Raw genomic sequence first — 57,671 nt, forward strand, 5'->3', positions numbered from 1 at the left:
ATTCCCTGAAGCGTTCTTTATGCTATGGCCCATGAACGACCCAGTCGCCAAGCCAACATATAAGAAAAAGAAGGAGTTAAAGTCAGGCGGCTAATGAAACCTGCATCAATACCACTTACTCGGGGGAGAAGCTATTTCCTGGTTTTTATCTTTTAGCATACCCACAAAAGAGAGCTTCAGTTCCCGAAGAATCCCCTCCTCGAATACCTCTACCCCCGGCTGAATCAGAGGAATGCACTGCTGTCCTTCGGGTGAACATTGCTTTTCCCGCAGGCCACGCAAGCTGCGAAACGCTGATCTACAACAGTATCCTGACCCGCCGTTCTTACAATTCCGCGCGGCGGAATGAAAGCGAGGCTACGGCCTGGGCCACGATGCCGAGGATGATGGCCGCTGGCAATGCCGGCAGAAAATCAGCCGCACCGATATTGCCTTTAAGTAAACTGCCGATCTGCGAGCTTAGGCGATAGGGCATGTATTTTCCCACATCGCTCTGGTCCAGAAACAACTGTGGCAACCAGAGCATGATCAGGAAGACCAGGGTAACACCGCCGGCGGCGATCTGACTGCGGAGCAGAGCCGAGGCACTGAGTGCCACGATCAGGATGAGCTCCAGGTAGAGAAACATGAAGACGGCGCCCCAAATTGTCGGGACAAGGGGTGGAACGCCCAACAGAGAGGTGGTATAAAGGGCTGCCAGGAGGGTGCCGGAGGCCATGGTCAGCAGAACCCCGACCGAGTAAGCGGCATATTTGGAATACAGATAGGGGAGGCGGCCAACGGGGCGGGTGAGCAACCAGGCGCTGACACCTTGCTCCCGTTCCCTGGCCACGGCGCCCATGGCCGTCAGAATAACGATGAAAGCTCCCATCTGGGCAACATTGCCGAAATAACTGATGAGTGCATCCGCCGGACCCAGCTCCGGCATGATGATGGTGATTCCTTCCGCTCCGCGCAGCAGTTGTTCCATGATCTGCGGCATGTACCTGGCCCCGATGGGATCAAGGATGGCAAAAAAGAGCCCCGAGAGCAGCAGTGCCGGCAGGCGGAAGGTCCGCCAGAGCTGGCGGATATCCTTAACGAAGAGTGTTTTCATTGCAGTTACCCCCTTCATTCGTCCGGTAACCGGTTTCGCGGAGCAGGTTCAAAAAGATCATCTCCAGGTCTTCATGCTGCCGCTCGTAGGAGGTCACCACCGCGCCGCTACCGGCAAGGAGAGGCAGCAGTTCTTCTTCCATCCGGGCCAGACCGTCCGGGTCGGCTTCGACGGCGATACCACCGGGGATATTTTCCACCTTCCGGGCCCAGGTTCTATCGCGCAACTTGCCAGCCAGGCCGTCCGGAGGTTCCCCACGGAATTTGATGCGATAGCGGGGCAGCCGGTACTGTTCGAGCAGGCTTGCAAGGGATGATTGAAGCAACAGTTTGCCCCGGTGGAGCACTGCCACCCGGTCACAGACCCGTTCCACATCGGCGAGGACATGGCTGGAGAAGAAGACGGTGGCCTTGCCGCGCAGGGAGGCGAGCAGTTCCAGTGTTTCCAGCCGACCTACCGGGTCCAGTGCGGAAACGGGTTCATCAAGGATGTAGAGCTCGGGTTCCGGGAGCAGCACGCAGGCCAGCCCGAGGCGCTGTTTCATTCCTCGCGAATAGGCTGCAGCGCGACGATTGGCAGCGGCAGTGAGATCGAAACGTGCCAGGATCTTATCGATCCGGATCCGCCCCTCGTCAGGGGTGATCCCGTTGGCCGCTCGCACAAAATCAAGCACTTCGCGGCCGGTGAGAGCCTCCGGGAAAGTTGGTTCCTCGGGCAGGTACCCGATTCTTTTCTTCAACCCGCGGGAGAGGCCGGGGCGCACCTCCTGGCCCAGCATGGTTGCGCTCCCCCCGGTGGGATTGAGCAAGCCCATGAGGATCTTGATGGCCGTCGTCTTCCCGGCTCCGTTGGGGCCAAGAAACCCGTAAACGGCACCCGGGGGAACCTCCAGGGAAATTCCCTGCAGAGCCCGATGCCCGCGAAAACTTTTGCTCATATTTATGATCTCGATGGCTTTCATTCTTCGCTTCTCCCGAAAAGAAAGTAGGTTATCGGGCCAAGGAAATTGATGACGATGATAAGAATGATCCAGATTGGCATGGAAAGAGTGCGGGTACTGCGGCGGCGCAGTACATCAACCAGGGCCCAGACCATCAATGCAAGCTGAAGCAGAAGCAGTGGCCAGAGCTTCAGCAGCATATCAAAAATTTCATCGAAACCCATTCTTTTTTTTCTCCTTTCATTTTGTATTATAACACTATCTGTATGCTGCAGGCTGCACGAATAGGGTCTGGCAGTCACCGTCAATCACCGATATCCCGGCGGCAAAATACCATTGCTCCGATTACATGCGCGGGGCTGTTTTGCCGTGTGAAGAAGGGCTGCCTGTTTTATTCATGAAACGGTCGCAACCGATTTTCACAACCGATGCGCGCCCCGCCCTATTTTTTTCTCCCCCTGCGCCGCTGTCTGACCGCATCGGTCAGCAGGTATTCGATCTGTCCGTTTATGGAGCGGAAATCATCTTCCGCCCAGGCCGCCAGTTCCCGCCATAGCGATGAGGATATGCGCAGCAAAATTTGCTTTCTTTCTTTTTCGTTGTCTGCCATGCAAACCAGTCCTTTTTCAATACAGGGAGCCGCTGTTGACTACAGGCTGGGCATCCCTGTTGCCGCAGAGGACCACCAGCAGGTTGCTGACCATGGCAGCCTTGCGCTCCTCGTCCAGCTGCACGATCTCGTTTTCGCTGAGCTTGGACAGAGCCATCTCCACCATGCCCACGGCGCCCTCCACGATCATCTGCCGCGCATCGATGATTGCCGAAGCCTGCTGCCTCTGGAGCATGGCCGCCGCGATTTCCGGGGCATAGGAGAGGTGGGTGATCCGGGCTTCCATTATTTCCAGACCCGCTGCCTCCACTTTTGACTGTATTTCCGCCTTCAATTTTTCGGCAACCTCGCGGCTGCTGCCACGCAGGGATTTCTCGTTGTTATCGTCCGAAACATCCGACACATCATACGGATAAAGGCGAACAATGTCACGCAACGCCGAGTCACACTGGATGGACAGGAACTCGGTGAAGTTGTCGACATTGAAGACTGCTTTGGCTGTATTGACGACTTTCCAGATGACCACGATGCCGATGATGATCGGGTTTCCCAGGCGGTCGTTGATCTTCTGTTTTTCGTTATTGAGGGTCATGGCCTTGAGTGAAATTATCTTGCTCGAAAAAGGCTGGACGGTTGTCGTGGGCGTTGTTTTATCGGCAGGCGCAGCCTGTTTGGCAGCCGCCGCTATGACACCGGAAGACAGAGATTGCGAGGAAGGATTGAAGGCCGCGGTGAAGGGATTGACGAAGAAGAACCCTTCCCCCCTGAGCGTGCCGTAATAACGGCCAAAAAGAGTGAGCACGAGCGCCTCGTTGGGTTTCAGCGCCTTCAGGCCTGCAAAGAGAAGCGGGCCGACAATACAGGTATAAAGAGCTCCAACAATGATCATGACTATCCCTGGAATCATCACGTCCTCGACCAGGATGATACCGCGGATGAACAACAACACGGCGGCGATCATCAGGACGATGTTCACCAGCAAGACGGGCATACCGGCCCTTGACCTGGCCTCGATTTCCTCTTCTAACATCTGCTTGACATTGGTTTTGGGATTTTCAGACATTTATCGATTCCCCCCTGAAAAAGTGAATTATGATATCAAAATGATATCGTCTTAATATTAACACTTGCTGCTTGAAGATGTCAACAGTTGTTGGATAATATTTATGGCGGGAATATACCGAAAACCTTTTTTGTTCCGGTCAATTTGTCGGGAAGACAATCCTGATCCTGTCCTTCGCGGTTTTGGGCGGACATGGACTGCTGCGGAGATGTTCGGGGCGGCGATGACCATCCCTCATGGTTTCGGGCAGGTATCTCATTTCCCGGCTTCCCCGGCTTCCGCAGCGGGGAGATCACAGGTGATGAAAGTTTCCGATACTTCATCGGCCATGGCCACCAGGATACCTTCCGGATCGGCAATGAGGCTGTTGCCCAGGCTGATCAGATTCAGGTGGCTGCCCACGGTATTGGCGAGGAAGACATGGCACCTGTTTTCCACCGCCCGGGCCAGGGGGAGGGCTCTGTTTTTATCCAGTTTCCAGCGGGCCTCGGCCGGCTTGTAGTAATGGGCGGCGGGAAGCAGGAGGGCATCGGCGCCCTTGCATGTTTTCCGGGCCAATTCGGGGTAATTCTGGTCGCGGCAGATGATCACGCCGAAACGGTACCCCCGGAAATCGAAGGAGAGGGGGGCGGTACCGGGAAGGAGGTGATCTTCCTCGGCGGCGGTGAGATTGTTCTTGCAGTATGTGTAACTCTTCCCATCGGGAAGGAAAACCGTGGCTGCGTTGTACATCTTGTCCCCGGCAAGAAATACCCGGCCGACAACCAGGCCCATTCCCGTTGCCGACGCCTGCAGGGCAAGCTTCTGCAGGGATTCGTCAAGTTCTCCCCAGAAATGAGCGTTCTTCCAGGCATGGAAATTGTAGCCCGTGAGGCACATCTCCGGGAATAACAGCAGGTCTATCTCCATATCAGCGGCCGCGGCGATTTTTTCCATCATCCTGGCCGTGTTGGTTTTCATCTCCTCGGCAACGAAGGTCTGGGCAACACCGATACGCAAAACGACACCTCCCAGGTTTTACCTTTCTTGCTCCATATTAGAACAAAAACGCTGACCTGGCAAGGGAAGACGCTGTGGGGGCCTTGCCGGGGGTAGAGTATGCCATGAAATGAACTTTGCACATCCAGGAAGATTGCCCGACCGTTCTTCCCGTCAAAAAACTTCTTTCCCGGTTCACGAAGTTCCTTGCTGTCTATACCGGCAATACTGGGGAAAAGTTTTTGCGATACCATGCCGGGGTAAAAGTTTGAAGCGGCAAGAAGTCAGATAAAAAATCTGCTAAAGTATGAGAACCTTCTCGTCATCGATTCTTGCAAAACCGGTTTCCGGGTCATAGAATTCCTCGAGCATTTCATTGGGTATATACAATGGAGTGTATGAGTCATCGAGACGCCCAACAAGCAACTTGGCGGGAACAGACAGCGTGTAGCTGTTGAAATCACGTTTCAGGGACAGGTAGGCCTCTCGCCGCTTCAGATATTCCTTTTCAGGAATGACCGTGGTTTGATAGAGATGCCAGATATTAGCGGCATCTTCATCAAGTTCAACGAAGACTTTCAAATAATGAGGGCGATCCTCGATCAAGGCAAAATTGGCCACACCGAGCAACTCTGAATCGCGCTCACGAGGGGAGAAACGCCAGGATTGCATTGCCTCCAGCAATTTGTTACTTGTGGAAGTTGATTTGGCTTGTCGCACGGTTTCAAAATAGCTGGCGATGGTTTCGTAAAAATTACTTTCCCTGAGCTGAGGTTCTTTTTCAAACATTACCTTTGCTGCATGGGTGTGAATTTTTCCATAAACATATTGTGCAAGAGAGGTTTCGTTTTTTTCAGTACGATTCACCAAGTGCCATACCCGGACGTAAGCATGCTCATGGGAAAAATGGCGGTTACAGCGTCCGGCCGCTTGCACAACCGCATCCACCGGGCCGAGGTCGCGCCAGACTTCATCGAAATCAAGGTCCACGCCTGCTTCAACCACCTGGGTAGATACAAGAACCGGTTTGCTTCCGTGCTTGAGCAATTCACGCAATTGTTGCAGACGGTGGCTTCTTTCAACGGGGGTAATATTTGTGGAAAGATAATAGAGTGGAGCAGTCGGGTCCAGTTTTTCTTTGAGCAGACGGTGAAAAGTGATCGAGCTTTTTATCGTATTCAAAATCACCAGGTAGGATTGATCACTGTTGTATTGCTTCAGGAAATTATCAGCTAGTTCTTCTACGGTGAAAGGTTCAAGATTCGCCGTTATGGTGACCCGATCCAGGGTGGCAAAACGCCTGCGGATCTGCAGGTCCGCGCCACCCAACTCAAGAATTTCGTCTTTGCCGAACCATTCAGGACGGGTGGCGGTCAATAATAAAACCCGGGTGCCCAGGTGATGACATGCTTCCCGCAGAACATTTTCTACCAGGGGCCAATATTCCACAGGTATATTCTGGACCTCATCAAGGATCAGGATAGAGTTCTGGAGGCGGTGAAATTTTTTCAGCATACGGTTTTCGTTGCCAACAAAGGTATGAAGCAATTGTACGAAGGTGGTTACAATGATTTCACTTTGCCAGCTTTCGATAAGCAGGAGTGATTTGTCCAGTGAAAGTGATTCCATATCTGATTCACCCGCCGTGTGGTAAATATTTTCGGCAAGATGATGATGTTTGAGCAACCAGGAGGAGGGAGGGGTGCTATAATTTTTGTCAGTTTGGTAGGTGCTCAGAACCTCCCGGATGGTACCGTAAGTTTGATCTACAATGCTGGTGAAGGGTAATGCGTAAATGATCCGGGGGCGGGCAATGCCGGATTTCTCCAGTTTGTTTCTCAGGATAAAGGCTGAGGCCAGCGCTGCCAGAGTTTTTCCGCTGCCGGTGGGTGCGGTGATGGTAAAAATTTTCCGGGAAAGAGGGGCCTCTTTCATGTTGTGGCATACAGTGTTGTAAAGTTCGTCACGCAATCGATCAACATCTGTAGTTGGTGGGCCAAATTGTTTCTCCCGATATTTTTTGACAGGCTGACGGGGCAAAGAAGCACGTTCCACATCTTCTAACCGAGCAGCATGAATTTTGTCAGCATCTATCAGTGTGGAGAACAAAGTAAGCATATCAAAATAGTATTGCAAATCTACACTCTCCCTGTTCCGGATCTGCTGCCTCCGGTAACGATAAAGACGTCCGTACGATACAGTCCAATTATCAAGGAAATCATGGAGCAGGGCAGACCAATCCGCATTCAACCAGGACGGCTCGTGTAGATCTTTTTGCTGAAGGAGCTGGCTAGTATGTCGTGCTGCCTTATGCAAGGAACGTGCAACTGCCAGTTTCTCTGTTTCTGTGCCCAGCGCATCAATTTGTTTCTGCGTAATTTGTAAGCGATCACTTCTGGTCGGTTCCAGGTGGTCCCATGGGGGGCCTGTCAACTCGCGGGGCGGCAAGAGAAGTTCTTCGGGATCGGCCAGGCTGCGATGATGGCGGCAAACGGAGACAAACAATGCAAGGGAGTGCAGGGGGGGCATTTCAAACTGTTCGGCAAGATGGGCAGCCCAGAGCGCCGATGAAAATGCGTGCTGCTTCTCCGGGCCGCCTTTTCCTGTACGCAAATAATGCTGAAAAAAACGGGTATATTTGCCAAAATCATGGGTCAATCCGCAGAGCAAGGCTGCTGATACAAGTTCATCATAACGCGGATGTGTACACAACCGTTCCGCTATGCCTGCGGCTGTTTCGGCCAGGTGCGCACTTAACAGGTAGAAGCGTTTTTCTTCTTTGTGAGCGTAGTATGGCACAATCTAACTCTCCATAAAAGCAATTGTATCTGTTTCTGCATCGCCGATTTCAAAACGATAAGCATCGGTACGCAACCGTGCGGCCAGATGTTCTCCCTCGGTGTAAAGTAGCGTTGCCGGCGGCTGCAGACGGCGCCCTTCACCAAAAGAATGGGGGGCTTGCTCTCGAAAGATACGACCGGGGGCGCTTTCGTCCAACACCAATTTCTGTAGTGAAGCTGTGTTAAGAACAGAGGTAAGCATGATCGATGTTCCTTCGGGCAGGCGTTGATATTCCCCGGGCTCAAAGAGGCCCCGGAATTCAGCCATGGCCGGACATTCAGTCAAGCCCAGATAAACCGGGTAGTGGCTACGCCCCTCCTGCAGGCACTGTGCCGTTTCGTCCAACAGATCTCGATCAGGATGGCTGAAAAAGACACGAAAACAAAGTTTGGGATGGCCCCCATCGGGAAGCAACAATTCCAGCGGTATCTGGGTGCCGGGGACTGTGCCGAACTTTTGCAAAATGGTGAGGTCCTCCTTTCTGGTGCGTGTATAGTTCACGGTCTGCATCAGCCGTCTGCCGGGGACTTTTACTGCAACAGCGAAATGGCCCATGTCCATGGTTCCATAGTAGGAGTCTCGCTCCATACCCAAAACCGCAGCCACTACGCCCATAAGCACTGTACGTGGTGGAAAACCATAAGTTAGAGACGATGAATTGGTATAGTATTTTCGGAAATGTGCCATCGATCCTTTCAGATCGAAGACGATTACCTTTTCATTTGGGGTCAAAGTAATCAAGCTCCTTCCCAGATATGGACCCGTTCGTTTCCAATATGATTGACCAACCAGTTTGCCAGGGTTGTTTTTTCCCCGCTGGCAGTGGTCTGCAAGTCTGGATCTTGCCAGACCAGAACATGATCGAGGCGGCTTTCTATACGTTCCAGGGGCCCTGCCAGGCCGTCCAACTCCAGGGAAAAATCATTTATTGCTCGCAGGCCAACACTTTCGCTTAGCCGCAGACTGTCTCGCAGATCGCCCATGAAGGTGTCGCCATCCCGAAAGATAAAACGGGCATAGAGACGCGGATACTGGCCGATCTTGGAGCGGGTTGCCAGCAGGGGGATGGCACGGACCATCGCATCATCCATCAGAGCAATATCTTCCTCGGTAGTGGTGCTTTCCAGTTGTTGCTCGCTCCTTTCAAACATAGCCTGGGCACGCCTGGCGCTGACAATACCATGGAAAGCGATCAGGGCATAATATAGGCGGTAGTCTTTGCCGAAGGTACCCTGTGCGGCGGAATCCCGAGAGGCGAAATGTGAGGATATTGTCGAAGAATCCACAGGTTGTACCTTGTTGAGGGAATAACCCCAGGCAAATTGGACTGGCCCTGTGAGGTTGACGGCCTCGCCTTCACCGCGACGTTCCCCTTTGATGGGCATGGTAGCGCCAAATAGCCGTACGTCCAGCAATTTGGCCAATAATTCCGGAAGATCATTTCCGCTGACCTTTTCTTTATCCAGAACATCCATGAGACGGTTTCCTGCCTGAACAACCCCCGCGGATTTGGTTACGTAAATTGTATGCCCCATCTCCTCCAGATAATCACGCAGATAACGCTTCAACCGGACATCGGAGACCAGGCAGCGCTCCTGATCATAATCCATGCGGGGGCGGTTTTCGTCATCAGGATCTCCGTTTGGATTGCATAGCTTGGCATCGTAAAGAAAAAGAATCTCACTGTTTTTTTCAACTATACTCATAATCAATTGTCCTCCTCTTCATTTGAGTCATTCATTCCCGGGCTTTCTGCGGCTTCAGCTTGTTTTTCCATACCGGCCTTGTAGGCGGCACGCGTGGCCCAGGCATAGCCGGAGAGGATGAAAAAGACATTCTCTTCCGGCGAAAGCGGCCAGGCTGATTTATTGGCGTCGAACAGTTTCTTCATGATTGCAAAGTTATTCTCGTTGTATATGAAGATCCGGTGCTGGTGCAGTTGATCAACCAGTAGATTGCTTAGACGAACAACCTTGGACCAGCTCATCCCGTTGTAATTGATCTTGTCCAGGATCGGTTTATGCTTATAACCGCTGTTTCTCTGCGAACTGCCGATCTGGTGCAGCAGGTAACCCAGCAGGAACAAGGCTGTATGCGTTTCGTTGTAACCCATTTCCACAAGGTATAAATGCATGTCTTCTTTGAGATATACTTGGCCGTGTTTCTCCTCCGCATCATTGTTCATCAGATTCCCCCCTTTCAGAAGTTTTTCCTTGTTCAAAAAGGCCAGAAAGAGATTGGCTTGCAGCAGGCGGCGTGCCATTTCCAATTCCTCATAACCCTTATTGGGACGCTGTATGCTGGTTGAATCAAAATTACTCGTAAGAAATATTTTTGCCAGGGCGACAAATTCCCGGATGAGCGAGCTGTAAGATATCGCCCGGCGGTGCAACAGGGACTGGTAGATATGCAGCAATTTTTTGAATTCCTCGTTCTGGCCTTTGCGCAGCGGAATCAGACGGTAGAGCGCTGTCAGGTCGAAATGCCAGCGATCCCTGCCCAGTAGTCCAGCAGCGCGGTTGGTAAGTTTGTAGGCCTCTTTGAGCAGATGGTTGATCCAGCTGGGAGAAACATCACGCACCAGAGCATGGATACGAAATTCACTCTGGTTTTTCTGGTAAAAGAGAAAATTTAGCAGGGCGATATCTTCCCCGGGCAGATCATCGAGATAATCAGCCAGCCTGGTTTCAAGCCCATCACTTCCCCCGATCTTGTCTAGCCAGGCAGTGGTGTCGACCAGACCGTTAACCCGGTCGAGAAAGAGTTCCGACCAGGATCTGATATCGGTGCTTTCAGGGGCAACACCTGTCAAAAAGGCCGGAACGACCATGAATTGCAGCGGGCCGACCCTTAGGGACATGTGTTGCGGCAAGAATTTTTCAGCCAATTGTAACCCGTAATAGCATTTTCCGCAGGCAGTAAAATTGCGTGAAAAATCTTGCAAGCCCGAGGCGAAACCTATCTTGTCGGTAATATAATATTTTAGAAAATCGAGTGTGGCAAAGTTATCGGTTACCGGGCGGTCGGTGGCGCCACAGATCGAGCAGACCTGCTCGGTGGCAGCATCTACATTTTCTTTGGTTCCCGTTTCAAGGTAGGGCGGCTCCTTGCTTTGCATGATCGCCTGATCATAAGTCCGATCTACCGCCAGCGGGCGGCCGTTGTAAGCCAGCGTCCAGAGTACGGCCTGCGGGGCTTTCAGATTTAGCTCGGTCAACAGCTTTTTTTTCAAGGCCGTTGAAACTTCAGCCAGAACTGCTTTTGGTTTCTCCTTTTTTTCATGCCAAGCAGCGTTGATGAAGCCTGACTCCAAAAGGCTTAGCTTTTCAACATCCAGTATGGGATTCCGGTTCGGCAGGGAGGTATAAAAAGAGTGGTGCAATTGGCTCAGATCCTTGTAAAGGACGGTGTTCTCAAGGCCGATGTTTTTCAAGTATTCCAGAAGGTTGAACACGTTTGAACCCACCAGATAATTCAAATTGTCCGTGGTCAGGTAGGTCTGCGGACGGTTGCCAACCATATTGCCTATCCAGCGGTAACGGATGCGGATATCACGGTCAACTTCAATCGGCGAAGGTATCAACTGCAATTTTTCTGTCCCATCACGAAGATCAAGCTGGATAAGGTAAACTTCTTTATCTTTCAATTTCTGCACTGGTTTTACCAGTGTTGCCAGGGGATCATCTTCCTGTGAAAGTGACCGGCCAAATCCGGCAATTGCTTCCAACATCCTTATTACCTCCATTTTTGGTTTGATTAAAATAATGATAAAAAAAGGCATAGCATAATTATACGTGAATCTTCTGTTATAGAGACAGGCAACAAGTTACCGTTTTGATTGGTAAAAAGTTACCAGGTTTAAAAATCAAGTAAAGCTCCCAGTGCCGGTATCAGATTTTTTGTGTTATTTCTGATAGTTCCTGATGATGCTGCGTTGGTGTTCATGGCACAATGAGCTATATCGTTGCGTAAATTCAATAGCATATTCCATATATGGGCGATACTGTTTGATTGTGAATCCTTTTCATACCAGTCGGGAAGCACGTTACAATTTTTATCATTTTGTTTCCGGAAGGTAACTTTTGCTATCAGCCCCAATTCTTTTTCGACCGCAAGCCGTTCATTTCTGTTACGCCACTTTTCAAGTCTATTGGCTTTCAGATATTTAGTGGGACCCAGAAAACTAAGGCCAACCATTTTTTTCCTCGATTTCAGTTTATTTTATTCAAGCAGGGAACAGCAACCATATCCCTGCGAGTTCTTTGCGCCCAGCCCCGCTGCAAGGGCGGTCTCCAACAGGGAGGGGGCGCCCCGTAGCTCGTATATTCCCATCCAACCCTTGACTATAAAACCTTTGTAACGGGTAATTTTGTGATCCTTTTCGGTTACCTCAAGGGGCCTTATTGAAAATTCCTCGGAAATCGGGGGGCTTCCATGGATCAAGAGATGTTTTTTGAGCAGGTTGGCACCAACAAGCTCACCGAAACGAGGCTCGAACGGAGAAAAATAATAGGTGTATTTGCGGCCACTCGAGGGGGGAAGGGTACTGTAAATTGTCATCGGTGAGAGCATACGTACATGTACAGAATCTGTTTTGACCCGGGGCTGTGCCGTGGAAATTTCTTTTACGATCAATTTTGCCGATCCGATGTGGACCTTCCCCTGACGCAGAAAACCGGTGCCCAATTCCTGCAGAATGAAGGGAATTGGTGAACAGATAACCAACTCCAGGGGAGGGGCCATTATGAGCTTTTTTTTGACCTGATCAAAACGTGTTTTCTGTCCCATCAGACGCGAAAAAGAAAAAAGCTTGAAACGCCGTTTTTCCAGCTGAAAACCATGTTCGTGCAGATAGCGCCCCAGAAGCGGATTTTCCATCCCATGGTAGATCATCCCTTGGATAAGATGGCCGTAATGTACTGGTAATTCTACCTGTCCAGGCGCATCAAAAAATAAAGTTAAGAGCATAGGGTCACCTCAAAAAACAAATAATTTTCCGCATCAAGGCTTTTCCTCTTCAAGGACGGCACGTATAGCTTCTATTATGGGTGCGTTTTTTTTGTTTGGTTTGTTCCATTGCTTTTCACGATAAACCTGATACCAGTGTTCAAGTAGTTGCGCAATTATTTGCTGGTCAGCAGGAGGGGTTTCTTCTGACTGCATCCTGGACAACCATTTATTTTTAATGGCTTGCAAGAATTCATCTGTATTGTACCGATCCTTGACCATCTCTTCAGCAATCGGACCGGCTAACTTTGCGGGGATTGGCAGTATCTTTTCGGCCTCTTCTTTTTTATACTTGAGCATGGTTGATTTCAAATTGTTTTCTGTTTGTTCACAGCGAATGAAACGGCCGTAGCCAGCCGCAGTTTTTGCACCGGCTCCGATGTTTTCCAATGCCTGTTCCATCCATTGAAGAACTTTCTCCAGGTCGGATCCGTTTCTATCATCGGTTCTATTTCTCGGTGCAACAGAAAAAAGAAAAGGTTGCCCCGTATTGACGGTTATAAAAGGGATCGGATTGGGGTTCTGCCAATCGCCGGGAACTTCATCTCTACTGTAATATCCTTGATAGTGTGGTGTCATTACATCGGCAACAAGCCGAACCGGTGTAACAGGAAGAGCATCGAAGAAGATTACACTACCTACGTTTTTAATAGATTCATTTTTGTCATCATTTCCCCTTGGCCCGAAAATGCGGTTGATATCATTTTCTGAAGGACTATCAAGCCATTGCTCGACCCATGCTCTGACCAGGCCTTTGACAGAAGAACCGGGTAGGTATGGGACTCCCAGGGTGTGGTGCCAGGCCATTCCATTTTCAATGGGATTGTTCAATCCCAGACCGATGGTAAAACGCCAAAGCGTTCTGTAACAGCTAAAAACACCCTCCATAAAATCGGTCAGCTCAATCAATCTTTTCGCCGCTTCATCAAGTAGTGTCCCGTTTCCCACGGGTTTTTTACTGATTTTTTCAATAAATTCGAGTTTACCTCTATCTGCAATGGTCCAACTATTATCCCAGAAATTACAGTATTTATTGAACAATAGTCCGGTGTTGCCTCTGTTTAGCTCAATCAAATTTATACGTTCCCGCTCATATTCTCCTGGCAACTGGTATAGTGGTAAAGTCATTTCGTCACCCCTGATCCATTATTGACTTTTTTCCGGTATTTTTAAGTAGAGCTACCGCAAATTTTTTGTACCATTCCAAATAACCTAAAGCTTCTGCCTGTGCCAGAAGATAAGTTTTGCGATTTCCTTTGGTAATAGCGGTTAGAAGATCCTCATCATGAGGATAAGGCGCCGAGGGGTCATTGCGACAAAGCCATTCTTTGATAGCATTGTAAACTGTCATATGAGGATCATCAAAATTGCCTTTTGCCTGAGCCCGTAGTGTGGCAGCTGCCTGGCCCAATCCGTTAATAAGTATTGATGCGGGTGCATTTTCGGCATAAGCAACTATTTTATCCCGATCTTCGCCTTGGTATTTTTTTTCTGCTGCCTCGATCTTTTCCAAGGCATGTTTGGCTCGCTGCTGCTGCATGCTTTGAATTCGATTGCTCAATCTGATACACCTCCATAGATAAATGTTATGGCAGTCCAACCTTGCCCAATAGTCTCGTTGCCGCCAATCTGCAGGTAGGGATACTGGTCAAAAAAATCCGTTAAAGCGTTCAGGTGATCCTTTCCTCCGGGACGAGCTGCAAACAGGGCATAGAAGAGGGTATCAGTCGGTACTGTTTCTTCATACCAAAGATTCTGGCTGATTTTTTGCTTGTCCAGTAGGTTACGCGCATTTACAGATAAAGAGTACCTGGCAAAATATGAAAACTCATCATTGCTTACCACTACCAAGTTTTCAGCGAGGCGTTCCTTTATCGTGGAATGTCTGATCATCGGTTTGATCGCTTCGGCAAAAGGGACAGTTCCCGATCCTGATTCGATTATTTCAAAATGAGCATCCTCGAGGTATAGCCTTCCTTTCCCGGTGGCAATTGCTTCTCCCTCTTTTAAATCGGTTATAGCCGTGATATCGATTGTGCCGACCGATACCCCGGCCAAAGCACAGTCGCGTTGATAACGTTCCAGCAGATAGGGGCAGGTTACCCATTTATAGTGGCTGTTCAAAGAACGCACCGGTAGAAGTAGCAGGCGACCGTCGGAAACCGCGACGCAACCGGCATGTTTTTGGCTACCGAAGACCTGTTCCATGTCAATTTCTGAATTGTTGGTTATATTGTGTTGTTCAACAGTATCTTTTAGTGCGCCTTTCAGGCTGGAACCTACGATGACCGGATAATCGGTAGTTTTCTCGCGGGCTACCGGCAGATCGACCACTCCGCTAACCTGTCCGGTCCCGGGGTGTAAATTGGTTTCTGCAAACATTCCCATTATTGCACTGGCCATATTCAATCAACCTCCCATTTTCCAATTAATACTTGACCATAACCAAGAGAGTGGGACCCTTCATTACCAACATGGCATCCATGAAGGGCTTCTATTTTTTCTTTATCTGTCGCTGCGGCTTCAAAAAACCAGGTGCTGCCAGGGGGCAGGCATGGTTGCAGTGGGCGAGGTTCGTTATTTGCCAGATCCCATCCTCCATGGAATTGCGGCTTGCCGATACAGGCACTGACACACCTGCCTGGAGCATTGGCGGGGCCTTCCCGAACAAGGAGTTCAAGCTGATCTCCATCGGAAAAAACAGATTGAGTGATCAGAGAGATAGTATAACGGATCTGCCCATCCTTTGTTTGCTTTAACGAGGGGCATGGGGGAAGCAGGTTTCGGTAATCATCAAGGGTAATAGAGTTGATTTCGATTCCTGCCAAGCGCCCTTCCCCGCCCAGGGGAACCACTCTCTGTTTTATTTCGGGCCAATCGGGGGGTAACCCCTGAATGATGACACGTATTTTTAAATAGTACTCCGGCCGGATATGTCCGATGCGGTATAGGTTATGATCTTCGGCAGTTCGGGTTCCGGCGTTGCGTTTTAACCCTACACGAGGTTCCACACTCCACAATGATTCCTGGAAATATGCATCGTCTGTAGCAGGGGCTTTTCCTTTGGCAACAGAACTGTAGCCTGAACGGGTAAGGTAGAGATTTCCCGAATGGTGGGCTCCGTCCAGTTTTTCTTTTTTCCTGGGCAGGCAAACGTCTGGACCGAGGTCGCAGACGCATGTTTCGCCAGGTATGAGAAAAGTGGTTTTTATTGACTTCGGATCCGTTTTTGAATTGACCCCAGGCATCTTTTTGATTAATAGATTCAATGGTGCCGGAAAAAGGAGCTTTTTATCCCATACCAGGTGTGGTCCCAACAGAGATAAAAGACCCAAATTTGTATTGTCACCAAGTTCATCGGGCCAATTTTTATTTTGGCCGGGCCACCACCCACGAGCATTGGCCAGGGTGCTGCGGATCGCGCCTTGAAGAGTGCTTATGGGCGGGGGAAAGTGACTGATGATCCGGCTGTGTCCGCCTTCACCGGCATGGAAAGGCTGCCCGGTACGGAAAAATACAGTATCGATCAAAGTAAAATCCCAACATTGGAGGTTCATCGTTCCACTCCTTTCTCCAACAGGAATTTTATTAAAAACAGGCTCTCGAGCTGCAACCTTTTTTTATCCTTGCATATTTTGCCTTCCTCATCCCTCCAGTAGTGATGACAGAGTTCCAGCAATTGACGCATGGTTTTTTCAGCCTCAGTGTGATCTGTATCCGAGCCGCGGCTTTTAACATATTCAGCTGTAAGCAGTGCGTTCAGAACTGAATTTGAAAATGTTGATAAATCTATATTCTGGGTAGTGAATAATGCCAACCGATATTGAATATTGTAGAAAAAACTATTGCTGAATTCTTTAAACTTTTCTTCATCAGCAGTTGCTTTCCCGAAATGTTGGATATATGGCAGGAAGTTATCTACAATTATTTCCCAGGGGGCGGACCAGCTCAACACCTTGCCCACACTTTTCCAGACGGTTATGGCGAGGCTGTCCCGGCCGGTTTTAACCTTGGCGACTTCCGAAAGTAAACGCTGTCCCTCGTGGTACACTTCGGTGAGCGGTGTGGCAAAATGGGCATAAACAATTGCTCCGGAAATAGTGGCCAGGGATATATTATTAGCAGCGAATGCTTCAAGGTAAGCAGTGCGCAATCTTATTGCTGTTGTCAATGCATTTTCCAGGGGTGTCAAGGCAAGGACGTCGTCACCACCAGCGAAAACAGTGATTCCATTGCCTTCTTCAACGAGTAATTGCACCTGCTGACTGAACATATTCAAAGACTTGCTGATCAGATTTGTATCAGTTTGATGTTTTTGTAGCAGCGCGCCGAGCCTATCACCATCCATAAGGAGCAGGGCATAGAATGGCGAAGAGGGAGCGGCAAGATCTTCAAGCTTTTCTATCAGCTTTTTTCTGGTTTCTTCCGTATCCATGGAAGAGCTTGCCCGCCCATTCCAAAGATTCGAATTCTCAAGGGCGGCTTTGAAAAAACAATTACCGTCAAGAGAAGCGAACTCCCGGGCGTGGGGATGATCGGAAACCTCTTTTTTTAGAATTGGAAATATGTCCGGATTTTCACGACCCCTAGCTTCCGGAAGGTTAGAGGCAAGGTTGGCAAAAGATCTAGCTTTCTCGGCTTTGTCCTTGACCACTTTGGCGATCCAGTTAACGGCTGCGAGATAGGGAGTAGAAGGATAATTGATGGGGGCTTCTTTAATTATCTCCCTGGCAACGTGCGGAAAAAGCCGTTTTATCAAAGCGATGGAACAGAGCCGTTCATTTTCATCCAGATCATAAAATATACCCGCCTGACTTTGCTGTCGTATGGATTTCCAGAACCCATCTTGTTTTTCTTTCTCATGTATGCGTAAATAACCTGATAGTTCCTGAAGATCGCCGAAAAGGGTACACTTGTCACCGGGTTCAACCGGGGGCAGATGGCTACGCCAATTTTTGCGCTGATCCAGTGCGCCGGCATCTTCGCTCAAGACCCAGTTTATTTCCCAGTAATTATCGATCTGCCTCTCCCATATTTCTGTGGTCAGGTCCCCCTGCCCACTTTGCTCGGCGAGGTATCGTTCCCAGATTATTTCAGCTATCATCTGCCAATTTTCTTTTATTGCTTCCTTACATACAACCGGAGCAAAACCTGCCGGAACCTTGGCGCGGAAACGGTTTGGCAGTGTAGCCACAATGTTGCTGTAGCCGTTGATACTGGTTGTTTTTCCTTCTCTACGGTCCATGATCATCTGCAAAAGCGGGTCGGTGATCAACTTTTTGCTTTCCGCGACAGCAGGTAAAACTAGACTGCCTCCTTCTTCAAGAACTACTGCCATGGCTTGTCCCGCAAGGAAGGAGAGCAAGAAGGAGCCTGTCCAGAAATCGCGTGTCTTTCGTGAGCGGGAAATAAAGCTCTGTACTGGCCCCAAGGAGAAATTCAAGGTTTCTATTTTGCTCATGGCCAGACCACCACCTTGCTGCGCCTGAAAGCCGGTCGGTTAATGAAGTTGGTGACATTGTTGTAATCTACGTTGCAGTCCACGGTTGTTCTGTTGTGTCGTCCCGAAGAAATTTCGATTTTTACATCCCGTGGAAGAAAGACAGCCGGAAGCAAAGTTAGAACTGCCGCAAAATGATTTTTACCCAGGGCATGGATATGGATAAAAAGGGGGCTGGCACGACGATTATATTCTTTACTAGCAGGGCTTATACCGGCTTTGTCCCTGGTGGATATAAAGAAATAGTTATGAGGGAGCCCGAATACTACCCGCCTTGGATGTGTATCTATTGAATTCCCCCGACAAAAACCCAACATCAAATCGTGGTCATCTGCAAAATTTTGTTCTGCTTCTGTATCGTCCGGTAGCACATGTTTGCCTTTATTATTTTCCCTGCCGTAACTTCGATAACAAAGCATTTCATAACCTATCCTGTTCAGGACCTCAAGTGCATCAGATCCGGTAAGGGCTATCCAAACGCGGCTATACCTGCTAAATGCTGAATACTCAGGCAATGCATCATTACTATTGTCAACTTTGATCTCGCGTAGCAAGGTTTGTAAACATGTACCAAGATCTTCAACAGTTTCAGGCATTTTCCAGAATTTATTTCCGTTGCAGGCTATGGATTCGAGTGAAAGTGAACCAAAACCTTTGCGAGAACGTGCCCCGGCCGCACCAAACAGGCCAAGTGCCTGCAAAGCAAGTGGTAAAAAGTGGGCGGCCTCTTCCGGTATTCCCTTTTTTGTTCGAATCTGCAGGGTAAAGCGACCACCTGGCTCTAGATGAGGACGCATAGCGTTACCCCTTTGGTCTATTACACCGTACCCCAGATAGCGTATTCCATTAAAATTTAGCCAGCTGCTCTCTTTTTTTTCGGATAACCCTTCTTGATCTCTTATCGTTAACAGAGTAGATGACTGACCTTTAGTGCTACCAAAAACAATGTTCTCTAGACTCTTTACCGTGGACCATTTGCGTAGCTGGGCCAGTGCTATTGCCCGAAACCAGAATCGTAATAATCCTTTTATCGAGGACGGTCGAAGTTCTGCATGTTTGTTCGGGTTTGCTCCTCCCAAAAACAGGGGAGTTGTTACCCGGTAGGTTGCATCCCAATTCACGGTTTAGATACCTCCAGTCTCTTTAAAAAGTATTCAAGATATTTTTTTTGCTATCATCACCTTTTTTCCCTCGCTCGTTCACGCATAACCTGCAGGTTAAGGATCTCGGCGGGCTCGAACCGAGGGGTAATTTCACCGGCGCCTGGACGCAGACGAAGTATTGATGGAAAATGGCCGATCCGGCCGTGCAACTGTGCCAGCAGGGCCGCTGCGCTGTAGTTCAGAGAAGGCAAATTGATCAGCAGCGGTTCTGTCTGCCATTCCCGCGGGCTCAGTCCGGCATGGTCCAGCATTGCTTCGATCTGTGCTTCGATAGGTTCGCCGGGATCGATCTGACTTGGTATTTCGGTCACACTTGTTATTTCCAGGCCGGCGAGAACCTCTATTCCGTCCAGTTGGCTTTCGGTGAACGGATGGGCAAAATTCAGGATCTGCATTATCACAAATCTCCCTTTGGTTCTTTCATCGTAAAGTAGGGTGAGAAACGGGCAATCAAGACATTACGATCCACGCTGTAATCAGGAAAATTCAACCATTCACGCAGTTTGTCGTAGATGTTGCACAACTGGTTGGCGACTGTTTGTACCCCTTTTCCCAGTGTGGAAGCAATGGAGGAATTTTCAAAACCCTGGCAGGCCAGGCGGGCCACCTTCCGCTCGGCGGGGGTCAACCAGTGCCGGATGAATTCATCCTGCCGTTTTTCTTCTTCTTTTTGTGTAAGCCTGTGATACCAGGACAGCACTTCTTGAGGATCATCAAGCTCGGTCACCGTTTGCATCAGAGTTCCAGCTTCCTTCCAGCGAAGAAGCGGTACCGGAACCAACAGGACCTGCTCACCGTTGACAGCGTGAAGGTGACGGTTGACACCGGGCCGCCAGCCTTCCGTAATCAGATACCAAACCCGATCATCAGGACCGAATAGGAGTTGGGCTACGGTCATGGCTATTACCCCCATTACCTTGCGGCCACCGGAAATGCAGAGGTGAAGGGGGCATCCCTGTTGACGCACCTTCCTGATTACCGAATAAAAGGTTCGCAAGAGTGCCCGCAGGTCATCTTCAGTTTTAAAATCCTTCACTGCAACGTCTCCGGTGGATATTGCTCTGGTATGAAAAGAGAGATCCGGGTAGTACCCTGTTTCAAATTCGGCTTCAAGAACGGCCAGAGCTTCCCTTATAGCGGGGTATTCGGTGTATAAAACGGTAACTTCTTTGATCTTTTTCCCCCTGTCTATAAGGGCATCCAATGCGAGGGTTACTACCTGCGGCTCAACACCGAGAGTGGCAATCATTGTTTCAGGTTTGTTTTCCAGGCCCATCCGGAGAACCTCCTCGACACATTTTACCAAATTGTGATCGTTGTGGCAATCATCGACATTAAAAATGGAAAAGATGCCCATTCAAATTATCTGGTTACACTATTGGCTTTGAAAGATATTTTTAAAAAATAGCTTAAATACCAGGCGTACGGATGCCCGGTGGACCTGTTATATTTTTAGTAAATCCATTCTTCGCCGCCTTTCTGTATGCCGATTGATTTTCGTTCCGTATATTTCCGGCTACCCAGTATGTAAAATAGCAGTGAATCTTCATCCTCAACAATTATTTGATTCAGTTCGGAGAGCAGGGAGCGAAACGTTGCTTCCGTAAGTTCACCTTCAAGGACAGAATTCTGGACCCAGGTAAGGTAACGACGAGAAATCTTCAACACCTTGGCAACCCGCTTTACATTGATGTCATAGACCAGAATTACATACATTTGTTTATTCTTTTCACCTCACTTACCAACGGCTGACAAAGGGCTGGTATACTTGTTCGCCGATCAGATGTTTTTCCAACTTGTAGATTTCCATTCTGATCAATGTCTGGTAACTGACGTTACGTTTGAGCTGCCGATGATAAAAGGTGCTCATCAATTTATCTTCAAATTCCTGCACATAGACTTTACGCCCCTTGTCTTTTAACAGAACGGCTCCCCCGTGTTTTTCAAAATCCCTTTCTGTTAACATTCTCTTACCTATCAGGTTGAAAAGCACCCTGTCGGCCAGTATCGGTTTAAAAATTTCCGCAATGTCCAGATTCAATGTAAAGCGGCGAAAGTTGGTAGCATGCAAGAAACCGATCCGTGGATCAAGATGAGTCTTGTAAATTTCGGTTAATACTTTCATGTAGACAAGGGTGTTTCCAAAGCTGATCAGTGCGTTTAGCGGATCTTCGGGCGGGCGTTTGCTGCGCCCCTGAAATAAAAAATTTTGTTCGGTGAGGATTTGATTGAATGATTCGTAATAATGGGCCCTGGCATTCCCTTCAAATGCCATGAGTTCTTCAATGCTTTTAGAATCTGCACTTTTTTTGGAAAGAGCGGTTATGGCCAAAATTTGTTTTTCAACATCCTTGCCCCGGTTTTGATAGTAGCGCAAGACCTGCAAAATGTTGGCCAGAGCTCCACTTACAAATTTTTGTGCAAGTTTCAAACGGCTTGGATAATCAAGGTAATGTTCAGTTTGTTTCAGGATCATGTAGCCGGAATTGTAATGTTCGCGGGGATAGAAGCTGCCGATATAGTGGCCATGGTAGCCCAAAAAATGCAGTATGACCTCATTTTCGTGAAGAAATTCCAGCAACTTTTTGTTAATATCCACTTCGCCAAAAATAAAGATGTCACGGATACTGGTAATGGGGAAATAACGGGCTTTTTCCGAAGTTTCAACAAAGATCGTATTCCCCTTGCGTTTTAAACGGCCACTTTGAAAGAGATAAAGGGTTTTATTCATGATTCGCTCCTCATTGATTTTAATTTACTGGCTGGGAAGGCCGGACATTCAGGGTTTAAAGGGGGAAACCCTTTCGGCCTAAGCCCAGCACAATTCAGCATAAGCGCACTTTGAACACAACTTGATCTTCTCGGGAGGCGGGGGATATTCACGATTCAACAGAGCGGTAATTTCAAATTTGATCTGTGCAACCTGTCGTGACAAGGTTTCATCAAGAAATAAACGTTCCTTGCGTCGCTCTTCAGGAAAAAGCAGTTCTCCTTCAGCTTTTATTCCCATGGCCTCCAGTTCGTGCAGATAGAAGGCCAACTGCAATCTGGCCGCTTCCCGGGCACGGGAAGATTTTTTAACCTCCCCGATGACTAGTTGCTTGTTGCCGCGGCGAATCAGATCCAGGCAGAGGTGTCCTAGACGGATCTCTTTTTTTTCCCGCCCATAAGATTGTTGGTCAATAAGACGCCCCAGGGCCAAATAGACATTGTCTTCATCCGGGCAGATCTGCCGTGAAGCAAGCCAGGCCTGGCGGGGGCAGACCATGTAAGCTTGAACCATACTTCCGGTGATGCGGATGTTATTTTCCAATAAAACGGGTCTCCTCCCGGTATCATTCTATTTTTCAACCAATGACAACTTATTCTAAATCAGGATTTGAGCCAAGTGCCTTTCATACCGAATAAAATAGTAGTTTGTTACTAAAATCTATACCGAAAAATAAGTATGAGGTTGCTTGATCAGCAATAGGGAATGGGTGCACAACAACAAAGGAAAATCAGAAGTGTTCCGGGTTAACCGGAAGAAGCAGATATTATGAGGTTTAAGGGGTATTTTTCAAAATTAAGCCGAAAATCTAAAAGATTTACAACGACACCGACAATAATTTACCATCACGGATAGGCTAGAAAACCCATTAAACTAAACTCAGGCATTAGCGAGATCGTTAATATAGTTTCAATTCCTCATAGGTAGGCTGGAAATTGAGATATGCGACACAGAGCTTCCAGAGGCAGATAGGTTTCAATTCCTCATAGGTAGGCTGGAAATAAATTCGCGGATATGCTGTCTTTGGAGGTTTTACAGTTTCAATTCCTCATAGGTAGGCTGGAAATCACATCGAAAATGATTGATGCTGACCTTCCCCTTGGTTTCAATTCCTCATAGGTAGGCTGGAAATGGCAATTACCGGATAAAAGGGCGGGTGAAATAATGGTTTCAATTCCTCATAGGTAGGCTGGAAATGGACTACGACTACTGGTGCATGAGAACATACCTGCAGTTTCAATTCCTCATAGGTAGGCTGGAAATGGCTTTCACCGGCTCGATCTGGCTGTTATGTATAATCGTTTCAATTCCTCATAGGTAGGCTGGAAATACGTGGGGACGCAGGAACTAAACGAAGCTTTGAGTTGTTTCAATTCCTCATAGGTAGGCTGGAAATTTTCCGGTTCGTATAATTGATTTGAAATAATAACGGTTTCAATTCCTCATAGGTAGGCTGGAAATCTAAAACCGCCGGAGGTATTTTTATGAAAAAGTTTTGTTTCAATTCCTCATAGGTAGGCTGGAAATTAGGTGACGGGAGTCTTTTTGACCCTGTTAAAAGGGTTTCAATTCCTCATAGGTAGGCTGGAAATCCCCTTTATTTTTTCTAGATTGCCTTCAGGCGATCTGTTTCAATTCCTCATAGGTAGGCTGGAAATCGGAGATGCGTCAGCAAGGGCTGATTGATAGCCTCGAGTTTCAATTCCTCATAGGTAGGCTGGAAATAGATTTACCATTTATTGAATATGTGAGTTTTAGACCAGTTTCAATTCCTCATAGGTAGGCTGGAAATAGGGATCTTGCGGAGCCCCTGTTGCGCCGGTGCCGTCGTTTCAATTCCTCATAGGTAGGCTGGAAATAGCATCCTCACGCTGATAGGGAAGGATTTATGTGTCGTTTCAATTCCTCATAGGTAGGCTGGAAATGTTATCACCACGAACTGACGCAAAAAGAGGTTGGTGGTTTCAATTCCTCATAGGTAGGCTGGAAATTTTTATATATTGTGTGGAAACACGTTGCTGTTTCTGGTTTCAATTCCTCATAGGTAGGCTGGAAATGCGCTTCCCCCGGGGTGTCCACTCCTTCAATATAATCGTTTCAATTCCTCATAGGTAGGCTGGAAATCGGAAAAAATGGAAGACTTCTCCGTGTCCGATTGGAGTTTCAATTCCTCATAGGTAGGCTGGAAATCCGTTAAATACACGTATTGCAAGGGTTTATCAAAAAAGGATATTTGATTGAAAATATTATCCGGCGTTTCATTTTTACTTCTCCAAATACAAAAAAGCGTTATCTGGCAAGCGTTGCGGGTTTTTTCTTGTCATATTTTTAAGTGGCGTCGGTTCCCGGGTGTTTTTACATCTCCGGGGGACGACGACAGTTGAATAGCTTTTATTTGCGAATGCCAGCAAAAGCCATTCTACTACTATTTGATTCTACACTCAAGGTTGTTTTCCTGTTTTTATATCGGTAATCTTGAATTTATTTTGATGTGCTCCTTTGATATGTCCATGTATTTTACCAGAAGGCTCGGAGGGGGAATTTTGCGACGGAATGAGAAAAAGAAAGCAACAACGATGCTGATTTAACTGAATGGCGCAAATCAATTCAATTGACAGACATGTGCATAATTTGTTATAATTGTGCAAGTTTGATCAAATTTTTGTAATAGAAAGGAGTGCTGGTTTTATGACTTTGGTTATCGACTGCGTGGCTATCGGCGATACGATGATGCAAGAAATAATTGAAGAGGTCAAGACACTCAAAAGTAAAGGTATTACCCCGGGTATTGCCACCCTGCTGGTGGGGGACGATTTTGGCTCCAGGATGTACCGTGGGCAGGTCGAGAGGTTTTGTGAGGAGGTTGGTTTCAACTATATCAACGAGAATCCCCCGGCAGATATTCCCGAGAAAGATGTTATCGAGGTTGTAAAAAAACTGAATGCTGACAGCGCCGTGAGCGGCATTTTGCCACTGCGCCCCTTCCCGGAACATATTTCCGACAGTGCGGTGATCAATACCATCGATGTGAACAAGGATATTGACTGTTTCCATCCTTTCAACATGGGCAAGCTGGCCCTCGGGGAACCCACTTTTCCGCCGGCCACTCCGGCGGCGGTGATTGAAATTCTGGAGCGCTATGCGCGTGAAGTCGAGAAGGTCGATCCCAAGGATTTCTTCGAGGGAGCGGAGATCGTCGTCGTTGGCCACTCGAATATCGTCGGGAAACCCGCTGCATTTCTGGCGCTTAACCGCAATGCTACCACCACTGTAACTCATGTATTTACGAGCATGAAGGGCAATCTGGCGCAGCATACAACCAAAGCCGACATTCTGATCGTTGCCGCGGGCAAGGCTGATCTGATTGGCCCGGACCTGGTCAAGGAAGGGGCGATCGTGATCGACGTGGGTATAAACCGGGTCAAGGTACTTGATGAGAACGGCCAGCCAGTGCTCAACGAGAAAGGCAAGCCCAAGACCAAGACTGTCGGTGACGTTTCTTTTGATGCCGTCAAGGATAAGACCAAAGCCATCACTCCTGTTCCCGGTGGTGTGGGCTCGGTAACCAATCGCATGCTTATCAAGAATGCGTTGAAAGCCTGCAGGATACAGAACAATCTGTTATAAATCGTGAACCTTCGTTTCAGGTGAACAATTTTGGGGACGGTTTTCGCTGCCAGGGGTGGCGAGCCGTCCCCTTTGTCTTTTCGGGCGGCTGGCTTGGTCTCGGGTCTTTCCCGGCCAAAGGGGGCAGAAAAATTCCCCAAGAAGAAACGATAACGGGTTGTTCTGTTTTCAGATTCTTCTCAGCCCGGCTTTGCGGGCGATTTCCAGGGCAGCCCGGTATTCGCTGGAAGTGATCCTTCTTCCCAGCACAGGATGCCCCACGACCTTGTAGCAGGGCCGGTACTGCGCCATGATGTTGACGTAGGTGTCACGGGAGATTTTTTCAGCGATGAAAGTCATTATTTTCTCCGTGCCGGCTTTCCCTTCCGGCAGAACCAGATGCCTTACCAGAAGGCCATGGACCGCCGTTCCATTCTGATTGTTGAAGACCAGATCCCCGACCTGCCGGTGCATTTCCTTGACCACCGCAAAATTGATTTCCGGGTAATCGGGTGCTCCGGAAAATTCCTCGGCAGGTTCGCGTTCACCGTATTTCATATCGGGCATGTAGATATCGACGACCCCGTCCAGGAGGCGGATCGTTTCCGGATCATCATACCCCCCGGTGTTGTAAACCAGCGGGAGTTCGAGGCCAAGACGGGAGGCGGTTCTCACCGCATTCAGGATGTTGGGGACCACATGGGTAGGCGTCACCAGATTGATGTTGTGGCAACCCATCTGCTGCACCCTGAGCATGATGTGGGCCAGCTGTTCATCGGTGACTTCCCGCCCTTCACCCAGGTGGGCCAGGGTGTAGTTCTGGCAAAATGAGCAACCCAGATTGCAGCCGGCAAAGAAGATGGTGCCCGACCCCCTCGAACCCACCAGCGGGGATTCCTCGCCAAAATGCGGCCCGAAGGAAGATATGAGCGCCCGGTATGTTATTCCGCAGAAACCGGTTGCTGGCAGGACAGATTTTCCGGACCCCGTGTCTTTGTATCTCATGGCCCGGCAATGCCGGGCACATAAGCCGCAGGGGGAGGCAAGCTCTCTTGATCTGGCGATCTTCTCGTTCCATTGTTCCTCGTCAAGAGAGAGGTAGATTGGCGGGCGTGGATCCACGGTAAATTTATTCATCTGTTCAATCCTGTGCCCATGGAGAACGACGGTCGGAAAACTCTGCACGGGCGGTGGTCGGGGCTTTCCTCCTTCGTTTGTTCAGAAACTGAATGTTGCGTAACAGTGGCCGCGGGCCGAACCTGCCCCGGGATCATGCACATTGCCGCAACAGTGCTGAAATTATAGTATCATACCGAGGCCGATACGACAAAATATATGAAACGACGAGCAAGGAACTGGCATCCCCGATGTGGAATATTCAACCATCGATGTACCCTGGGGGTCTTCCGCGAATGGATGGGCTTGGCTTATGCCCTTCCGGATCTTTAACCGTCAATGCACCCGGGGCAATCGTTTGCATGGCCTGTTTTGAGTAGTTCAATTTCTATGGGTATCATAGCGAACAAAAAAATCTGCGAAAGGAAGGAGGGGGACAGACATGAAACTGATGTTCATCGCCGATATCCACGGTTCGCTGCATTATACACGCCGTGCTCTGGAGTTATTCGAGAAGGAGGATGCCGATCATCTTCTTCTCCTGGGCGATATACTCTATCATGGGCCGCGTAACCCGCTCCCCCGGGACTACGACCCCGCGGAGGTGGCACTTGCCTTCAACAGTTATGCCGAAAGAATTGTTGCCGTGAAGGGCAATTGTGACAGTGAAGTCGATGAAATGGTCCTCGATTTTCCGCTGGCGGCTGTTCTTTCTACCGTTTTTCTGGAAGGAAGAAGGATATTGATGACGCATGGCCACATATACAATGGGGATCTGCGGCCCCCGTTGAATCGGGGCGATGTTATGCTCTGTGGCCATACCCATATCCCCGCTCTCGGGAAGAAAGACGGGATATATATTGCCAATCCGGGGTCATTGTCCCTGCCGGCGGGAGACCATTACCGTTCTTACGGCCTTCTGGATGCCGGCTCTATCTGCATCAAGGACCTGGAGGGGAAGCTCCGGGAAGAACTTTCGTTGTGTTGATGCAGATAGGTTGCGGGGTGACATCAGCCCCCGATCATGGATAATGACATATCCTTCATCAATTGAAAATAAACTGAAGAAAATAAAAGATGGGGAGGATGTAGCTTCCGGAAGATCACAGGAAGCCGTCCACCAGATAGGGTAGATCATAAAAGGAATCTTGGCCCAGACGAACGCAACATTTCTTTGCCAGTTTTTTCAAATCTGTAGATGTATCCAGTTCTATCCAACCACGACTTGAACTCCTGAAACAGTATCTTTGAGCTTCGAACTCCCTGGTTTTCTTGTTCACAAGGATAAATCTCATGAGGGGATTGTACCAATCATCGCATTCTATTTTGAGGTATATTGTGATCATGTTTTTCATGATGTTTACTTTTGCGTCAAGTTTTTTGGGGATGCTGCTTTTAACCGCATTTATTTCACTTCTGGAGAAAACCGGTGGCCTTATCTTTGCCAGATATACCATTCCGTTTGGTGTTTCATGTACTCTGTAACCATCGGGAATTCTATCAACAAGGGTTCCATCCGGTTTTTTTGAAAACCAGTAGCGCGGATTGCCCTTCCTGGTCAATCCCTGATGCAAATAATAGTTGCCATCCAGAAAATTGGTATATACGAATGCCATTCCAGAAGCCCCCTTGGAATATTTTGTTTCATGGATACCCGAAGATATTCTCGATGATTTTGATATTCTTGATTATATCACGCTTTTTTAGCCCGACAGGTTGACAAAATAAATATAGGGGAAAGAGACCCAAGCAGCAGCAATTATCTCCTGAAAACGGGGAAGCACAACATGCATTGTGCGTGGCTCGTTGTGCCGGCAGGGTGAGCATCGTTGACTCCCTCGCAATGGTTGCAAGATGGCATCCTGTTTCCGCCTGGCGGGTCTTCTTCCCGGCCTGCACTGCACTCCGGTGGAGGCAGCTGACGGGGGCATTCATACAATTGACGTTCATAACCTAGAATTGCTATAATTGCATCGCATGGACAATTTCCTGTCTTTGGAAATGAAATCGACTTCAATGCCGGATGGAGCATCGAAAAATATGTTTTGAAACTGCCGGGATTGTTACGATTATAAAAATACCGGAATACGAAGGAGGGCGGAAAATGTCAAAACGAATTGGAGTATTCCTGTTTACTGTCGTGGTGTTCATCTTGATGATCGTTCCGGTCATTGGCTGTTCGCCGCCGGATGAGTTGTTCCAGACGAAAAGTGAAGAGGAAAACGGGGCGCTGGAGGCGGAGAAGTTGGAATTGCCGGGGGGGCCTCACCAGTATCCCTATCCGGAAGGCCTGGTTCTGCCGCAGGTTTTTATCATGTCAAAGGATTACTACGATCAGGCTGACCTTGATGCCTTGCAGGGCAATGTGGTAGAGCCTCTGGTCGCTCATTTCGATTCTGAGGGGCAGACCGTTGTTTCCATTTTTATCGACAACGATAACAGGGAAGGAGCCGAAAAAAACTATTTTCTGATCGAAGTCATCATCTCCAAAAATGACGGGTCAAACGAACCTATTGAATTGGAGTTCATGCATTACAAGGTTGATGGGCAGATACCGGAATGGGAAATGATAGACATCATGGAGTAGCTGTTTGAATTGCACTTCATCCATTGATTGTAGCGTTCGTCATCATGGAGAAGGGCTTGAAATATTTGATTGAATCCTTCGGGGGTGCAACGATTTTCCTGTAAACTGTCGGGAAGAAAAAGCGCTTGTATCATTACTTTTCTACTATCCGGTTGCTTGCCTAATTGAACCGGTAACGGTAAAATATTGCCATGGATGATAAACGGATCTTCTCCGTAACTGAAGTCAACAGTTATATCCGGGGTCTGCTCGAGACCGATAGTATCCTATCCCATATCACGGTGGCCGGAGAGATTTCAAATTTCACTCATCATCGTTCGGGCCACATGTACTTCACTTTGAAAGATGAGCGTTCCTCGTTGCGTTGCGCCTTTTTCAAAGGAGACAATTTCCGTTGCAAATTTCTGCCTTCCGATGGGATGAACGTCTGGGGCATCGGTCGCATTTCTGTCTACGAGCCTTCTGGCCAGTACCAGCTCATTGTCGATGAGCTCGAACCTGCAGGGATGGGCTCACTTTATCTGGCTTTTGAACAACTTAAAAAACAGCTCGAGCGGGAAGGGCTCTTCCATCTGCGGCACAAGAAACCGCTTCCTGCTTACCCGCGCCGGGTGGGGCTGGTGACTTCCCCGACCGGGGCCGCCCTGCAGGACATTCTGAGCACCGCCGGGAACCGCTTTGCTCCCGTTCAATTTCTGCTGGTTGAAACTTTGGTGCAGGGAACAAGGGCTCCTGCCGATATCGTGGCCTCTATCCGCCGCCTCAACCGTCTGGGCAATGTTGATGTTATCATCCTGGCTCGCGGGGGAGGTTCGTTGGAGGATCTCTGGGCTTTCAACACCGAGGAGGTGGCCCGGGCCATATTCGCTTCCGCTGTCCCCATCCTTTCGGCTATCGGGCACGAGACTGATTTTACCATCTCCGACTTTGTGGCCGATCATCGTGCACCAACCCCTACCGGGGCGGCATCGCTCCTTTTCCCGAAACGAGAAGATCTTCGCTGGCAGATCGGTTCCCTGAATGACAGGCTTTCAGCGGGCCTGTGGAGGCGGGTGGAGAGGGAGCGGCAGCGGCTCGAATATATCATCACCGAACGTTTTTATCGTCTTCCGTACGAGTATATCGGGCGGAAAGAGGAACAGCGGCGGGAATTATCCTCGCGGCTAAAACAAACCTTTCTCTACCAGCTCCAGGAAAAAGCTTACCGTCTGGCCAATTCTACCACCAGGCTGGAAGGCCTGAGTCCCTTCAAGATCATGCAACGAGGTTACAGTTTCTGTCGCGATGAAGATGGCCGCCTGGTAACGTCCGTGGCCGATATGCGTGAAGGCGAACGGCTGGAGCTAACTTTCCTGGATGGGAAGGCCTGGGCACGGATAGAGAAGATAATAAAAGGGAACAGTTCTTGATTTTTGTTGTCTGAATCCAATTTCAATTGTAAATAACAATACAGGGAGGAGCGCGGGAAATGACCGGGGGCAAACAGAAGATCTCTTTCGAGAAAGCGATGGAGAAACTGGAAACTATCGTCAAGAAGATGGAAAGCGGGAAACTCTCGCTGGAGGAGTCGCTGGAGTTGTTCAAGGAGGGGATCGATCTGACGACGGTCTGCAGGGAACTGCTCGCCGAAGCGGAATTCAAAGTTAAACATCTCCTGAAAAACGAGGAGGAGGGCGGCCGGGATGTCGATGACAATAAAGACTTGCCGGTTGAAGGCAGCAGTTATGACGGGGACAGCGATGATACCTACAGATATGAAGAATGATTCAATAAACCCCCTGTAATTTTTTTTGGCAAAGGGGTAAATATAATTCTACGGTCCCGAATCGAGGAATCGGGGAATCGAGGCATCGAGGCATGGTGGAAATGAAAAAAAATGTGGACGACAAACGAGTCCGTGATCGGGCCCGGACGGAACTTGGCAGAAAACTTGATGATTGGAAGTTCATGGTCGATGAATATCTGGGCAGGATCATCGACCGAGCTTCTCTGCCCGAACCGATCATCGCCGAGGCCATGAATCATTCCTTGCTGGCGGGAGGGAAGAGGTTGCGCCCGCTGATCTGCCTGGCGGCTGCCGCCACGTTCGGCCTGCATGCGGAGGTGATCATGGAGGTTGCATCCGCAATCGAACTGGTACATACATATTCGCTTGTGCACGATGATCTGCCGGCCATGGACGATGACGATTACCGGCGGGGGCAGCCAACCTGCCATCGTGTCTACGGGGAAGCTACTGCCATTCTGGCCGGGGATGCGCTGCTCACGCTTGCTTTCGAGTTGCTGGCGCAGTTTGGCCTGAAAGAAGGAGGCGCACATCACGAGCAGAACGCCCTGCGCCTGGTTCATGAACTGGCTTCAGCAGCGGGGTACAGGGAGCTTGTATGCGGGCAGACGATGGATCTGGCTTCCGAGGGGCGCGATGATCTATCGCCGCGGGAAGTAGAAGAGATCGGGCGCCGCAAGACGGCGGCCTTGATTCGCGCGGCGGCAAGGATGGGAGCTATTGTCGGTGGAGCCAACATCGGGGAACTGGAAAGCATCTCTCGATATGGCCTGTTCATCGGCATGGCTTTTCAGATCGTCGATGATATGCTGGACATGGAGGGTGATCCCGAGCGGATGGGCAAGAAAACGGGTACCGACCTCAGGAAGGGCAAGGCGACCTACCCGGTGTTGTGGGGCAGGGAAAAGGCTTGCAGGAGGGTGATGGTGCTTTATCAAAGTGCGATGAAGGAACTGGAACAGTTTGGTTCACGTGCCGCAGCCCTGCGATTTCTGGCCGGCCGGGTTGTCTCCCGGCAGGATTGAAGGAAACAATTTGCCCCTGTTTTTTTGACCTGCGGATCGGTCAATATTCTGTTGTTGCTGACTACGTTCTATGTTATAATACTTTGACACAGGGCATAAGTGATGCAGTATTCTAGTTGAAGCCGCTGTTTCCAAAAACGGGCCTAAAAATCCGTTGAGGGCACATCAATGAAGTCCCTGGTGCTGGCTGCTGACGCCCAGTCGGGGGTCGGTGCTGGGGGTTAAGGAACTGGGGCGATCTACAAAGGCATGTAGGCGTTGACCCTAGCTCCGTGGAGACCCAAGTGGGTGGTGTATTGCTGTAGTGGCAAAGGACTACTGCTTGGGGTGAACCTGTATGCGGTGAAAGCTGTGTGCAGCGTAGCCTGCCTTGAGGTGGTGCGGGTGGAGGAAGCCGCTTGCTACTTAAACCCCCACTGCAAAAGAGGCTAGGAAGCAGAAAGGCTTTATCGAGGAAATCTCCTAGGCTGTTTCCGGGCGCGGAAGGTATCTTCGGGGTTAAAGTACGAGCTAAGTGGCAATCCAGCTCTGCTGTTGGCAACATGGCGGGGATGATCGTAATAGGAAACTTCCTGATCGGCAACGACAGGTGATCATCCGGGAAATCCTGCTGGACCTAAGCCGTAAAGTTTACCGGGGTTATCATCACTTATGCCTGATTTATATAATCGGTCTGAGCTCCATGGGTTTTCGGCTTGCTTCCTGTTCCCGGATCCCCGGGGGCGTTATTTTTGGGGTGAAGATGTTTGGCACGAAAAAAAGGAAATGGGGCCGGGAACGGCTGGGTCATCCGCATGGCCATCGGGACTTTTCTTCTGGCAATTGTCTTCGGGGTTGCTTCTCAACTGCTTCTTCAGAAAGTATTTTCACTTTATCTGGCGTTGCTAATATTGATAGTAGTAGTATTGATCGGGATTGTTTTCGATGGTATCGGCACGGCAGCGGCGGCGGCGAAGATGGCCCCGTTGAATGCCAAGGCTTCCCGAAAAATTGAAGGGGCGCGCAAGGCGGTGCAGCTGGTCAAGAATGCAGATCGCGTGGCCAACTTCTGCAATGATGTTATCGGCGACATAGCCGGCATCGTCAGCGGGGCGGTCTCCGCGGTGATCTTCTTCAATCTCTTTTTTTTCGAAGAAGAACAGGAGTTTTACCTGCGTATTCTGCTTACAGCCGCGGTGGCCGCTGTCACGGTGGGGGGGAAGGCCTGGGGCAAAAACAGGGCCATCCGCAAATCAACGGAGATCATGCTGGCTCTCGGCCTGTTGCTGACAAGGCTGGAAAGGATTTTGCCGTGCAGGTGGGGCGTTTTCCGGAAGGATAAATAGAAAATAATATAGTAATTGGTTAATATTATAAATGGATTGGCAGAAGAAAACAGGATTATAGATAACAGAAAACAGAAAGCGACATGAAAAGGGGTTGTCAGGAACTTGGCCGGAATACTGGATCGTGTGCAGGATCCATCGGATCTGAAAAAAATGCAAAAAGAAGAGCTGGATCAACTCTCTGCCGAAATCAGGGATTTCCTCATCGAGGTGGTCTCCGCAAACGGGGGACATCTTTCTTCCAGCCTTGGGGCAGTGGAGCTGGCGGTGGCCCTTCATCATGTTTTCTCATCACCCCGGGACAAGATCATCTGGGACGTTGGCCATCAGAGCTATGCCCACAAGGTGCTTACCGGAAGGAAGAAGGTCTTCGACACCCTGCGCATGCAGGGCGGCATCAGCGGTTTTCCCCATCGTGAGGAGAGTGAACATGACGTTTACGGAACCGGTCACAGCAGCACTTCGATCTCGGCGGCGCTCGGGCTGGCCGAGGCCCGGGAATTGAAGGGGGAAGATTGTCACGTCATTGCTGTCATCGGCGATGGCGCTCTTACGGGAGGAATGGCATTCGAGGCTTTGAATCATGCCGGGGCTCTGAAACGGGACATGATCGTGATACTGAATGACAACAACATGTCCATCGATCATAACGTGGGCAGCATCTCTTCCTATCTGGGAAGGATAAGAACCAGCCCGGGTTATACCAGGCTCAAAGAGAAGATCACTCTCTTTCTGCACCATGTACCGCTTATCGGCCCGTTGATTGCGGGTGCAACGTCCCGCCTGAAATCGGCCCTGAAACAATTGCTGATCCCCGGGATGCTCTTTGAAGAACTGGGGTTCACCTACCTGGGGCCCGTGGATGGCCATGACATCAAAAAACTGATTGCAATTTTGCAGAGGGCTGCCCGGAAGAAAGGGCCGGTTTTGATTCATGCCCTTACACAGAAAGGGAAAGGGTATATTCATGCGGAAAAAAACCCCGCCGAGTTCCATGGCGTCGGCCCATTCGATGTTTCCAGGGGACTGTCATCCCCGGTTTTACAACGGGCGCCTACCTACACGGAAGTGTTTGGCCGGACCTTGTTGGAACTGGCCGAAAAGGATGAACGGCTGGTGGCCATCACGGCGGCGATGACCGCCGGCACCGGGCTCGAATCATTTGCGGCCAGATTTCCCGAGCGTTTCTATGATGTGGGCATCGCCGAGGCACATGCGATTACCCTTGCCGCCGGCCTGGCAGTGGGTGGGATGAAGCCGGTGGCGGCAATTTACAGCACTTTCATGCAGCGGGCTTACGATCAGGTTATCCACGAGCTGGGTGTGCAGAAAATTCCCGTCGTGCTGGCCCTCGATCGCGCGGGCATCGTCGGGCGGGATGGTGAAACCCACCAGGGTGTCTTCGATCTTTCTTACCTCAGGCACATTCCCAACCTCTCCATCATGGCCCCCAAAGACGAGAATGAACTGTGTCACATGCTCAAGACGGCCTTCGATCATGAAGAAGGGCCGGTGGCCATACGTTATCCGCGATCTGCGGGCGAGGGTGTCTCCCCGGAGAACCCCCGGCAGTTGCCCTGGGGCAGAGCGGAACTTCTGCGCCCCGGCAATGACCTGCTTTTGCTGGCCCTGGGCTCGATGGCCTGGCCTGCGCGGAGGGCGGCGGAACGTCTGGCTGCCGAGGGGGTTGATGTGGCGGTGATAAATGCCCGTTTTGCCAAGCCTCTGGATGAGGATCTGATCCTGGATCTGTCCCGGAAGTGCCAGGGGGTCATGACCGTGGAGGAAAATGTACTTGCGGGTGGTTTCGGCAGCGCCTGCCTGGAGCTTCTGGAGGAAAATAAATTGCCGGTCCCGGTCAAGCGGCTGGGGATCGGTGATGAATTTGTGGCGCATGGTAGCCGGGAAGAGCTTCTTGCCCTGCACCGATTGGACGAAAAAGGCATCTACGAGGAAGCGGTCTCTTTTGCGGCCCATATCAGAGGGGAAGAGAGCCCGGTAGCCGGCAGCCGGTTCATGAAGTAGACGGGGTTCCATGCCTTCCCCATCCGCTGGTTGGCCCGGGGCATGCCTTGCCTCACGCTGCCGGGAAATGGTGGGAGATGGTAGGCGATGGTGAAGAAAAAGAGATTGGACATTTTGGCCGTGGATGCCGGTTTTTTCACCCATTCCCGTCGTGCCCGGGCGGAGATAATGGCCGGTAACGTGCTGGTCAACGGTCTTGTTTGTGATAAACCGGGGACCATGGTTCCCGTTGAAAGTGAGATTGCCCTCCTTCCGCCGGAGAACCCCTATGTGGGAAGGGGGGGGCTGAAAATTGAAGGCGCCGCCAGGGATCTGAATTTCAGTTTTGAAGGGAAAGTCGTTCTCGATGCAGGTGCTTCGACGGGGGGATTCACCGATTACGCTCTCCGCCATGGAGCGGCCAAGGTCTATGCCGTTGATGTCGGTTACGGGCAGCTGGACTGGAAGTTGAGGCAGGATCCACGCGTGATCAACATGGAACGCACCAATATCCGCCATCTTCGCCGGGAAGACCTGGGCGAGATCCCCGACATTGCTACCGTCGACCTTTCGTTTATTTCCCTCAAAAAAGTGATCCCGGTGCTGGTGGAGATCGGTATCCCGGAGATCGTCGTACTGGTGAAGCCGCAATTTGAGGCCGCACGGGGGAAAGTGGAAAAAGGGGGGGTGGTCAGGGATCCGGAAGTGCACCAACAGGTGGTTAATGATATAATCGAATTCGGGGAAAGCCTGGGCCTGGAACATGGAGGCATGGCCCGATCAAGGCTGAAAGGCCCGCGTGGCAACCTCGAATTTTTTCTATATTTTGCTTGAAGGAGCAGCACCTTTGCGCACAATTGATTTCATTTTGCTCGGTATCATCATCGTCGGCATGGCGTTTTATTTCTGGCACAGATATCGGCGTCCAGGCCCACGCAAGCCCCGGAAACGTTCGGAGATGACACGGCTGCAGGGCAAGGCCCTGGAAGTTCTCGCTGAAGCGGGCTATACCTTGCAAGAAAAACATCCTTCCATCTCCGTGGTCCTGACCGTGGATGGGCAGAAGAGGCGAGATATCAGCCATGAAGCTGATTTTATTGTACGTAAAAAAGGACGCCTTTACCTGGTCAAGATTGTCAAGGGTGAACGACCCACGCCATTAACCTCGGTAGCTTTCAGAAAAGAGTTGCTACTCGATCATTTTATTTTCCTCCCACATGGAATTTTGATATATAATGCTAATAATGACCGGTTTCAGGAATTGCATTTTGCAAGCGGTGGCTACTCTGTCCGCGAAAAGTTGATGACCAGACTGGCACTTGTACTATTGATTGTTGCCGGGGTAGCCGTTATCGTTTATTCGCTGTACAGGGAGGTTTTGACTCTTTGAAAGGTGTAGGCATAATCCCCAACTGGCAGAAAAAAAATGCTTTGGAAGTGGTTGAAAAAGTCCGTTCTTTTTTCGAGAGTGAAGGTATACCCGTGATCGTGATGGAGAGGGACGATGGAAAACGCAAAACTTTGCTGTCCGAACGGTTGGGGGATTGGCATGGCAAAATAGAGATGCTCATTGTGGTCGGGGGCGACGGCACGATCCTGAAAGTGGGGCGGGACCTCGCTTCCTGGGGGTTGCCCATTCTGGGCATCAATGTGGGGCATAAAGGTTTTCTGGCGGAGATGGAGGTTGAGGGGTTGCCGCGTTATCTGCCGAACATCATTTCCGGCGATTACCTGATCAGCGAACGCATCATGCTGAAAGCCACAGTCGTGCGCGGGGGGAAGGAAATCAGCTCCTTCAGTGCCATGAACGATGTGGTGATCACCAAGGGGCCGTTCTCCCGCATCATCCGCCTCGATGTCAATATTGACCGCGAGTTCCTGGAAAGCTACACCGGCGACGGGATCATCATTTCAACCCCGACAGGATCCACCGGTTATTCTCTTTCAGCAGGGGGGCCGATCGTGAACCCGGTTCTCGACGTCATCGTGATCACGCCGATCTGCCCGCACAGTTTCTCCAACCGCTCTGTCATCGTGGACGGTTCAGAGGCGATTCAGATCAACGTTTCCACCGCACAATCGGATATCGTGCTGACTGTCGACGGCCAGGTGGGCTTCGTCCTCTCGGATGAAGATCATGTTGTGGTATCCCGATCGCCGATAAAAACATTGCTGGTTGATTTCAAAAACAGGTCATTTTACAGCCTTCTGGGCCTCAAGCTGAAAGAGTGAGGATGGCTGATACAACTTTCCCGGCAACCGGGCCAACATATGGTACGAGAAAAATCGGAGACACGCAATTGAAGGAAAACGGTTGAAGATTGATGCAGGTGCACCTCCGCCGGCCGACGGTAGAAGCCTCCGCAAGGTTCGGGGCATCCCGGGGCGGCGGGGCTCAGCATCTCTGCCCTTCCCCGGCGGGAAAGAACGGTAGAGAAGGCCCTTTCGTTCCGGGTCAGGTATGGAGGAAGTACGGATGCTGCGCGGATTGCATGTAAAAGAGTTTGCCCTTGTGGAAGACCTTTCCCTGGAATTTGCCCCCGGATTCAATGTTTTGAGCGGTGAAACCGGGGCGGGCAAATCCATCATCGTCGGCGCCATCGGCCTTGTTCTGGGTGGGCGGGCGGACACCGGGCAGGTTCGAGCCGGTGCCGGGACTGCCCGCGTGGAGGCCATCTTCGAGCCGGCCGGGGAACCGACACTTGCGGAACTTGGTTCCCTGTTGAAGAAGGCAGGCATCGAGGAACCCGGGGAAGGCGATCCGTTGATCATCTCCAGGGAGGTACATGCCGATGGGCGCAGCAGTATCGGACGGGTCAACGGAAGGGCTGTTCCCATTTCGTTTCTCAGGGAACTTGGGGATCTGCTGGTAGACCTGCACGGTCAGCATCAGCACCAATCCCTGTTACGCCCCGACCGGCATCTCGAACTTCTTGATGCTTTCGATGCCGGGACGATCCACCCTCTGCGGGGGGAGATTTCCGCACTGCTAAGCAAAAAAAAGGAATGGGAAAGGGAACTTGCGGCGCTGGGCCAGGATACACGGGAGAGGGAACGGCGCCTGGACCTGCTCCGCTTTCAGATCAGGGAGATCGAGGAGGCCCGCCTGAAGCCGCAGGAGGAACGGGAACTGAAAGAAAAAGAAAATGTACTGACCCATGCCGAAAGAATTGCCGGGGCCATTTCCAGTGCATATCGGCTTCTGTCGGGTGGCGATTTTCAACAATTGTCGGTCAGGGACCAGCTGGGACAGGTCCTGTCGCAGATAAATTCTGTTTCCCGCTGGGATCCTTCCCTGAAGGGAATAGAAGAATTGCTGGAAGGGGCGGCGGCACATCTTGAGGAGGCCTCCCTGGAAATCGGCACTTACCGCTCCGGAACCACTTTCGATCCCCGTGAACTGGAAAGGGTACAGAGTCGGCTGGACGTTATCCGCGGTCTCAAGCGGAAATACGGGGAGACCGTGGAGGATGTTTTGAATTTCTCCGAGCAGTGCAGCCGGGAATGCGAACGGTTGCAAAAAAGCGAGGAGCATGCGCTGCAACTGGAAGAAAAAATCGATACTGCCGGAAGAAAACTGGCTTCCCTATGCCGGCGGCTGACGCAGCGGCGCCGGGAAGCGGCTGCTTCACTGCAGAAACATCTGCAGCAGGTTTTTCCGGATCTGGCACTGGAAAAAGCAGTGTTGGAAGTCAGGATCGGCCCCACTGAAACAGGTCCCCGGGGGGCGGACCAGGTTGAATTTCTTTTTTCCGCCAACCCGGGGGAGCGGCCGAAACCCCTTGTTAACATCATATCCGGTGGTGAGGTGGCGAGAGTTATGCTGGCATTGAAAACCGTATTTGCCCGCCAGGACCCCCTGCCCACCCTCATATTTGACGAAGCTGATGCCGGGATTGGCGGTGCCACGGTGCTGGCCGTGGCGGAGAAGATGGCCGATCTTTCCCGTTACCATCAGATTTTGACCGTTACCCACAGCCCCCAGGTGGCCTCCATGGCCGACAATCATTATTTTCTTTTCAAGGAGGTGGAGGGGGGGCGCACCATGACTCGTGCGCGGAAACTTCAACCCGAAGAAAGAGCAAGGGAGATTGCGCGCATGCTTGACGGCGGCATCGGCCGGGTGAACCTCGAGCATGCCGCGCTGCTTATCGAGAGGGCGGAAAAATACAAGAGGGTATTCAAATAGAAAACATGGTCAACAAATAAGATATAATGGCCGGAATGCAACGATAGAAAAAAGGAGTAAATTTTTGAACAAAGGAGGAACATATCGATGATTTTCGAATTGACCCAGGAACAACAGGCCATGCAGAAGATGGCCCGCGACTTTGCCGAGAATGAGATCAAGCCCCTGGCGGCGGAATTTGATGAGAGGGACGAGATGCCGGAGGATCTGATACGCGAGATGGTGAAGCAGGGGTTTGCATCCATTTCCATCCCCGAGGAATACGGCGGCGGTGGCATGGACGAGCTGACCGTAAGTCTGGTTACCGAAGAACTGGGGCGTGGGTGTGCCGGCATCGCCACGGCGGTGGGTGCAAATTCGCTGGCCTGTTATCCGATCCTCATTGCCGGGAGCGAGGAACAGAAGAAAAAATATCTTACCATGGCTTGCGAGGGAAGTTTTGCCTGCTTCTGCCTGACCGAGCCCGGCGCCGGGTCGGATGTTGGTTCGATTTCCACCACGGCGATCAAGGATGGTGAAGATTACATCATAAATGGCACCAAGTGTTTTATCACCAACGGGGCCGTTGCCGATTTCTACGTTGTCTTTGCTGTTACCGATCCGCAGAGGGGGGCGCGCACCCTTACTCCATTTGTTGTCGAACGGGGTACGCCCGGCCTTTCTGCCGGAAAGAAAGAAAAGAAGATGGGAATCCGGGCCAGCAACACTTCGGAGGTTATCTTCGAGGATGTCAGGGTCTCCGCCGGGAACCGCCTGGGAAAGGAAGGCGGTGGTTTCCGCACGGCGATGCGCACGTTTGACCTCTCCCGTCCCATGATCGGTGGTCTGTCCGTGGGCATTGCCCGCGCCGCTTACGAGGCGGCATCCGCATATGCCCGCGAGAGGGTCCAGTTCGGGAAGCCGATCATCCAGCAGCAGGCTGTCTCTTTCATGCTTGCGGACATGGTGATGAAGATCGAAGCGGCCCGTCTTCTGGTCTGGAAAGCAGCCAGCCTGGCTCCTGGCGGGGAACGAAAGACATCGGCATATTCATCGATGGCCAAGGCGCTGGCCTCGGATGTGGCCATGGAGGTGACCACGGATGCGGTCCAGGTTCTGGGCGGGTACGGGTACACCAGGGAATACCCGGTGGAAAAATACATGCGCGATGCCAAGATAATGCAGATATTCGAGGGCACCAATCAGATTCAACGCCTTGTGATTGCCGATGGTATTGCCAAGGGCCTGATTTGACCGCCGATTTGAACTGTCGGCGCCGGGGACAGGAAAACAGGGGGAAGTGAAGAAGATCGAAATTCAGTCAGAAGGGGAGGCACGGCCTCCCCTTTTCTTTTCTGAAGCTCAGAATCCCGATATGCGGGAATTCATGTTATCTTTGCTGCCGTACAACCGCACCCTGTCGGCGACCATGGCGATGAACTCGGAATTGGTGGGCCGGCCGCGTTGGCTGCTTATTGTATAACCGAAAAATTTCTTGATCACATCTACATTGGTTCTCTCCCAGGCTACCTCGATCGCATGGCGGATTGCCCGTTCCACACGGCTCGGCGTGGTCTGGAATTTTTCGGCGATCTGCGGGTAGAGGACCTTGGTTATGGCTCCCAGAAGCTCGATTTCCTCCACAACCGAAAGTATTGCTTCACGCAGATAGAGATGGCCCTTGATGTGGGCAGGAATACCGATCTCGTAGAGCATCTCCGTGATTTCTTCTTCCGGGGGCCCGCTCTGGCGGCGATGATTGGAATTATGAACAGATTCCCTGGGGGCAGATCTGTTTACCGGAAGGGGGGCGCCGTTGATCTGGCGTATTCTTTCCGCCAGAGTATCCATATCGAAAGGTTTGAGAATGTAATATGAAGCACCCAGGTCCACTGCTCTCCGCGTGATGCTCTCATGCCCGAAAGCGGTGAGCATGATCACGCACGGCATTTTTTCCAGCGGCAGGAAAGGAAGCTGTTCCAGGACACCGATACCGTCCAGATACGGCATGATGATATCAAGAAGAAGTACATCCGGCTCATGTTCTTCCAACAAGCTCAACGCCTCATTGCCATCGTAAGCGGACCCGACCACTTCCAGATCGGGTTCATCGTTAAGAAAATTGCTCAAAAGATCGTTGAATTCCGGGTTATCATCGGCAACAACAATTCTTAACATTTGAAAACCTCCATTCCAATTTTGGTAATTTATGTTTACGGAGTACAATTATTCGACATTGGTTTAGAAAATCCTTCCCAGTTTCCCAAATAATATAAATTATTTATATATTTTCACAAATTGAAGATTTTTAGGGGGTTGAATCGGCCGTGTGGATCATCCATTCCATGAAGATGCCGTAACCGCGGCGGGGGTCATTTACAAATACATGAGTTACAACCCCGACCAGTTTGCCGTCCTGGATGATGGGGCTTCCGCTCATTCCCTGAACAATTCCCCCGGTGGCCTTGAGGAGATCCCGGTCCGTGATTCTGATGATCAAGCCCTTGTCAGCCGGAGACTTCTGGGGCATGACCCGTTCGATCTCCATATCAAAACATCTGATCGTATCCCCCTCCAGCACGGTCAGCAGCTGTGCCGGCCCGTTCTTGACCTGGGAAGCCAGCGCCACGGGGATGGGATCTTGAAAGGGGGAGACAAATCCCTGAACTTTCTCCAGGTGCCCGAAGATACCGAACGGTGTGTTCTTGTCTATGCTGCCCGAAAGATCATTCTGGTTGAGAAACACCCCTGTTTTCTCACCCGGTTGCCCCCTCTGTGCCGGGTTGATATGCACGATGTTGGCTTTGACGATCTCACCGCTACTCATATCAACGGGTTTGCGGGTGTCCGTATCAACGATCACATGCCCCAGAGCTCCGTACAGCAAACTTTCGGGATGGTAAAAACTCAGAGTGCCGACGCCTGCGGTCGTATCGCGAATATATGCTCCGATGCGATATTCCTGGTCAAGGTCGGAATGCTGCGGTGTTATCGATACATCCTGTACCCTGTCTTTCCTGCGAATCGTGATCGTGAACGAGCCTTTCCGGGCTGCTTTCTGCAGAAGTTCGGCAGTATGTTTGACATTCTTGACCTTCTCCCCTTCCACGGCCAGGATCGAGTCGCCAAGTTTGATACCGGCGTTCCTGGCCGGGGAAGAACTCACGCCGCCGGACGGAAAATGGTAGAAACCCACCACCGAGACACCATCCGAATGTATCTTGATGCCGATGGAATGGCCTCCGGGAACCATGTTTATTTCGGGTAAGATATTGATGGTGACATAGCGCAGGGGGATACGCCCGAAGAGGGCAAATTCCAGATTGGCCTGCCCCTGTTTCACACCCTCCACGCTGAGAGGGAAGTTTATGCGGCTATGCTGTGGAGGGGTTGGCTTTCCATTCAGGGCAATGATTTCTCCGTTGTCATCACCGCGCACATATACGAAAGGGAACTTGAAGTTTACATAATGGTGTTCCCCTTCCAGTATGCGTATATTCGGGGAAAGAATTGAAAATAATTGCAGATAGTAGACGAGAGCGAAAAAAACAACGGAGAGAAATGTCCAGAAGATCGCTTTTCTCAAGATGTTGCTTTTATTGTTGGCGTTTTTATTGTCTGGCAATGTCTTCCCCCGTGATGTGTTGGCCGGTCAAGAAACGTTGTTTATTTCCGGGATGCTTTTTTTAAATTAACCACCGCATGAAATTTTATACCCGTGCAGATTACATAAAAATAATCTTAAATTTTCCAGGAAGAAGGTCTGCAAAAAAACAAAATTTTGCCGTGATATGTAAATTGGAGGGCAGTGGGGAAAGATATACAGGGATGAATATTGGATAGAAACAGTTCTGTTGAAGAATGGAGGCGAGGCCATCGCTTTCAAGATTACTGAAAATATCAAAAAATAACGAGGGCAGATATCTTTACCGCGGGCGGATACGTCTGGGCCGATGCACCAAAGAAATGGTGCGGAGAATCCGGCCCGGCGAGATAGCGCTGATCTCCCATCGCGATCTGGACGAACTGGCCGTCGAGTCTCTGCTGAAGTCCAGGGCCCGGGCGGTACTTAACACCGATACGTATATCAGTGGCCTGTTTGCCAACAGCGCCCCCCGGCGGCTTCTGAAAAAGGGGGTTTACCTTCTGGAGGAAATCGATGAACGTATCTTCGATCATCTCCAGGACGGGGAGATGATCCGGATCCGGGGAAAAAATGTGTTGTTGCCGGGCGGGGAGGAATTTTGCGGCACCGTTTTCACGGAAGAGTTGTTCGAGGAAAGGATGGCCGAAGCGCGCCGACGTGCATTTGATGTGGCGGCCGGATTCTTTGACAACACTTTTGTTTACGCCCGCCGCGAAAAGGAACTGCTCCTGGGCAAGACAGAGTCGCCTCCCTTGCAGACGAAGATCAAGGGGAGGGATGTGGTCGTCGTCGTGCGGGGCAGGAATTACCGTGAAGATCTGCATATTCTTCAGCATTATTTGAAAGAGGCGCGGCCCGTTCTGATCGGTGTGGATGGGGGGGCGGATGCTCTCCAGGAGGCCGGTTACCGTCCTGACATCATCATCGGAGACATGGACAGCGTTTCCACATCGGTTCTGTGCAAGGCCAGGGAAATAGTCGTTCATGCCTACCCTGACGGGCGGCGCTCACCGGGGATCGAACGCGTGAAAAAACTGGGCCTGCAGCACAGCATCTACACTGTTCCGGGAACCAGCGAGGACATAGCGTTGCTGCTGGCCTATGACCAGGGGGCCGAACTGATCGTGGCCCTGGGGACACATTTTGGGGTGATGGAGTTCCTGCAGAAGGGGCGGCGGGGAATGTCCAGCACCTTGCTGGTCAGGCTCAAAGTGGCCGATCGCCTCGTCGATGCGAAAGGAGTCAGCCGCCTCTATCGCAGGGGTGGTTCGTTTTCGCTGTTATCCGTTGTTTTTCTGGCCGGGTTGCTGCCGGTGATCATCCTTCTGCTTCTATCGCCGTTGATCCAACATTTTTTTCGCGTTATCTTCTGGCGCATGGGCATCGGCCTTTAACATATTTCCGGGAGGGACGAGTTTTGTTTGATTTCAGAGGTTATCTGGTAATATTGACTTCCGTGTTCCTGGCACTGGCCATAGGATTGCTGGTGGGCATCTCGTTTGGTGAAGATTTCCTTATTTACAACCAGCAGGAAGTGATTGACAAACTGGAGCAAAAATTAACGTCACAGGAAGATTTGATCGCTACCTTGCAGGAGGAAGTGGCGGCCTGGGAATCTTTCCGTGATTATTTCAGATTCAATTTTGCGGGAAAGGGTTCCCTGAAGGGGGATCAGCCCACGGTCAACATCATTTCCAACAGCGCGCCGTTCACCGAGGAGGTCACCTCCCTGATGAAAGAGGAAGGAATAGGCTACCGTGCCATAAGCCTGCATCCCCGGTTTATCGAACGTCTGAGAAGTTCGACGGGGCAGAAGGCCGAGAACCTGGCCGAGGGGATTGCGTCCGAGATCGGTTTGCTGAACTCACTTGTTTTTTCATGGGGCTATGCCGAGGTTGATCATGCCATCATGGCGGGAGAGCTGATGGAGTCGGGGGAAATAGAGATACAGGGTAACTGGTCCGAGGATGTACCGGGGGCCGTTGCTCTGTTGCTCTATGACCGTTCCGCCGCTTCCGGAGAGGGAGATGGCAGATCACAAACAGAAGGCCATGCCGAGGAATTGAACTATCTTTTCAAGGAATTGGCTGCCTCCCTCCGGGCAGAAGGCTACCGGGTGGTGATTGCTTTTTCAGGGTTCGGCGCCACGGAAGGCAGAGGCAGGAAGGCGAAGACAGAAGCGATGGGTGTTCTTCCCGCAGGCTGCGGGGAATGGGGGGAGGCTATCGTGGATCATGCCGATACTTTCTGGGGGCAGATAACCCTGTTGGATCTGATCCGCAAGGAAACCGAAGGCCATTACGGTTTTGGATCTGGCAGCAGGGGGATTCTTCCCACGGGTGGCAAGGAGGATGGGCAGTCATGAAATCAGTGACAGCTCTGGTACCGGCTTTCAACGAGGCGGCGCGGATCGCTGCCACGGTCGATGCACTGGGCAAGGCCCGGGGAATCGGTGAGATAATCGTCATCGACGATGGTTCAACGGATGGCACCGCTTCTGCCGCAGCTGCCGCGGGGGCAGAAGTGTTTCGCCTTGGCAGCAACAGGGGCAAGGGCGAGGCCGTCTGGCGGGGGGCACGGTTTGCGCGGTATCCCCTGCTTGCTCTTGTGGACGCGGATCTTGGTTCCAGTGCGCTGGAGATTGTTCGTATCATGGAACCGGTCATGGCAGGTTTGGTGGATATGGCCATCGCTGTCTTCCCGCCCCGTTCCGGAAAAGGCGGGTTTGGCATCGTTAAAAGATTTTCGCGCGCCGGCCTGTACCTGCTCTCGCGGCAGAAATTTGTTGAACCGCTTTCCGGGCAGAGGGTTTTGCCTGCACAGCTGCTGCTGGATATGAAGAAGCCGCCCCGTGGTTTTGGCCTGGAGGTAGCGTTGACACTCGAAGCATTGCGCCGCGGATACAGGGTGGCCGAGGTTCCGGCACCGATGAGCCATCGGGAACGGGGACGGGATCTCCTTTCATTTTTACACCGGGGGCGGCAATTCATGGCTGTCTGCCGCGAACTCTGGCATGGGGTCCGGGCCGGAGGGGTGGGGGAAAAATGATGGAGGATATCGCTGTTGCTGTTTCTGTTGCCATGGGCCTTTTTGTTGTTTTTTTCCTGACTCCGCGCCTGATCTTCCTCTACTGTCAGGCCGGTATCAGGCGGAAAAACTACCTTGGCCACAGGATCACTCCGGCTCTGGGGCCGGCCATCGTGCTTTCCTGGATACCGGCAGTGATATGCCTTCCCCTGTGCAGTGGCAAATTTGCCTCCTCTTTTTCCGGGTTCGGCCAGGCTGTTTTTCCGCCGATAGTGCTTGCCCTGGGCCTGATGGCAATAGGGTTTCTGGACGACATTTTCGACGAAAATATCAGGGGGTACCGGGGACATTTTTCATCGTTGATGGAAGGCCGCCTGACCGCGGGTATGCTGAAAGCGCTCTGGGGAACGGCTCTAACGGTGTTGGTGGTCTTCAATGACGGCCTGCTGGCCCGGAATATGTACACGGAAACGGTTTCCCCTGCAGCGGTGCTGCTTCTGAAGGCGATGGCCGTGCTGACTGTCCTTTTCTGGGCCAATGGCTTGAATTTTCTGGATCGGCGGCCGGGGAGAGCTTTGAAAGTATTTCTGTTCCTGGGATTGGCCATTTCGTTCTGGGGCCTTGCAGCCCGCGGGGTTTCCACACCGGTATGGGGTTCCCGGAGCCTGATCCATGGCGGGGATATTTCCGGGCCGCTGACACTGATGCTTCCTCTTCTGGTAATTGTGCTGGCCCTTCTTCCCGTGGATCTCGGGGGAAAAGCCATGTTAGGCGATGCCGGCTCAAACCCGCTGGGAGCGCTTCTTGGTTTCTACGCTTTGCTCATGCTTCCCCCCGGGGGTCGCCTGTTGTTTCTCTTCCTCGGCTTGATGCTCAACCTGATCGGGGAAAGGGTGTCCATCTCCGGGGTAATCGACGGGAATCGCTTTCTCTCTTTCCTTGACCGCCTGGGATGCCATGCCGAAAAATAAGTAGCGCGGACAGACGGACCGGCCCGGGGTAGTTTTGGCGGGGTGGGGCAGGGAGGGGTGCCTGCCGGCCGTCCGCAAGATATGTACGGGATGTGGTGAAAGAAATGATTCAAAAACAGGAAGGTTCGGTCATATCCATCGGTGCCTGCCGTCCGGGTGCAACCGAGATCGAGGTCAAGATCGGCGGCACTGTTCATCAAGCTTTGAATTACGATCAACTCACCGGGCCGGTATCCGTGGGGGACCGGGTCATCCTGAACACCACCGCGGTGCAGTTGGCCCTCGGGACCGGCGGTTATCATTTCGTCTGTTTCAATTTCGACCGGGGGTGCAGCAGCAAGATTGCCGGCCCCGGGCATCTGATAAGATTGCGTTACACCCCGTTGCAGCTGGCGGTCCAGTCGTGTGAGGAAGAAGAAGGTCCGCGTGGGGCCATAACCGATTTCAGAAGTCTCCGTGGGTGCCCGGTCATCATCGGGGAGCTCCACAGCATGGTCGCTCCGACGGTTCTGACCCTGAAGAAGATGGAACCAACGTTGCGCCTGGGCTACCTGATGACCGACACCGCCGCCCTGCCCATCTCTTTCAGCCGGGCCATCGATGGCCTGAAGAGGGAGGGACTTCTCCGGCTGACCGTGACCACCGGGCAGGCGTACGGCGGTGACCTGGAGGCGGTGAATGTTTATAGCGGCCTCGTTGCCGCTTTTCAGGCCGGTGGTGTTGACACGGTGATCATCGCGCCCGGCCCGGGGGTGACCGGGACGGGAACCAAATATGGTTTTTCAGGGATGGAGGTGGGGGAAAATGTGAACCGTGTGACCTCCCTGGACGGCACCCCCGTGGTTATCCCTCGCATCAGTTTTGCTGACCCCCGTCCGCGCCACTGGGGCATCAGCCATCATACCCTCACCGCCCTGAAGACTGCTGCTTTTTCACCGGCATACCTGCCCCTTCCCTACATGGGAAAGACGGAGATGAAGCACATGAATGCACAGCTGATGGATGAGGGGCTTTTCGAACGGCACCGGGTCTGTGCCATTCACATGAAGGGGCAGCTTCTCTGGGAGAGGGAAGAAAAGAAATGGCTTCATTCCATGGGGCGGGACAGCGACGAGGATCCCTATATCTTTGCTGCTCCGGCGGCGGCGGCCATCTTCACCGCTTCGTTTCCCGGCAGGGAAAAGGGGGCAGAAGGTAGAAGAAACAGGAAAGAAAGCAGACTCGGATCCTGAGCGGTTTCTGCGGAAATGGCGGCCATGAAGAGAAAGAACGATGACCGGTGTGAAAACAAATACAGGGATTGGGGAGGAACGCTTATGAATGATCTGACGGAGAAGATGCTGAAGACAGAGATGAAATATCGCGGGCGCATCATCAATGTGAAGGTGGATGAAGTCGAGCTTCCCACCGGTACCCGGAGCGGCCGGGAGGTGGTGGAGCACCCGGGGGCGGTAGCCGTGATTGCAGCAGATGAAGATGGGCGGATCATTCTGGTGGAACAGTATCGTTATCCTGTCGGGGAAACTCTGCTGGAGATCCCGGCGGGCAAACTTGATCCCGGCGAATCCCCGGAGGAGTGTGCTCTGCGTGAGATGGTGGAGGAGACAGGCTACCGGCCGGGCAGGCTGGCCCTGCTCTCCAGAATATACACCACCCCGGGTTTCAGCAATGAAGCCATCCACCTGTTTCGCGGTTATGACCTTCAGTACGTTGGCAAGCCTGACCGTGATGTGGATGCGGATGAGGAAGAAAATCTCAACACGGTGTTGTTGAGCGAGCGGGAAGCGGTGGAGAAGATCGTTGCCCGCGAGATCGTCGATGCCAAGACAATCATTGCTCTCCTGTGGCCTTGAAGGCTGTTGCATGTGCGGGTTCCCCCCGTCATATTCTATTATGTGGCTCATAAATTAGTATAAATATCAAAATCATGTTGACGGAGGAAAATTGGCCTTGCGGGAGGGAATAAATGCTTTTATAAGGGAATATCTCCGTGAAAACCTGGGTATATATATGGTTGTTGGATTTATTTTCACGGCCGGTGTGCTTGGCGGGGTTCTGGTCCTCAGATATATGCAGCCGGGGGCGATCGGCGAAATGGCCGATCATTTTGCACTGTTCGTGAGGGGGCTGGAAGAAGGCAGGGAGGTCGATTACGGTTCTGTTTTTCGCGCTTCGATCGGGCAGAACTTCAGGCATCTTGCCCTGGTCTGCCTTGCCGGAGTCTTTGCCAACGGGTTCCCGTTGATTTTCCTGCTGGTTGGTATGCGGGGAGTAGCCATCGGTTTCACGGTCGCCTTCCTGATTGAAAAAGCATCCGTGGGTGGGGCTCTCTTCTCCCTGGCTGCGGTGGCTCCGCACAACATGATCGTTATCCCCGTTTTTCTGATAGTCGCTGCCACCGGCTTTGCCTTCTCCTGGCGCCGTTTCCGGGCCATCTACATCGAAAAAAGGCCGCGGCCATTCGGCGAAGACCTTTTTTCATACGGGCGCACAATTGTTTGTTTGGGTCTGGCTTTGATCATCGGCAGCCTGGTGGAAACATACGTTTCCATGCTTTTCATGCGCCTGGCCGCAACCGCCTTCCTGGGGTGACCCGGCCGGTTGAAGAAGTTTATTTCCTGCCAGAGGTCGACAATATCCGGAAAGAGCAGGGGAACTTTGGCTTGACCGGACGAAGCATGCCATAAAAAAAGGATTTTAATATTACTTTGTGGAATAGTATGAAATGTTTGCTTGTTCTTGTACCGGAATGGGAGCGTACATTTTTTGGGCGCTTTCATGCGTACGGTTGAAGGGAAGTATTTGATGGAAAAACTGGCTAATGATTTTATACACTATCTGACCGTGGAACGGGGCCTGGCCAAGAACACCCTGGAATCCTACAATCGCGATATCCGCCGCTATCTGCTTTTTTTGAAGAAAGACAATGTCGGCGCCATGAAAGAAGCCAATCGCAAGCATATCGTTGCCTACCTGGCAAACCTGAGGGAACGGGGGCAGGCGGCTTCCACCGTGTCCAGAAACCTCGCTTCGATCCGTTCATTCTATCATTTTCTGATCCAGGAAGGAATCGTCGATATCAACCTGGGACAGCAGGTTGACCCGCCCAAGCTGGAGAAGAAACTCCCCCGCGTTCTATCCATGAATGAAGTGGAAAGGCTTCTGAGCCAGCCCTCGGACAGGGATCATATCGGTATAAGGGACAAAGCCATGCTGGAGCTACTCTATGCCTCCGGGATCAGGGTTTCGGAGCTGGTGTATCTGAACCTGAATGATTTCAACCCCGAGGTCGGATTTTTACGTTGCCGCGGCAAAGGTTCAAAGGAGCGTATCGTGCCCATCGGGTCTGTGGCAGTGGACAAAGTACAGGAATACCTGGCCCGTTGTCGTTCAAGACTGGTAAAAGGAGATCATGAAAAATCACTTTTTGTCAACCAGCATGGCCGCAGAATGACCCGACAGGGTTTCTGGAAAATATTGAAAAAATATGCCCTCAAGGCCAATCTCAACGAAGACATTACCCCCCACACACTGCGCCATTCTTTCGCCACCCATCTGCTGGAAAATGGTGCAGACCTGCGTTCGGTCCAGGAGATGCTGGGGCATTCGGATATATCAACCACCCAGATCTATACCCAGATCACGAGGCGCAAGATCAGGGAGATATATGATCGGACTCATCCCCGCGCCTGAGGAAACGATGATGCCTGTTATTGATGAAAAAAAACTCAAGATAGAAAGACAGTTGCAGGAGAAAGGCCCCCCGCCCGGAAGGAGGGTGTTGCTCCTGATTCTTGATGGGGTGGGGATCGGCTCGTTGCCCGATGCTGCCAGGTACGGCGATGAAGGTGCGGCCACGCTTCAACATGTCAGCGCGGCGGTCGGCGGGCTGAAGGTTCCCCGTTTGCAGGAACTGGGCCTGGGAAACATCGCCCCACTTGAAGGGGTGCCTTCTCATCCGTTTCCACGTGCCTCCTACGGTCGGATGGCCTTCCGTTCACCGGGCAAGGATACCACCACCGGGCACTGGGAAATTGCAGGCCTTGTCCTGCCTTACCCGTTTCCCGTCTACCCTCATGGGTTTCCCCCGGAAATAATCGATCAATTTCAAAGAGTGGCAGGGCGCAAAGTGCTTGGCAACAGGCCGGCATCCGGAACGGCAATCATGGAAGAACTCGGGGAAGAACATATGAAGACCGGTTCCCCGATCGTCTATACCTCGGCCGACAGTGTCTTCCAGATTGCGGCGCACGAGGAGGTTATTCCGCTCGAAAAACTTTATTTTCTCTGTTCCCGGGCACGGGAGCTGCTTTCCGGGAAACATGCGGTAAGCCGCGTTATTGCCCGCCCCTTCATTGGTACACCGGGTAACTTCAAACGCACCTCCGGTCGGCGGGATTTTTCCCTGCCGCCATTACGCCCGACGATGCTGGATCTTCTTTCCAGCGATGGGGTGGAGGTGACCCTGGTGGGCAAGGTTAACGAAATATTTTCCGGCCGGGGGACGACCCGTTACATACCGGCCAGGGGGGATAACACCGTGGTCGAGCTCGGGGTGCTGAAAGCGTTGAAAGCTTCCCGGGGGGGGCTGATCTGGGCCAATTTTGGTGATTTTGATTCCCTTTACGGGCACCGCAATGATGCAGAGGGATTTGCCCGGGCGCTCAATATTTTCGATACCTTTCTGAGCAGGTTGTCGGAACACCTCGGGCCCCGGGATCTTGTTGCCATAACTGCCGACCATGGTTGCGATCCGACCTGGCCGGGGACCGACCATACCCGCGAATATGTTCCCCTGCTGATCTGGCAGTGCACGGGTGGTGACATCGTCGGCAATCACCCGCGAAGCGTTTCATTGGGGACACGCTCCACGGCCGCGGACCTGGGGGCCACGATCATGGACTATCTCGGGGTGGAAAATGGCGGGGACATTTCCGGCACCTCATTTCTGGACGAACTGTCTCTGCCCGGATAATTGAAGAACGACGGGCTGCCGGTTTCCGCTGATAGATTCGTGCTCGGGCAGACAACAGAACCGGGCGCAGGGGAGGGCCATGACAACTTCAAACCTGATCACCAGAAAGAGAGACGGGCAGGAACTCACGCCCGATGATATCGAGCAAATGGTCGAGGGTTTTGACCGGGGCCGTATCCCCGATTACCAGATGGCTGCATTCCTGATGGCCGTCTATTACCGCGGGATGTCCCCGAAGGAGCTGGTCGCATACACCGGGGCTCTGGCTTCATCCGGGCGGATATTGAAATGGGACCATCTTCCCGGCCTGGTCGCTGACAAACATTCCACCGGTGGTGTCGGGGACAAGACCACGCTGGTGGTGGCTCCATTGATGGCCGCTGCCGGCGTTTACATGCCCAAGATGTCCGGACGGGGGCTGGGGTTCACCGGCGGGACTGTTGACAAGCTGGAAAGTATCCCGGGGTTCAACACGCAACTCTCCCTGAGCGAGATGCGAAAGCAGGTGGAAAGGATCGGCCTGGCGGTGGTCAGCCAGACCGACGAACTCACCCCTGCCGACGGGAAGATCTACGCTTTGCGAGACGTGACGGCGACCGTGGACAGCATCCCCCTTATCGCCGGTTCGATAATGAGCAAGAAGATTGCCGGCGGGGCTTCCAGGATCGTCCTGGATGTCAAGGTTGGCAGCGGCGCCTTCATGAAGACACCTGACGGGGCTGTATCTCTGGCGGAGACGATGGTTGCTCTTGGCAGGGCTTCCGGGCGGCAGGTCAAAGCGTTGATCACCGATATGGATCAGCCTCTGGGCAGGGCGGTCGGCAATTCCCTGGAGGTCATGGAGGCGGTAAGCATCATGCGGGGGGAGGGCCCCGATGAACCGAGGGAACTGGCCCTCTCACTGGGCACACTTCTGCTCAAGGATGCGGAGAATGATGAAGATGAGGAAGAAATCCGCTCCAGGTTGAGGCATCTTCTGACCGGTGGCGCTGCTTACGAAAAATTTCTGCAGATGGTCGAGTCCCAGGGTGGAGACCCGCGTTCACTTGAAAAGGGGCTGGGGACGGCTCGTTTTCAGCGGGTGATCAGAGCCGATCGGGAGGGATATTTGCATAAGTTCGACGCCCTTCATATTGGCCGGGCTGCTGCTTTGCTAGGCTCCGGGCGCCAACGAAAAGGAGATTCTCTTGACCATTCATCCGGTATCTGCCTTCATGCCCGAAACGGCGATGGGGTGGAGGAAGGGATGCCGCTGATGACCCTCCATGCCCATGCGGAAGAAAAGATTGCCGCTGCCCTGGAGGAAGCTCACCGGGCGGTCAAGATTGTTGCCAGTCCCGTAACCACCGGGCCGCTGATCCGCGACACCGTTTCTTGAATCCGCCGGATTTCTTGCCCGGCTGCAGAAGGCAGGGGCAGCAGATTGCGCCCCCGTGCCGGATCGATGCCCGCGATATTTAAAATCGATGGCGAGAGCGGCCCTGATACTGCAAAGAAGTTATTTTTGTTTTGGACAATACATACTCTTTTGGGGAGTATGTTTTTTTGATTTACGGGTATAGATATGAAAAAAGGGAGGTTACACTCTTGCGCAGGAATATCCCAACCCGTCTGGTTTTCCTCATTCTTGTCACTGTATTGTTGAATATGATAGTATTGCCCGGATTTGCCACTGCCGCTTCCGAAGAATCGGAGAAGCCGGACATCGAATTCAATTACAATGTAAAGGCTGCACTGATGATGGAGACGGACACCGGTAAAGTCATCTTTGCCAGAAACGACAGAACAAAACTGTATCCGGCTTCCGTGACCAAGATCATGACCGTCCTTCTGGCCATGGAGGATCTCGAAGAAGGGAAAATACATCTTGATGACATGGTGGCGGTCTCTTCGCGGGCAGCATCCATGGGCGGTTCACAGTTATTTCTCAGTGAAGGGGACCGGGTCAGCCTGGAAAAAATGTTGATCGGCATCATGGTCGCTTCTGCCAATGATGCTGCAGTTGCCGTGGCCGAACATATATCCGGTTCGGTGGAGGCCTTTGTGGACCGTATGAACAGGAGAGCAGATGATCTGGGTATGAAAAATACGTGTTTCGTGAACCCTCACGGCCTCCATGATGAAAATCATTATACCACTGCCGGGGATATCGGTATCATGAGCCGGGAACTGCTGGATTATCCCCTGGTCCATGAACTTGCGAACCTGTGGATGGATGAGCATTTCCTGGAAGATGAAATAAAGTCGGGTGGTGTCTATCTCAGCAACACCAACAAGCTGATTCGTTATTACCAGGGGTGCGACGGGTTGAAAACCGGATTTACCAACGAAGCCGATCACTGCATAGCAGCCACGGCGAAGCGGGGCGATACCCGTTTTCTGGCCATAATACTGGGTGGGGCCACCAGCGATGAACGTTACGATGCGGCACGGGCGCTTTTGAATTACGGTTTTTCCCGTTACCAATCTGTCCCGTTGGTGAAGAAAGGCGAGGTTATCAAGGTGATGCCCGTGGAAAAGGGTGATCTGACACATGTAAACATAGTAGCCAAAGATAACCTCAGTCTTCTTTATCCCCGGGGAAAAAAAGTGGAATTCGAAAAAGAGATACTTCTGCCCGAACACCTGAAGGCGCCACTGAAAAAAGGGCAGAAAGTCGGCGAAATAAACGCCACCTTCATGTATGAGCAGGCTGGCATTGATCTGGTTGCCGTCGAGGGGACGGCGCGGGCCGGTTATTTCAAACTGGCCGGGCGTCTCTTCTCCCTCTGGCTCAGTTTCGGGAGGAGATAGGAGGAGGCGGAAGGGTGAAGACCTGAAGTTTGCTCCTGTTCGGCCTCGGAGGATCGGAGCGGTGGCAGGATCTCGCCTACGGGGAGAAGGCTGCCTGCATCCGGAGGTTTCTTCTGCTTTCTGCACATTCCGGAACCGTGGTTCAGAACTTTTCTATCAGCCCGACAATATATTTCAGAATCAAAATGGCATCGTTGACGTCAATATTTTTGTCCCCGTTGGTGTCGGCCGCCTTCCGGTCCAGGCTTTCCAGTTCGATCAATTTCACGACATGCTTCAGCACGAGGATGGCATCTTTGACGTCGATTTTCCCGTTGCCGTCAACATCACCGATCATGAGCATCGTGGAAATCAGCAGCGCATGGCGCGAACCGGCCGAGACGCTGATCACTTCATCGTGATCTATCGCGGTCGGTACGGGGAGGTTCTCCTGGTCGGTATCGAGCCCCAGTTGCCCGAATTCATTGTCGCCGCAGGAATGAAGAGCGCCGTTCTCCAGGAGGATGAGTGAATATTTGCCCCCGGCAGCCACCGCGGCAGCCTTCTTCACGGATTCTATCCTGGTCGGGATCTTTTTATCATCATAGCCATCATGTCCCAGCGCGCCGCTGTCCCCCCGCCCGAAGGAATAGACATCGCCATTTTCTTGCAATGCCAGCGAGTGAGAACCGTTGTAATCTCCCCATCCGGCGGCGATGGCCTTGACATTGTCGAGATTTTCGATCAACCGGGGGGTGTTTCTATCCTCCGTATCATCAAGCCCCAGCGCACCGCATGTTCCCGCCCCGCAGGAGTAAACGCGGCCTTCCTTCAGCAGCAGCGTATGGGAGTATCCGGCGGCGATGGCCTCCACATTGTCGAGGCCGATCCTGGTGGGGGTGAGCCTCTGCTTCGTATCACCCAACCCCAATTTTCCCCTGTCGTTCTGGCCGAAAGCGTAGACGTTGCCGTTTTCAAGCAATACCAGGGAGTAGTGGAAGCCGGCGGCGATGGCCTTGACATCGTTGAGGTTGGGGTCATTGACCAATTGGGGGGAGGATTTATTCTTTTTGTCGCCATGTCCCAGCGCACCGTATGTTCCCTCCCCGCAGGAGTAGACCCGCCCGTCCTTCAGCAGCAATGTATGTGAGTAACCGGCGGCGATGGCTTCCACATGGTCAAGGTTGATCCTGGTGGGGGTGGTAACCGATTTCGCAATTGTTCCCAGCCCCAGCTGCCCCTTGTCATTCTTGCCGAAAGCGAACACATCGCCATTTTCCATCAGCACCAGGGAATGATGTTCACCGGCGGACACTTCCTTTACGCCGTGAAGGTCATCAATTTTCAGCGGAGATCTTTTTTTCTCCCCGTGACCCAGCTGGCCTTCATTTCCACGTCCCCACGAACAGGCAACTGTCCGGGAGGCATTACTTGAAGCGGTGGAATTTGCTGCAACGATGCCATGGGCCGGGAGATGACCATGAAGGGGAAGGGGAAATGCGCCCATCATGATGAACACGGACCAGAAAACAAGAAGGAAACAACACAATTTTTTTCTGCCCACGGGCCTGCCAGTAGAGGTCAACATGTTGATTGTCCCCCGGAATATATTTTTATGATAATTATAACAGATAATATATTTTTATGAATGTCGAAAAATTTGCAGGAATAATCTCGTAGATGAAGAATTATTTTCCACAGCGGAAGATTTTCCGTTTTTTGCTAAATCGGCTCGGGAGGGTAGTCATGCAGATCAGGACAAATCGCAGGGGCCACAATCTGATCATCAAGTTGAAGGGCGAACTGGACCACCATAGCGCGAGGGAATTCAGGAAAACCTTTGCCCGGGAATGGGGAAAGGATGGGGCTCGCAATTTGATTGTTGATTTCAAAGAGGTTACGTTCATGGACAGTTCGGGAGTGGGGGCTCTAATCGGCCGCTACAAGCAGGTTGATCAGAGGGGAGGCAAGGTGGCCATATGCAGTCCGTCGAGGACGGTGGCCAGGTTGATCGAGATGTCGGGGCTGCTCCGGATCATTTCCATGTACCGGGATGAGCAGGAGGCCCTGAAAAAGATATAGCGGCAGGTGGAAAGTTTTCTTGCCACATGAACAATTCAAAAGCTGACACAGGGAGGTAGATAATGATGGAATACAGGGGAAAAGATTATATGAGAATGGAGATACCCGGTCTTTCCAGAAACGAGGCATTTGCCCGTGCCGTGATCGCTGCTTTCGCCGCCCGCCTCGATCCCACGCTGGAGGAGATAAGCGATATCAAAACGGCTGTTTCGGAGGCGGTGACCAACGCAATCATCCATGGTTATGAAGATGAAATCGGACCCGTCATATTTTTCGCCTTCATCGAGGACAGCATCCTTACCGTCGAGATAACCGACCAGGGGCGGGGGATTGCGGACATCGAGCAGGCGCGGCAACCTTTCTATACCAGCAAGCCGGAACTGGAGCGTTCGGGCATGGGGTTCTCCATCATGGAAAGCTTCATGGATGAGCTGATCGTTATCTCCGGCAAGGGCCGGGGGACGACCGTGCGCATGGTCAAGCGTCTCTCCCCCAAATCCGGGCAGGCTGCGGCTGCCGACGAAGAGGGTAACGCGGATGGAAATTGATCGGCTTCTGGAACTGTTCCATGCCGGGGATGACAGGGCCGGGGAACAGCTGTTGCTGAAGCTCC

General features: G+C 51.6%; 55 protein-coding genes and 1 CRISPR repeat array (1 of these 56 running past the window's edge). Of the genes, 27 read left to right on the top strand and 28 right to left on the bottom strand.

Going from position 1 to position 57,671, the window contains the following annotated elements:
• Window positions 1-325: 325 nt before the first annotated feature.
• From GX364_03275 to cas4, 23 genes are all read right to left on the bottom strand, one after another.
• Entirely contained in the window at window positions 326-1,096 is a 771-nt protein-coding gene (locus GX364_03275) for an ABC transporter permease subunit (GenBank protein ID NLI69873.1), read from the bottom strand.
• Window positions 1,077-2,057: an ABC transporter ATP-binding protein gene (locus GX364_03280; protein NLI69874.1), complete on the bottom strand. Its 981-nt coding sequence runs from the start codon at window positions 2,055-2,057 to the stop codon at window positions 1,077-1,079. Before GX364_03280 ends, GX364_03275 begins: the two co-directional genes overlap by 20 nt.
• Entirely contained in the window at window positions 2,054-2,236 is a 183-nt protein-coding gene (locus GX364_03285; protein ID NLI69875.1) for a hypothetical protein, read from the bottom strand. Before GX364_03285 ends, GX364_03280 begins: the two co-directional genes overlap by 4 nt.
• A gap of 242 nt (window positions 2,237-2,478) precedes the next feature.
• Window positions 2,479-2,646 (bottom strand): Arc family DNA-binding protein, encoded by a 168-nt coding sequence (locus tag GX364_03290; GenBank protein ID NLI69876.1) that lies wholly within the window; start codon window positions 2,644-2,646, stop codon window positions 2,479-2,481.
• 16 nt (window positions 2,647-2,662) lie between these two features.
• Window positions 2,663-3,709, bottom strand: coding sequence for an SPFH domain-containing protein (locus GX364_03295; GenBank protein ID NLI69877.1), 1,047 nt, complete (start codon window positions 3,707-3,709; stop codon window positions 2,663-2,665).
• A gap of 255 nt (window positions 3,710-3,964) precedes the next feature.
• A complete protein-coding gene (locus GX364_03300; GenBank protein ID NLI69878.1) occupies window positions 3,965-4,708 on the bottom strand; it encodes a carbon-nitrogen hydrolase family protein in 744 nt (247 codons plus the stop codon).
• Window positions 4,709-4,987: 279 nt separating this feature from the next.
• Complete coding sequence (gene cas3 / locus GX364_03305; protein NLI69879.1) at window positions 4,988-7,486, bottom strand: CRISPR-associated helicase Cas3'; 2,499 nt, start codon at window positions 7,484-7,486, stop codon at window positions 4,988-4,990.
• A 3-nt stretch (window positions 7,487-7,489) separates the two neighbouring features.
• A complete protein-coding gene (cas5, locus tag GX364_03310) occupies window positions 7,490-8,215 on the bottom strand; it encodes a CRISPR-associated protein Cas5 (protein NLI69880.1) in 726 nt (241 codons plus the stop codon).
• 50 nt (window positions 8,216-8,265) lie between these two features.
• Complete coding sequence (cas7b, locus tag GX364_03315) at window positions 8,266-9,234, bottom strand: type I-B CRISPR-associated protein Cas7/Csh2 (GenBank protein NLI69881.1); 969 nt, start codon at window positions 9,232-9,234, stop codon at window positions 8,266-8,268.
• Window positions 9,235-9,236: 2 nt separating this feature from the next.
• A complete protein-coding gene (locus GX364_03320) occupies window positions 9,237-11,258 on the bottom strand; it encodes a TIGR02556 family CRISPR-associated protein (GenBank protein ID NLI69882.1) in 2,022 nt (673 codons plus the stop codon).
• Between the two features lie 128 nt (window positions 11,259-11,386).
• On the bottom strand, window positions 11,387-11,725 hold the full coding sequence (locus tag GX364_03325; protein NLI69883.1) for a hypothetical protein: 339 nt from the start codon (window positions 11,723-11,725) through the stop codon (window positions 11,387-11,389).
• Window positions 11,726-11,749: 24 nt separating this feature from the next.
• Window positions 11,750-12,496, bottom strand: coding sequence for a CRISPR-associated endoribonuclease Cas6 (gene cas6, locus GX364_03330; GenBank protein NLI69884.1), 747 nt, complete (start codon window positions 12,494-12,496; stop codon window positions 11,750-11,752).
• A gap of 33 nt (window positions 12,497-12,529) precedes the next feature.
• Entirely contained in the window at window positions 12,530-13,663 is a 1,134-nt protein-coding gene (gene cmr6, locus GX364_03335) for a type III-B CRISPR module RAMP protein Cmr6 (GenBank protein NLI69885.1), read from the bottom strand.
• Window positions 13,664-13,667: 4 nt separating this feature from the next.
• Window positions 13,668-14,096, bottom strand: a complete 429-nt coding sequence (gene cmr5 / locus GX364_03340) for a type III-B CRISPR module-associated protein Cmr5 (protein ID NLI69886.1) — start codon at window positions 14,094-14,096, stop codon at window positions 13,668-13,670.
• On the bottom strand, window positions 14,093-14,938 hold the full coding sequence (gene cmr4 / locus GX364_03345; GenBank protein NLI69887.1) for a type III-B CRISPR module RAMP protein Cmr4: 846 nt from the start codon (window positions 14,936-14,938) through the stop codon (window positions 14,093-14,095). The genes cmr5 and cmr4 overlap by 4 nt, the downstream gene beginning before the upstream one ends.
• Before the next feature lie 2 nt (window positions 14,939-14,940).
• Window positions 14,941-16,092: a hypothetical protein gene (locus GX364_03350; GenBank protein ID NLI69888.1), complete on the bottom strand. Its 1,152-nt coding sequence runs from the start codon at window positions 16,090-16,092 to the stop codon at window positions 14,941-14,943.
• Window positions 16,089-17,996, bottom strand: coding sequence for a type III-B CRISPR-associated protein Cas10/Cmr2 (gene cas10 / locus GX364_03355; GenBank protein NLI69889.1), 1,908 nt, complete (start codon window positions 17,994-17,996; stop codon window positions 16,089-16,091). Before cas10 ends, GX364_03350 begins: the two co-directional genes overlap by 4 nt.
• A complete protein-coding gene (cmr1, locus tag GX364_03360; protein NLI69890.1) occupies window positions 17,993-19,156 on the bottom strand; it encodes a type III-B CRISPR module RAMP protein Cmr1 in 1,164 nt (387 codons plus the stop codon). The genes cas10 and cmr1 overlap by 4 nt, the downstream gene beginning before the upstream one ends.
• Before the next feature lie 56 nt (window positions 19,157-19,212).
• Entirely contained in the window at window positions 19,213-19,593 is a 381-nt protein-coding gene (locus GX364_03365) for a hypothetical protein (GenBank protein ID NLI69891.1), read from the bottom strand.
• Between the two features lie 2 nt (window positions 19,594-19,595).
• Window positions 19,596-20,447: a CRISPR-associated protein Csx14 gene (locus tag GX364_03370; GenBank protein NLI69892.1), complete on the bottom strand. Its 852-nt coding sequence runs from the start codon at window positions 20,445-20,447 to the stop codon at window positions 19,596-19,598.
• A gap of 203 nt (window positions 20,448-20,650) precedes the next feature.
• On the bottom strand, window positions 20,651-20,914 hold the full coding sequence (gene cas2 / locus GX364_03375; protein ID NLI69893.1) for a CRISPR-associated endonuclease Cas2: 264 nt from the start codon (window positions 20,912-20,914) through the stop codon (window positions 20,651-20,653).
• Window positions 20,915-20,936: 22 nt separating this feature from the next.
• Window positions 20,937-21,929 (bottom strand): type I-B CRISPR-associated endonuclease Cas1, encoded by a 993-nt coding sequence (gene cas1b, locus GX364_03380; GenBank protein ID NLI69894.1) that lies wholly within the window; start codon window positions 21,927-21,929, stop codon window positions 20,937-20,939.
• A gap of 78 nt (window positions 21,930-22,007) precedes the next feature.
• Complete coding sequence (gene cas4 / locus GX364_03385; protein ID NLI69895.1) at window positions 22,008-22,481, bottom strand: CRISPR-associated protein Cas4; 474 nt, start codon at window positions 22,479-22,481, stop codon at window positions 22,008-22,010.
• Window positions 22,482-22,874: 393 nt separating this feature from the next.
• Window positions 22,875-24,158: direct repeats of the CRISPR family, unit length 30 nt; unit sequence GTTTCAATTCCTCATAGGTAGGCTGGAAAT.
• A 498-nt stretch (window positions 24,159-24,656) separates the two neighbouring features.
• Between cas4 and GX364_03390 the strand changes: the two genes are divergently transcribed.
• Window positions 24,657-25,595 (top strand): bifunctional 5,10-methylene-tetrahydrofolate dehydrogenase/5,10-methylene-tetrahydrofolate cyclohydrolase, encoded by a 939-nt coding sequence (locus GX364_03390; GenBank protein ID NLI69896.1) that lies wholly within the window; start codon window positions 24,657-24,659, stop codon window positions 25,593-25,595.
• A 168-nt stretch (window positions 25,596-25,763) separates the two neighbouring features.
• On the opposite strand, the gene GX364_03395 is transcribed toward GX364_03390, so the two are convergent.
• Complete coding sequence (locus GX364_03395) at window positions 25,764-26,711, bottom strand: radical SAM protein (protein ID NLI69897.1); 948 nt, start codon at window positions 26,709-26,711, stop codon at window positions 25,764-25,766.
• 421 nt (window positions 26,712-27,132) lie between these two features.
• Here GX364_03395 and yfcE point away from each other — a divergent pair, with 421 nt between their 5' ends.
• Entirely contained in the window at window positions 27,133-27,678 is a 546-nt protein-coding gene (yfcE, locus tag GX364_03400) for a phosphodiesterase (protein NLI69898.1), read from the top strand.
• Window positions 27,679-27,793: 115 nt separating this feature from the next.
• Here the strand turns inward: yfcE and GX364_03405 are convergent, their stop codons facing one another.
• Window positions 27,794-28,306, bottom strand: coding sequence for a hypothetical protein (locus GX364_03405; protein NLI69899.1), 513 nt, complete (start codon window positions 28,304-28,306; stop codon window positions 27,794-27,796).
• Between the two features lie 488 nt (window positions 28,307-28,794).
• Here GX364_03405 and GX364_03410 point away from each other — a divergent pair, with 488 nt between their 5' ends.
• From GX364_03410 to GX364_03460, 11 genes are all read left to right on the top strand, one after another.
• Window positions 28,795-29,277 (top strand): hypothetical protein, encoded by a 483-nt coding sequence (locus GX364_03410; GenBank protein NLI69900.1) that lies wholly within the window; start codon window positions 28,795-28,797, stop codon window positions 29,275-29,277.
• Between the two features lie 191 nt (window positions 29,278-29,468).
• On the top strand, window positions 29,469-30,686 hold the full coding sequence (xseA, locus tag GX364_03415) for an exodeoxyribonuclease VII large subunit (GenBank protein NLI69901.1): 1,218 nt from the start codon (window positions 29,469-29,471) through the stop codon (window positions 30,684-30,686).
• A 59-nt stretch (window positions 30,687-30,745) separates the two neighbouring features.
• Window positions 30,746-31,042, top strand: a complete 297-nt coding sequence (locus tag GX364_03420; protein ID NLI69902.1) for an exodeoxyribonuclease VII small subunit — start codon at window positions 30,746-30,748, stop codon at window positions 31,040-31,042.
• A gap of 101 nt (window positions 31,043-31,143) precedes the next feature.
• Window positions 31,144-32,088: a polyprenyl synthetase family protein gene (locus GX364_03425; GenBank protein NLI69903.1), complete on the top strand. Its 945-nt coding sequence runs from the start codon at window positions 31,144-31,146 to the stop codon at window positions 32,086-32,088.
• A gap of 794 nt (window positions 32,089-32,882) precedes the next feature.
• Entirely contained in the window at window positions 32,883-33,413 is a 531-nt protein-coding gene (locus GX364_03430; GenBank protein NLI69904.1) for a hypothetical protein, read from the top strand.
• Window positions 33,414-33,518: 105 nt separating this feature from the next.
• A complete protein-coding gene (locus GX364_03435) occupies window positions 33,519-35,438 on the top strand; it encodes a 1-deoxy-D-xylulose-5-phosphate synthase (GenBank protein NLI69905.1) in 1,920 nt (639 codons plus the stop codon).
• Between the two features lie 87 nt (window positions 35,439-35,525).
• A complete protein-coding gene (locus GX364_03440; GenBank protein ID NLI69906.1) occupies window positions 35,526-36,251 on the top strand; it encodes a TlyA family RNA methyltransferase in 726 nt (241 codons plus the stop codon).
• 13 nt (window positions 36,252-36,264) lie between these two features.
• Entirely contained in the window at window positions 36,265-36,807 is a 543-nt protein-coding gene (locus tag GX364_03445) for a hypothetical protein (protein ID NLI69907.1), read from the top strand.
• On the top strand, window positions 36,804-37,649 hold the full coding sequence (locus GX364_03450; GenBank protein ID NLI69908.1) for an NAD(+)/NADH kinase: 846 nt from the start codon (window positions 36,804-36,806) through the stop codon (window positions 37,647-37,649). Before GX364_03445 ends, GX364_03450 begins: the two co-directional genes overlap by 4 nt.
• Window positions 37,650-37,893: 244 nt before the next feature.
• On the top strand, window positions 37,894-39,606 hold the full coding sequence (recN, locus tag GX364_03455; GenBank protein ID NLI69909.1) for a DNA repair protein RecN: 1,713 nt from the start codon (window positions 37,894-37,896) through the stop codon (window positions 39,604-39,606).
• A gap of 87 nt (window positions 39,607-39,693) precedes the next feature.
• Window positions 39,694-40,839: an acyl-CoA dehydrogenase gene (locus tag GX364_03460; GenBank protein NLI69910.1), complete on the top strand. Its 1,146-nt coding sequence runs from the start codon at window positions 39,694-39,696 to the stop codon at window positions 40,837-40,839.
• A 108-nt stretch (window positions 40,840-40,947) separates the two neighbouring features.
• Here GX364_03460 and spo0A read toward each other — a convergent pair whose 3' ends face one another.
• Complete coding sequence (spo0A, locus tag GX364_03465) at window positions 40,948-41,763, bottom strand: sporulation transcription factor Spo0A (GenBank protein ID NLI69911.1); 816 nt, start codon at window positions 41,761-41,763, stop codon at window positions 40,948-40,950.
• A gap of 130 nt (window positions 41,764-41,893) precedes the next feature.
• Window positions 41,894-43,210: a SpoIVB peptidase gene (gene spoIVB / locus GX364_03470; protein ID NLI69912.1), complete on the bottom strand. Its 1,317-nt coding sequence runs from the start codon at window positions 43,208-43,210 to the stop codon at window positions 41,894-41,896.
• Window positions 43,211-43,551: 341 nt separating this feature from the next.
• Between spoIVB and GX364_03475 the strand changes: the two genes are divergently transcribed.
• The 11 genes from GX364_03475 (at window position 43,552) to GX364_03525 (ending at window position 54,997) form a co-directional block, all read left to right on the top strand.
• Window positions 43,552-44,625 (top strand): hypothetical protein, encoded by a 1,074-nt coding sequence (locus GX364_03475; protein NLI69913.1) that lies wholly within the window; start codon window positions 43,552-43,554, stop codon window positions 44,623-44,625.
• A gap of 23 nt (window positions 44,626-44,648) precedes the next feature.
• Window positions 44,649-45,596 carry a copper transporter gene (locus GX364_03480; protein ID NLI69914.1) on the top strand — a complete coding sequence of 316 codons (948 nt, stop codon included), beginning with the start codon at window positions 44,649-44,651 and terminating at the stop codon, window positions 45,594-45,596.
• Window positions 45,593-46,279, top strand: a complete 687-nt coding sequence (locus GX364_03485) for a glycosyltransferase family 2 protein (protein ID NLI69915.1) — start codon at window positions 45,593-45,595, stop codon at window positions 46,277-46,279. Before GX364_03480 ends, GX364_03485 begins: the two co-directional genes overlap by 4 nt.
• The gene (locus GX364_03490; GenBank protein ID NLI69916.1) at window positions 46,276-47,229 is read left to right on the top strand and encodes a hypothetical protein; all 954 of its coding nucleotides are present in this window, start codon (window positions 46,276-46,278) and stop codon (window positions 47,227-47,229) included. Before GX364_03485 ends, GX364_03490 begins: the two co-directional genes overlap by 4 nt.
• Before the next feature lie 104 nt (window positions 47,230-47,333).
• Complete coding sequence (locus tag GX364_03495) at window positions 47,334-48,461, top strand: DUF3866 family protein (GenBank protein NLI69917.1); 1,128 nt, start codon at window positions 47,334-47,336, stop codon at window positions 48,459-48,461.
• 84 nt (window positions 48,462-48,545) lie between these two features.
• On the top strand, window positions 48,546-49,082 hold the full coding sequence (locus tag GX364_03500; GenBank protein ID NLI69918.1) for an NUDIX hydrolase: 537 nt from the start codon (window positions 48,546-48,548) through the stop codon (window positions 49,080-49,082).
• Window positions 49,083-49,179: 97 nt separating this feature from the next.
• Window positions 49,180-49,821 carry a stage II sporulation protein M gene (spoIIM, locus tag GX364_03505; GenBank protein ID NLI69919.1) on the top strand — a complete coding sequence of 214 codons (642 nt, stop codon included), beginning with the start codon at window positions 49,180-49,182 and terminating at the stop codon, window positions 49,819-49,821.
• Window positions 49,822-50,034: 213 nt separating this feature from the next.
• Window positions 50,035-50,922 carry a site-specific tyrosine recombinase XerD gene (gene xerD / locus GX364_03510; protein NLI69920.1) on the top strand — a complete coding sequence of 296 codons (888 nt, stop codon included), beginning with the start codon at window positions 50,035-50,037 and terminating at the stop codon, window positions 50,920-50,922.
• A 10-nt stretch (window positions 50,923-50,932) separates the two neighbouring features.
• A complete protein-coding gene (locus GX364_03515; protein NLI69921.1) occupies window positions 50,933-52,204 on the top strand; it encodes a phosphopentomutase in 1,272 nt (423 codons plus the stop codon).
• A gap of 79 nt (window positions 52,205-52,283) precedes the next feature.
• Entirely contained in the window at window positions 52,284-53,582 is a 1,299-nt protein-coding gene (locus tag GX364_03520; GenBank protein ID NLI69922.1) for a thymidine phosphorylase, read from the top strand.
• A 209-nt stretch (window positions 53,583-53,791) separates the two neighbouring features.
• A complete protein-coding gene (locus GX364_03525; protein ID NLI69923.1) occupies window positions 53,792-54,997 on the top strand; it encodes a D-alanyl-D-alanine carboxypeptidase in 1,206 nt (401 codons plus the stop codon).
• Between the two features lie 142 nt (window positions 54,998-55,139).
• Here the strand turns inward: GX364_03525 and GX364_03530 are convergent, their stop codons facing one another.
• Window positions 55,140-56,564, bottom strand: a complete 1,425-nt coding sequence (locus tag GX364_03530) for a hypothetical protein (GenBank protein ID NLI69924.1) — start codon at window positions 56,562-56,564, stop codon at window positions 55,140-55,142.
• Between the two features lie 158 nt (window positions 56,565-56,722).
• Between GX364_03530 and spoIIAA the strand changes: the two genes are divergently transcribed.
• The 3 genes from spoIIAA to GX364_03545 form a co-directional block, all read left to right on the top strand.
• Window positions 56,723-57,058 carry an anti-sigma F factor antagonist gene (spoIIAA, locus tag GX364_03535; GenBank protein NLI69925.1) on the top strand — a complete coding sequence of 112 codons (336 nt, stop codon included), beginning with the start codon at window positions 56,723-56,725 and terminating at the stop codon, window positions 57,056-57,058.
• A gap of 65 nt (window positions 57,059-57,123) precedes the next feature.
• Window positions 57,124-57,606 (top strand): anti-sigma F factor, encoded by a 483-nt coding sequence (locus GX364_03540; GenBank protein NLI69926.1) that lies wholly within the window; start codon window positions 57,124-57,126, stop codon window positions 57,604-57,606.
• On the top strand, window positions 57,596-57,671 hold the 5' portion of the coding sequence (locus GX364_03545) for a sigma-70 family RNA polymerase sigma factor (GenBank protein NLI69927.1). Its footprint extends 560 nt past the window's final position; only the first 76 of its 636 coding nucleotides appear in the window; it begins with the start codon at window positions 57,596-57,598; its stop codon lies off the right edge, out of view. Before GX364_03540 ends, GX364_03545 begins: the two co-directional genes overlap by 11 nt.

The organism is Bacillota bacterium, assembly GCA_012518215.1.
Classification (GTDB): domain Bacteria; phylum Bacillota; class Dethiobacteria; order DTU022; family PWGO01; genus JAAYSV01.

Coding starts and splice junctions, on each gene's coding strand:
- GX364_03365 (NLI69891.1), bottom strand. CDS start 19,593: ATGCAGATCCTGAATTTTGCCCATCCGTTCACCGAAAGCCAACTGGAC.
- GX364_03500 (NLI69918.1), top strand. CDS start 48,546: ATGAATGATCTGACGGAGAAGATGCTGAAGACAGAGATGAAATATCGC.
- cas6 (NLI69884.1), bottom strand. CDS start 12,496: ATGCTCTTAACTTTATTTTTTGATGCGCCTGGACAGGTAGAATTACCA.
- GX364_03495 (NLI69917.1), top strand. CDS start 47,334: ATGATTCAAAAACAGGAAGGTTCGGTCATATCCATCGGTGCCTGCCGT.
- spo0A (NLI69911.1), bottom strand. CDS start 41,763: ATGTTAAGAATTGTTGTTGCCGATGATAACCCGGAATTCAACGATCTT.
- GX364_03425 (NLI69903.1), top strand. CDS start 31,144: ATGAAAAAAAATGTGGACGACAAACGAGTCCGTGATCGGGCCCGGACG.
- GX364_03490 (NLI69916.1), top strand. CDS start 46,276: ATGATGGAGGATATCGCTGTTGCTGTTTCTGTTGCCATGGGCCTTTTT.
- GX364_03395 (NLI69897.1), bottom strand. CDS start 26,711: ATGAATAAATTTACCGTGGATCCACGCCCGCCAATCTACCTCTCTCTT.
- GX364_03430 (NLI69904.1), top strand. CDS start 32,883: ATGGCCATCGGGACTTTTCTTCTGGCAATTGTCTTCGGGGTTGCTTCT.
- cas10 (NLI69889.1), bottom strand. CDS start 17,996: ATGAGCAAAATAGAAACCTTGAATTTCTCCTTGGGGCCAGTACAGAGC.
- cas1b (NLI69894.1), bottom strand. CDS start 21,929: ATGAATAAAACCCTTTATCTCTTTCAAAGTGGCCGTTTAAAACGCAAG.
- GX364_03440 (NLI69906.1), top strand. CDS start 35,526: ATGGTGAAGAAAAAGAGATTGGACATTTTGGCCGTGGATGCCGGTTTT.
- GX364_03410 (NLI69900.1), top strand. CDS start 28,795: ATGTCAAAACGAATTGGAGTATTCCTGTTTACTGTCGTGGTGTTCATC.
- cas4 (NLI69895.1), bottom strand. CDS start 22,481: ATGGTTCAAGCTTACATGGTCTGCCCCCGCCAGGCCTGGCTTGCTTCA.
- GX364_03280 (NLI69874.1), bottom strand. CDS start 2,057: ATGAAAGCCATCGAGATCATAAATATGAGCAAAAGTTTTCGCGGGCAT.
- recN (NLI69909.1), top strand. CDS start 37,894: ATGCTGCGCGGATTGCATGTAAAAGAGTTTGCCCTTGTGGAAGACCTT.
- GX364_03475 (NLI69913.1), top strand. CDS start 43,552: ATGGTGCGGAGAATCCGGCCCGGCGAGATAGCGCTGATCTCCCATCGC.
- GX364_03295 (NLI69877.1), bottom strand. CDS start 3,709: ATGTCTGAAAATCCCAAAACCAATGTCAAGCAGATGTTAGAAGAGGAA.
- GX364_03485 (NLI69915.1), top strand. CDS start 45,593: ATGAAATCAGTGACAGCTCTGGTACCGGCTTTCAACGAGGCGGCGCGG.
- cmr4 (NLI69887.1), bottom strand. CDS start 14,938: ATGGCCAGTGCAATAATGGGAATGTTTGCAGAAACCAATTTACACCCC.
- cas5 (NLI69880.1), bottom strand. CDS start 8,215: ATGGCACATTTCCGAAAATACTATACCAATTCATCGTCTCTAACTTAT.
- GX364_03370 (NLI69892.1), bottom strand. CDS start 20,447: ATGATTGCCACTCTCGGTGTTGAGCCGCAGGTAGTAACCCTCGCATTG.
- GX364_03520 (NLI69922.1), top strand. CDS start 52,284: ATGACAACTTCAAACCTGATCACCAGAAAGAGAGACGGGCAGGAACTC.
- spoIIAA (NLI69925.1), top strand. CDS start 56,723: ATGCAGATCAGGACAAATCGCAGGGGCCACAATCTGATCATCAAGTTG.
- xerD (NLI69920.1), top strand. CDS start 50,035: ATGGAAAAACTGGCTAATGATTTTATACACTATCTGACCGTGGAACGG.
- GX364_03325 (NLI69883.1), bottom strand. CDS start 11,725: ATGGTTGGCCTTAGTTTTCTGGGTCCCACTAAATATCTGAAAGCCAAT.
- GX364_03420 (NLI69902.1), top strand. CDS start 30,746: ATGACCGGGGGCAAACAGAAGATCTCTTTCGAGAAAGCGATGGAGAAA.
- GX364_03285 (NLI69875.1), bottom strand. CDS start 2,236: ATGCTGCTGAAGCTCTGGCCACTGCTTCTGCTTCAGCTTGCATTGATG.
- GX364_03460 (NLI69910.1), top strand. CDS start 39,694: ATGATTTTCGAATTGACCCAGGAACAACAGGCCATGCAGAAGATGGCC.
- GX364_03320 (NLI69882.1), bottom strand. CDS start 11,258: ATGTTGGAAGCAATTGCCGGATTTGGCCGGTCACTTTCACAGGAAGAT.
- cmr6 (NLI69885.1), bottom strand. CDS start 13,663: ATGACTTTACCACTATACCAGTTGCCAGGAGAATATGAGCGGGAACGT.
- GX364_03405 (NLI69899.1), bottom strand. CDS start 28,306: ATGGCATTCGTATATACCAATTTTCTGGATGGCAACTATTATTTGCAT.
- GX364_03390 (NLI69896.1), top strand. CDS start 24,657: ATGACTTTGGTTATCGACTGCGTGGCTATCGGCGATACGATGATGCAA.
- yfcE (NLI69898.1), top strand. CDS start 27,133: ATGAAACTGATGTTCATCGCCGATATCCACGGTTCGCTGCATTATACA.
- cas7b (NLI69881.1), bottom strand. CDS start 9,234: ATGAGTATAGTTGAAAAAAACAGTGAGATTCTTTTTCTTTACGATGCC.
- cas2 (NLI69893.1), bottom strand. CDS start 20,914: ATGTATGTAATTCTGGTCTATGACATCAATGTAAAGCGGGTTGCCAAG.
- GX364_03290 (NLI69876.1), bottom strand. CDS start 2,646: ATGGCAGACAACGAAAAAGAAAGAAAGCAAATTTTGCTGCGCATATCC.
- GX364_03530 (NLI69924.1), bottom strand. CDS start 56,564: ATGTTGACCTCTACTGGCAGGCCCGTGGGCAGAAAAAAATTGTGTTGT.
- GX364_03350 (NLI69888.1), bottom strand. CDS start 16,092: ATGAACCTCCAATGTTGGGATTTTACTTTGATCGATACTGTATTTTTC.
- xseA (NLI69901.1), top strand. CDS start 29,469: ATGGATGATAAACGGATCTTCTCCGTAACTGAAGTCAACAGTTATATC.
- GX364_03515 (NLI69921.1), top strand. CDS start 50,933: ATGCCTGTTATTGATGAAAAAAAACTCAAGATAGAAAGACAGTTGCAG.
- GX364_03275 (NLI69873.1), bottom strand. CDS start 1,096: ATGAAAACACTCTTCGTTAAGGATATCCGCCAGCTCTGGCGGACCTTC.
- GX364_03540 (NLI69926.1), top strand. CDS start 57,124: ATGGAATACAGGGGAAAAGATTATATGAGAATGGAGATACCCGGTCTT.